The organism is Kordia sp., assembly GCF_050633145.1.
Classification (GTDB): Bacteria; Bacteroidota; Bacteroidia; order Flavobacteriales; family Flavobacteriaceae; genus Kordia.
The window spans coordinates 1-49436 of record NZ_JBOEFY010000064.1; the positions used below are offsets into that span (position 1 = coordinate 1).

The window sequence follows — 49436 nt, forward strand, 5'->3', positions numbered from 1 at the left end:
CCTTTTCCATTATCACTAACGAGTACATCAATGCTGTTTTCCTTTTTTTGAATCTCCATCTTTACAGCTTTTGCTTCAGAATGCTTTACTATATTACTCAAACTTTCTTGAATGATTCGGTATATATGTAATTCTGCTTCTTGAGATAGCAAATTATCAATATTATCAATTTCTTCCGTAAAAAATAAGTCTGTATTTGCGTTAATATCGTATACCAACGCATTTATTGCTGTTGTTAATCCTAAGCGTTCTAAATTGGAAGGATGCAAACCTCTTGAAATGGTGCGGACTTCTTCTAAGGTTGAACTTGCGAGTTGTTCTGCATTTTCATCGCCTAAGTTTTTAGTGGTTTTGCTTAATAGCATTAATTTTTGTCCAACACTATCGTGTAACTCTCTTGCCACCCGTGAGCGTTCTTTTTCCTGTTGATTGATAAGCTTTTGTGAAAACTGTTCTTGCAGTGCTTGTTTTAAAATAGCAAATTTTCGAGCACGCATTAAATAAATAATTAGAAATAGCGCCAATAAACCTATTCCACCAAAAAACAGCCAATATTTTTTTATTCTATTTTGTGTATATAAAGCTTCTATTTTTGCTTCAGAGAGCTTTTTTTCTTGTACAAATAATAAACTATCCTTTAATTTTTCTTTTTTATATTGATACTTGATATCTAATTCTGCAAATTCTCGGATACTCTTTACATTTAAATCTTTTATTTGCTGTCGTTTATATAACCTATAATATGAGAAGGCAGTTTCATGCTGTTTTAAATCACTATAAGCGTTACTTAAAGCCAAATATCTATTAGCTAACTTACCTGTTGTTTCCATTTCCTGTAATAAATCCAAAGACTTTTTATAATAATGAATTGCAGTTTTTGGATTACCTAATTTTCTATACACATACCCAGAATTTTTATAACTCCTTTCTATGCCTATTTTATCATTTATTAAGCTGGAAATCTCCAAATTCTTTAATGAATAGCTTAAAGACTTTTTGTAATTCTTTTTAGCTCTTTCATAGCGTGCCAAAAAAGCTAAGGCATTTGCTTTACCTTTCAGGTAATGAATTGAATCTGCATATGAGAACGCTTGTTCTGCATATAGTTTGGATAACTCATTATCTACATAAACAACATAAAAACTACTATAATTATTAAGTAAGTTTACTTTTTCTTTATCATTTGGATATGTAGCTAACAAAGCTTTCACTTTGTCATAATATTTTTTAGCTTTCAAACTATCTCGCTTACTTTGAAACAACCTTCCAAATAGGTTATAGGTAGTTGTTAATGAACTTGAATCTTTTAAAATTTCTCGTATTCGTAAGCTTTCTTGTATGGCTTTTAAACTCGATGTATACTCTTTATCTAGCCTATATTGTTCACATAAATGCTGTAAAATGGATGCCTTTTTTAGTAAGAAGTACGAATTAGCGGGTTTCTTATTTAAAATAGTATTAACGACATCTAATGCTTTTGTAAAACTTGATTGCGATGCATTAGGTTTAATAGATAAATATTTGATTCCATTCTCATATAAGTTTTCAAGTTTAAGGCTGTCACTTTGAGCAAATGATATATTCAAAAAAAGTATTCCTATAAGATGTACTACAAAGTTTTTCATGATGCCATTTTTTATACATTTAACGTGTTACTTTTATATGGAACACTCAATGTAATTACAGTTCCTTCTCCCAAAATACTTTCTAAATTCATATTGGTATTTATAATTCTGGCACGTTCAAACAGAGTTTTTAAGCCCAAACTCATATTTTTATATTTTGATTCAATATCAAAACCTTTACCATTATCACTAACCAGTACATCAATGCTGTTTTCCTTTTTTTGAATCTCCATTTTCACAGCTTTCGCCTCTGAATGCTTTACAACATTACTCAAACTTTCTTGAATAATTCGGTATAGATGGAGTTCTGTTTCTTTTGAAAGTGTATTGTCTATATTATCAATTTCTTCCGTAAAAAACAAGTCTGTATTTGCGTTAATGTCATATACCAAGGCATTCACGGCTTCGGTAAGTCCCAAACGTTCTAAATTGGAAGGATGCAAACCACGTGAAATGGTGCGGACTTCTTCTAAGGTTGAACTTGCCAAATTTTCCATATTCGGATTTTCTAATTTCTTGGTTTGTTTGGAAAGTAGCATCAATTTTTGTCCAACACTATCATGCAATTCTCTTGCTAATCGCGAACGTTCTTCTTCTTGTCCTTTGATTAAATCATGAGAGAATTGCTCTTGAAGTTCCTGTTTCGAAATGACAAATTTACGTGAACGAACTAGATAAATGATAGAAAACAGTGCTAATAGTCCCAATCCTCCGAAGAGTAACCATTGATTTTTTACTTTATTTTTTATGGATAGATTTTCAATCTTGACTTCAGCAAATTCTTTTTCTTTAGCAAAGAGCAAACTATCTTTTAATTTCTGTTTTTTAAAGGCGTACGTAAGTTCAAGTCCCTTTATTTTACGGATGTTTTTTTTATTATATATAGAATCAGAATATATTTTATGAAGTTTGGCACTAGCATACGCATCTTTATAATTCCCTATAGCTTCTTCAATTTCGCTTTTTTGTAAATATCCATTAAATATCCATTGTCTATGATTATCTTTTAATGCTAAATCTAAAGATTGTTTACAGTATTTTAATGCGTTTTTGTAATCCTTGGCTTCTTTGTATGCCCAAGCTAATTTATTGGAATAGATAATTTGATAAATAGGAATCTCATTTTTGACACCAAAATCAACACATTCTTTAAATAAAGTGATACTTTTTTTATAATCTCCTAATCCCAAATAGAATTTAGCTAATTGTGCTTTTAGATTGTTTAATCCACTTTGATCGTTTAATGCAGTGAATAATTTTTTAGATTTATCAAAATAAAAGAGCGCCGAATCGGGCTTTTTTGTGATCCCATAATCTTCACCTAAGGTAGAATAATTATGAGCAAGACTAAGTGTGTCTTTGTAGATCGTATTGATATGAATCGCTTTGAATAAATTTTCTTTGGCACGTTCAAAATTCCCTTGAAAATTATGAAGAATAGCCATATTGTGATGTAGGTTAGCAATTCTAAGAGAATCGTTTGTAATATCAAATTGCTCTTTTGCTTTTATAAACTGAGTCATGGCAATAGGATAATTTCCTTGATCATTATTAATAGCGGCAAGGTATTGGTAAATTTGACCTCGCAAGCTATTATTTAGAGATGCTTCAGGCAATAAATCTACGGCTTCGTTTAAGAGATTTTTAGCGCGTGGATTATCCCTTCCAAATAGACGTGAACCTATATTGAATAAAATATCGGCTTTTACAGTATCTATTTTAGCTTCTTTTAGTTCTTTTTCTAAATTGAGAATTACAGTATCTTTTTCTTGTTGCGCAAAAGACAACATGGTGCCAAGACAAATGAAAAGAAGAAGTGAGGGGATTATTTTTTTTGCCATAATTTAGTAGAGGTTAGATCAAAGATTTACTAAAAATACGAAATCTTAAGGTGATAATTTTTATATGTGATTGCAAGATAAAATCAAATGAAAATTATTTCAATAAGTAGCAATACGGATAGTATACGTAGTGGTACGTATAAATTCATAACAAAAAAATCCCAACATTGCTGTCAGGATTTTTTAATAAAGAAATTACTTAGTGGAGTCGGAGAGAATCGAACTCTCGTCCAAACAAGCAATTAAAATGCTTTCTACACGCTTAGTTCTTGTTTAATTTTCGACTAGTAGCTGACCAAAAACCGCCCACTATTAGCTTATCTTCTTAGTTGTAAAAACTACGGCGAAGTTACGTAGTCTCGATGTTGATTTTTATGGTGTCTCTAAATTGGTCGCCATCAACAAGGGCTACCAGGAGACATTCAGCTTTTCCGTCTAACGGAAACTGAGGCTAATCTTACTATAATTCAGATTATGCAGCTAAAGCGTAGTTATTTTCGCCATTTAAAAAGTTTGAAATATGAGATTTACGAGCTATTTCTCAGCGCTCGACGTGCTTACACTTCAATTCGACTCGCTGTCAAAACCAGTCGACCCCAATATGTTTAAGAACTTTTACTTTGTAAAAAGGATTGCGAATTTAGGAATTCTTATCAATCTTACAATAAATAATCATCAAAAAGCATGCAAAACACACTTTATGATGATATATTATGTCATTCTGACACTAGTTTGTGTAAATTAATGTGGTTGTATCGTCTTATGGAAAAAGGCAAATACATGGAACAGAAGGCGTCGGGTTGTCACAAAAGTAATCGCAAATTGGCCATCCACCGCCGCCAAAACCTCCGTTTGTTTGCTTTTGTGCTTTTTTACTTAATAATTTTACACCTTCTAATTCTGAAAGATTTTTTAACATAATAACTTTTTTTAAGATTAATATATCTAAAGCTATTAACAAGCAGTAAATGTTAAGTAAGGTTTATCCGTAGTTAACATTTTTTTAAGCTTCTATGCTCCAAAACTTAATCTATTTTAAACAATGCAAACCATCCACAAAAAATAAACTTTCAATCAGATTAAAAATGAGTTGTAAAAACTTTCAAAATCTAATATCTTCGAAAAAAATTAATAAGGAAAAAAATATATGAAATTCGCCATCATAAAAGAACGTAAAAATCCGCCAGACAGACGTGTGGTATTCTCTCCAGAAAAATTAGCAGAAGCGAATGCACAATTTTCTGAAGCTACTTTTAAAGTAGAATCTTCAGATATTCGCGTGTTTCAAGATGACGCTTATGCGGAAAAGGGATTTGAAGTTTTAAATGATGTGTCAGATTCTGATGTTATGATTGGAGTAAAAGAAGTACCTCTCGATCATTTAATTCCTAACAAAAAGTATTTTTTCTTTTCACATACGATCAAAAAACAACCCTACAATCGTAAGTTACTACAAGCAATGTTGGCAAAAAACATTGAAATGTACGATCATGAAGTCATCACGAAAGAAAATGGTGGACGTCTGATCGGTTTTGGACGTTACGCAGGTTTGGTTGGTGCATACAACGGTTTTCGTGCTTTAGGATTACGCGAGGAATTATTCAATCTGCCAAAAGTAGAAACACTTGCCGATTTAGATGCTGTTAAAAGAGAATTGGATAAAATAACACTTCCAAATATTAAAATTGCACTCTCAGGAACAGGAAAAGTAGCCTATGGAGCCAAAGAAATTTTAGATCATTTAGGAATCAAAGAAATTAGTGATGCGTTATACCTTACATCAAACTTTACAGAACCTGTATACTGTATGATAGATGTTATGGAATATAGCAAACGTGTAGATGGAAAAGTAGGAGATAAGTATGAATTTTATAAAGATCCAAGCGGCTATGAAAGTAACTTTATGCCGTATGCAAAAGTAACGGATTTCTTTATTGCAGGACATTTTTATGGAGATGGCGCGCCGTTCTTATTTACTAGAGAAGATGCCAAACATCCAGAATTTAAAATCAACTTAGTAGCCGATATTTCGTGTGATATTGATGGTCCTGTAGCAAGTACCATTCGCCCTTCAACAATAGCCGATCCTTTTTATGGATATGATGCGCAAACAGAAAAAGAAGTAGCTTTTAATGCCAAAAATGCCATTACAGTAATGGCTGTAGATAACTTACCATGCGAATTGCCAAAAGACGCTAGTGAAGGTTTTGGAGACATGTTTTTACAGCACGTAATTCCTGCTTTTTATAACGGAGATAAAGATGGTGTATTGGCAAGAGCACGAATGACAACTAATGACGGAAAACTTACAGATCGGTATGCATATTTGCAAGATTATGTAGACGGCAAGTAAGACCAAATAAAAATAATTTGTATGAGTTTTTAAGGTTTGGTTGTTTTAATAACAAAGACAACCAAAACCGATAACTCATGAAAAAAATACTTTCAATAGTACTTTGTGTAGTAGCTTTCAGTTTCTTCTCTTGCGAGAATGATGACAATGCTACAACATTACCAAATGAAGATCCACAAGTAAATATCAATTTCGAAGAAAACTTTGGAACTTCCATCAATGCACGTTTCTTAGGACGTGTTGTAAACGAACAAAACGAACCAATTCAAGGTGCAACTATTCGTGTTGGAAATACGATTACCACAACAGACATTTTTGGAATATTCTCTGTCTCAAACGCAAATGCTTATGAGAAATTTGCATACATAACAGCAGAAAAAGACGGATACATCAATGGTTCAAGAGCTATGGCGCCTTCTGCTACTGAAGTGAATCGAGTAGAGATTATGCTATTGAAAGAAGACGTTATAGCAACAATCAATACAGAACAGGAAGCTACCGTAAATCTACCAAACGGAACAGAAGTTACATTTGATGGAAACTTCATAAACACAGATGGTTCATCGTATAGTGGTGATGTAAAAGTAATATTAAAACATCTAAGTCCAGACGATGAAAATATGGATGCAATGATGCCAGGTATGTTATTTGCTCAAGACGCAAGTGGCGATGCAGTTGCTTTAGAAACGTATGGAATGTTAGCTGTTGAACTTAGAAGCGGAGCAGATCAAGAATTACAATTAGCGGAAGGAAGTACTTCTCAAATCTCAATGCCTTTAGCTGCAAATACTACAAATCCGCCAGCAACAATTCCTTTATGGCATTTTGATGAAACAGAAGGATATTGGATAGAAGAAGGAGAAGCTACCTTACAAGGAAATATGTATGTTGGAGATGTAAGTCACTTTTCATTTTGGAATTATGACTATCCGTATCCATCAATATATTTGTGTATAGAACTGCAAGATGAAGACGGAAACCCAATGCCATATGCACCGTTAGACTTATATTCTTCATTACTCAACTCAACAGGAACGTACGGATATACAAATGGAAATGGAGTTGAATGCGGATTAGTTCCTTCGGGAGAAGAATTGACAGTAATTGTACCAGGAGTTTCATGTGTTAATGATCCGTTTACAACAATAATAGGACCTTTTACTTCTGATACTACGGTCGTAGTAACTGTAAATTCACAAAATCAAAATACCTCAACGATAACTGGAACATTTGTTACCTGTGATGGTGATAATGTTACGGATGGATATATGCAATTATACATCAACGGAACATCAGAAATTATTCCTGTATCAGATGGAACAATTAGTTATACAGTATCATATTGTGGAACCTTAGACTATTCTATAAAAGGAATAGATGTAGCAAACAATCAAGTTACTGCTATTACAACGGGAACGCTTAACGGAGATGCAACAGTAGATTTAGGAACATTAAGTTCATGTACAGGATTTGTAGACTCAGACGGCGATGGTATTTTTGATTCGTTTGAAGATTTAAATGGTGACAATGACCTTACAAATGATGATACGGATGATGATGGAATACCAAACTACTTAGATGAAGACGATGACGGAGATGGAATCAATACTGCTGATGAAGATTATGACGGCGACAATGACCCAACGAATGATGATACTGACGGAGATCAAATTCCAAATTACTTAGATGCACAAGATGTTGTTGTATATAGTACAGAGGTTGCTGGAACTAGTTGCGATCCTTTAGTATTTGATCTAGACAATATTATAACAGAATATTTCAGTGGATCAGGAACAGCGAATATGACGTATGTATTTTATGAAAATGAAGCGGATGCTACTTCTGGATCAAACCCAATTACAACGCCAACGTATGAAGTTCCTTTAGCTAGTGTACTTACAAGTCCAGAAATGATCTTTATAAAAGGAACAAGTACAATAACAGGTCAATCTGCTATAGCGATGCTCTATTTATACTATGATTATTTAGATACGGACCAAGACGGACTAACCGATTGTGAAGAAACAACAGGTGTAGATATTCCAGGAACACCTTTAGTTCCAAATGGAACAAGTGATCCAAATGATCCAAACGATCCAAATGTACAACCAGATACAACATTAATTGTAGATAGTTTTTCAGTTTCAGAAAGTGCAGGAACCATTATGATTCCAGTATCGTTAAGCCAAACAAGCAGTCAAAATACAGTAATTAATATAGTTTCTTCTAATGGAAGCGCAGTGAGTCCAGATGATTATTTACCAGTAAATGAAACTATCACAATTCTAGCAGGACAACTAACTGCAGGATATCCAGTAGAAATAAGCATAGTTGATGATACAGATCCAGAAGCCAATGAAGTTATTGTTATTATTTCAACAGTAACTTCGGGAGCGGTTACCAATCCAACAATAGAATCATTCATAAACATAGAAGGTAATGATGGAGGAACATCATACCCAACATCAGGAACTATAGAGGTTTGTAGCAATCCAAATGGAGTAGGAGAATTTGACTTAAATTCTATGGATGCGTATTTCATGGAAGGTGAAGTACCAGGCACAACTACAGTAACATATCATTTAACGCAAGTCGATGCAGATGCTAATATGAATGCATTAGTATCTCCATTTATTGTAGATGCTGTGAGTACTATTACATTATTTGTTCGTATTGTTTCGCCAACAGGAGAAATTCAAATATCGACATTAGTATGTGTAGTATATCCAACACCATTAGCTGTTTCTGGACTTAGTTTAACAGGATGCGACGGAAATGGAGACGGCATCACATTATTTAACCTTCAAGATTTAGATGCGCAAATTTTACAAACGCAAGCAGATCAGGATTTTGTAATTACATATCACCAAACGCAGGCAGATGCAGATAATAATACGAACCCTATACCAAGTACGTATGAAAATAGTATAAATCCAGAAACAATATATTATAGAATAGAAAGTCTAAATTCCGATTGTTTTGCAACGGGAAGCATTGATTTGATTGTTGATCCAGACTGTTAATTGAATATCATAAGTCAAAATTAAAATCAAGCAAAAGCTGTCTGAAAATTTTTTCAGACAGCTTTTTTAGTAAATATTCATGAATGAATTTATAAAAAAACATGTTTTAAAACGGCAGAAAACTTACAGAAATAAGATTACAAAAACGGAAAAACAATCTATCACATACCTAATTAAGAGGGAAATAAATAGTTGTTTAGTAGGAAAACTTATGCTATAGTTGTTATCTTAGTAAATAAACTAATCAAAACCGATGAAGAAATCACTAGTATTCCTATGCTGTCTACTATTGTTTTGTACGTTTTCATGCGAAAATGACGACAATGTAATACCACAGCAAGTTGCAGAAGAAGAGCAACCAGAAACACCAATCAACTTTGAAGAAAACTTTGGATCAACAGTAACCGCACGTTTTTTAGGGCGCATTGTTGATGAAGACAACAATCCAATTCAAGGAGTTACCATCCGAATTGGAACCACTGTAACAACTACTGATTTATTCGGTATGTTTTCAGCTTCAAGTTCCGAAGTATTTGAAAAATTTGCATATATCAATGCAGAAAAAACAGGATATATAAAAGGTTCTAGAGCCTTGTCGCCTTCAACTACAGAGGTAAATCGTGTAGAAATCATGTTATTAAAAGAAGATGTTATTGCAACAATTGCTTCTGGAGAAACTGCAATGGTAAATCTTACGAATGGTACAGAAGTATCTTTTAGCGGAAACTACACTCGCGAAGACGGAACGCCTTACAATGGACAAGTAGATGTCGTTTTAAAACACCTAAGTCCAGAAGACGAAAACATGGAGGCAATGATGCCAGGAATGTTATATGCACAAGATGGCAGTGGAGATGCTGTAGCTTTAGAAACGTATGGAATGATTGCAGTAGAACTGAAAAGTAGTTCTGGAGAAGCATTGCAACTATCTGAAGGAAGTACGTCACAAATAACAATGCCAGTACCAGCAAACTCAGTCAATCCGCCAGCAACAATTCCTTTATGGCACTTTGATGAAGAAGCAGGATATTGGATAGAAGAAGGAGAAGCAACCTTACAAGGAAATATGTATGTTGGAGAAGTAAGTCACTTTTCATTTTGGAATTATGACTTTCCATTTCCATCAATCTATTTATGTATAGAATTAGTAGATGAAGGTGGAAGACCATTAGCATATTCGGAATTAGATATATACTCTTCATTATTAAACGCTACAGGAACGTACGGATATACAAACTATTTAGGAGTAGAATGTGGTTTTGTTCCAGCAGATGAAGAATTAACAGTAACAGTTCCAAATCCATTATGTCCAGGAGAACCATTCTCAACTACAGTTGGTCCTTTTTCAACAGATTCAACAGTTACAGTTACGGTAACAGGAAATCAAAATACAACTACACTCGAAGGAACATTTGTAAACTGTGATGGCGATAATATAACTGATGGATATGTTCAATTATTTATTGATGGAAACTCTGAAATTATTCCTGTAACAGATGGAGCAATTAGCTATACAATTTCGTATTGTGATACGTTAGAATATTCATTAAAAGGTGTAGATGTAATCAATAATCAGGTTACTGAAATTATCACAGGAACTTTAGACGGAAGTGAAACGATCGATTTAGGCGCTTTAAGTTCATGTACAGGATTTGAAGACACAGATGGAGATGGCGTATTTGATACGTTTGAAGATCTAAACGGTGATAATGACCTTACGAATGACGATACGGATGATGATGGAATTCCAAATTACCAAGATGCAGACGATGATGGTGATGGAGTAGATACAGCAGATGAAGATTATGATGGAGACAATGATCCTACGAATGACGATAGTGATGGAGATGGAACACCTGATTATTTAGATACTGAAGATGTAATGGTATTTTCAACAGAAGTAGCAGGAACAGGTTGCGATCCTGTACAATTCGATTTAGATGCAGTTGCAGCTTCAGAAGGAAACGATTTACATACGTATGCGTTCTATCTAACAGAAGCAGATGCGCTAGCAGAATCAAGTCCGTTAAGTTCTCCTTTCGGAGTATCTATTGCTGATTTAAGTACTAACACACAAAATATTTATGTAGTAGCTACAAACAATACTTCAAATCAAACAGCAATTGGACAGGTGTTTTTATATTGGACTTCTGAAGATTCAGATAATGATGGTCTTACTGATTGTGAGGAAACCACAGGAATTGACGATCCAAATACAAACTTAGTACCAAGCGGAACTAGTAATCCAAACGATCCAAACGATCCAAATCCGCTACCAGTAGCAACTTTAAGTATCAATGATGTAACGGTTAATGAAGGAGATGGAACAGCTACAGTTCCTGTAACGCTAGATGTTCCTAGTGATATAGATACAGTAATTAATGTTTCTACTTCTAACGGAAGTGCTTCGCAAAATTTAGACTATACTGCAACGGTACAATCATTAACAATTCCAGCAGGTCAATTATCAGTTGATTTTACAGTACCAATCTTAGATGATTCTAACTATGAACAAACAGAAGAATTTACGGTATCTGCAGATGTTGTTTCAGGAAACGTATTAAATCCACCTGGAGTAACGATCTCAGCAGCAGTAATTATTGTAGACAATGAAATAACAAATACGTTCAGTATTGGAAGTGTAACTGTTGATGAAAATGCAGGAACCGTTTCCGTTCCTGTAACAATAGATAATCCAGCGTCGATTGATACTGTAATTAGTATATCTACAACAGATGAAACCGCTACACAACCAATGGATTATACGACAACGGTACAAACACTAACCATTCCTGCAGGTCAAATGTCAGGAACTGTAATTGTTCCTATAATTGATGATGCAGATAATGAATCTAATGAGGTATTCTTGGTAATTGGTTCAGGTTTTTCTGAAAATGTTTCAAATCAACTAAATGAAGGCCTTATTACAATAGTAGATAATGATGCCGCAAGTTACCCAACAACAGGTGAAATTGAAATCTGCGCAAGTCCTACAAATGGTGCTTTATTAGATTTGAACAACATGGATGTTTATTATGCTAGTGGCGATTCTAATGCAGTCATAAGTTACCATTTAACTGAAGCAGATGCACAAGCTAATGTCGGAGCTATAAGTTCTCCGTATCAATTATTTGATAGCGCAATTGTTTATGTGAGAATTTCAAATAATGCTACAGGAGCCTTACAAGTATCTACATTAAACTGTATACTAAATTTTGAACCAGCAGAAGTTATTGGTGTAACAATGACAGAATGTGATGGTGATGGAGACGGTTTTGGAACTTTTGACCTTTCACAGTTAGAAGCACAAGTAGTACAAGGACAATCAGGAGTAATTGTAACGTATCATGAAACGGCTCAAGATGCAAGCAGTAACGTAAATCCTATTCCAACGACGTACACAAACATAGTAACCAGTCAACAAACAATATTTGTTCGTGTAGAAAACCCAACAACAGGTTGTTTTACAGTAGGTGACATTATTCTTTTTATTGATCCAGATTGTTAAAAAATTAAATAAAAATATAAGCATGAAAAGCATCTCACTAACGAGATGCTTTTTTTATAGATAAAAATGTTTGTATAGTTAAAAATGAAATCCAAAGTAAACTTCCAAAACCTATGGTAGTTCCCCAAGTGCGTATTCTGTATTCTGGATGCGAAATACAACGCAAACAATCTTTAAATAGAATAATTGGATCGCTGAATAATTCCCATGAATTCCAACGTTGAAATCTACCCAAGTATATTCCAAATCCACATAAAAATACAATCATAAATAATATGCGTTTAGCCACAGTTACATTCCACTTTTCTGTCAATACACAAAATACCTGATGCATAGAAATAGCTCCTAAAAGTAAACCTGTCCAAGCGAAAGTAAATAACATAAAAAGATCTAACCAAAGTATCGATGTTGCTGTATTTCGTAAATGAATTAAATCGGTAATCAAATACGGTGCATTTGGCAAAAACAATAACCAGAATCCTAAAACTAACAACAGCGGAAATCCCTGCTTTTTTATCCAATGAGTTTGCAAAAGCCATGAAGAAAGCGCATATGGAATAATGGCTAAAAATAAATTCCAAACCATAAACAAATAATCCAGATTATGAGCTATATAAAACCTGAAAATTAGCAATACTGTACAAAAAGCACAACTCAAAAATGTGATGCGATGTAGTTGAAAAGAATTTGAATTCATACTTTTAAATTATGTTTTGACTTATAAAATTGCCTTCTTAGCATGTAAGAGATGAAAAGGAGTAATACCCAAAAATACGGTTCGCTCATGCGACGTGTTTCTGTGCCTGCTTTCTCAGTATAATCTTTCTCCATAATATCTTTTTGCAGATTTCTTAAACGCGCTTCTTGTTCTTTGGTTTCTAAAGAGATAAATGTAGTACTATGTGTCAAAATATTTTGAGAAAAACTTTCGCGTAATGCACGTATCCAATGGTCTTTTTTACGTTTCGGATTCAAGTCGTTCAAATCATGAAACAATCGCAATTGCAATGCATTTAAAAACGGATTTCCAGAAAAATCACGATCTAGCGTAGCAGTTTTATCCAAGCTAATTAAGGAAGGTTGACCGTCATTGCGAATAAAATACGTTTCTTCATTTTTTGGAAAAGCTAATAGCTCTATCGTTTCAGGTAATTTTTTATTCCAATGCGAACATTCTACCAAGTTATCATAAGAAAATGCTTTTTCTAACTCTAATGATAAAAATTTTCCGTTAAATCGATTTTCATACGGCGCATACACTATAACATACGGAATGCGCTTTTGATCGCGATGTAAATATTGAATTTGCTTGATTGCCTTTTGATAATTAAATGCACTCTCTTTTGCACGTGTAGGCGTTCCCCAATTTATAGCAACATCTACATATAAAACATTGACTTTCTTTTGATTTTCTGGTGATAGTCCTCTAAAATCCTCTTCAAACTGTTTTCGAAACTCAGCTCCGATAGTCGTATTATCAACTACAAAATAATAATCTACAGGCGCCGATGCTTTCGATAAATTCTTCTTTGCAGCAGTTGGAATATAAAAAGAGTTTTCGCTTAATTCCACAATATTCTGTGCTAATGGTTTTACGTCAATAGCAATAGGCGTATCGTTAATTGAAAAATGTACAGGTGTTCTGTGGTACAATGTAAATCCTGAAGTGCGTGTTTCCTTCTTCCCGAAAGGGAAAATTTTCAAAGAAAGTACACCATCATATAAATACTGTAAAATACCAGGATCTAGAAGTCTTGCTGTAATTCGATTATAAATCCAATTGGCAGCTTTCTTTTCGGCTAAAATTCCGTAGGTTCTTCGCCCTTCAATGTCTAAATAATAATCGGTAATAAACACATCTTTTGGCAAGGTAAATTCGCTTTGAAACTCAAGCATACCACGATCATCTAAGTTGGTAATGGCTAAATCGACTTGTGTTTTGTAAAAATCATCTTTGGCAACATATTCGGTGTTGTAGGTATATGTCAATGTTGAATTTGCTTTTAACGGCGGATTGTAATTGTTCCAATCAAATAACTTTTGCCCAAAAAACAAGTGTTTTATCTCTGTTCTTTTTTTTGTGGAAACTTGTAAATTATCAAACACATACCAATCGTAAAGAATAGAAAGTAACGGCAATTTATTTTTACTCTGTATTACAGAAAACTTGCTCTTTTCTTTTGGCATTTGTTCTAAAATATACTGTAGTTTTTCAACATCATAATCTTTATAACTTCTGTCGGAAGCGTCAAATTGATCGGTTTCTGCAATAATTTCGTTGAGGTAATTTCTATGATCTATACAAAAACCTACAAAGCATATTGGAAGAATTGATATGCAAATAAAACTCCAAGTAATCAATTTCTTTTTGCCATATTTTTGACAGACGATTGGAAATTGTCTCGACATAATTTGATACTGTAATATCATCAAAACAATTGGCGTTAATAGTAGCAATCCTGCGCCTAAAAAAAGCAATGCCACAAAAGACAATGGTATGTATGGTAAAAAAACAATAAAGAAGTAAATAACAACCGGCAAACCAATGGAAGCTAGTAAAAAACCAATCAGTTTTAGAAAAGTATCCGTATTCAATAACAATCCTAAACCAATAGCATTTACAGCAATAGCAATGTAAATAAGCGGATAATTGAAACTTCCGAAATATTTGAATTGTAAACTTAACACCAATCCTATATACGGAAAGACAAATCCAAAAACTATTAATAACAACGGACTATATTTTGTTAGATTTTTTCCAACAAGATTCCCTAAAATAAAACGAAAAAAGAAAAACAGAAAAGTGGTAATAGCTATGCAAAGTGCTACTTTCATTATAAATATATCCAAGCGTAAAAAACCACCTTCAGAACCGCGAAACATAGGAATAAGTATCGTTCCTATAATGTATAAAAACAAAGGAATTATGACGGATAAGGCAAAGTTTTGAATGTTTTCTGCTTTGCTGCCATTAGGTCGAAAATATTTAAAAATAAGATCTACAATAGCATGAAACATCGCAGGAATTGTCAAGTATAGCGGAATAATTTCATAATTAATACCAGACGATCTTATTAGTGGTATTTGATTGAATATTCTCAATTCATACAAAGTAAAAAGGAAAACAGTATAACATAAAATAATAGCAACGGGAAGTATCCATGCTTTACTAAGTTGATTCACTTCAAGTACTATCAACACAGAAAAAAGAAGAATTAAAACTCCCCAGTAAGTAGCAATTGATGTAAAGTCAAAAAGATTTCCTTCGGGCGAATTGAACGCATTGTAAAACAACCAACCTAAGAATAACTGTGGAAGAATTAAGGAAAGAAAATAACGAAAAGTTTTATGTAGTTTGAACGGTAACATATTTTGATGAGATGAAGTGATTTATAAAAAGTAATATGAAAATGTATAAGATGCTTCCAAGTGCTAAATGCGCCGTTTTTGGATCTATCAATGCATGTGTCCATTCCCAATCGGCTAACTTTATGGCGCTAATAATGCGTGCTGTATTGGCAATAATCATAATGAAATAACTGCAAACTCCTAAGAAAATGATGTGTAAAAAACTCTTTGTAATTCCTTGGAATTTCAACAGTTTAAAACATAACAATGCAAAACAGATGATAAAGAAATTGCCGCCTGCACACGATTTTTCAATAATAATTCCTGTTGGTGAACTAAAGCCAAGCGCATCAATCCATTGAAAAGAATGATTTGTAAACAATTCAATTATTGGAATCATTGGATATAAAAACCATTTTAGCATTGCTAAAGATGCAACACTATACAAAGCTTTTAAGACAAGAATAAGCCCGATTGAAAAGCCTAATTTGAGCGTTATTTTTTTCATGTGTTTATATGTATTGTTTTTTATTTGATGTTGCTTTTATATAATCATTTCCATGAGTATCGAAATCTCGTTATGGAAGATGATAACTTATAATTGCACCTACGTAGCATAAACCAATAGGAACATTGATAATCATTAAAATCAACAATCGTAGAATCTTTTTCTGTTTCACTTTGCTATGTACTAGTGTGATATAAAGTGTAAAAACCAAAATACTATTAATCAATATGGCAAGCAATGCATAATAAATACCTAAGTTCAAAATAGCCATTGAACCTGCATTGTAGAAATACGCCATGAGTAAAAAAGTGCCACCCAAAAAACTGAGAATTGCAGTAATTTTAGCTGCTTTTAGTAAATTATATATAAAAGGAATATTCATTGAATTGAAATTGAAATTGAATTTGAATTTGAAGTTGAAGTTGAAATTGAAATTGAAGTTGAAAACGAAACCCGAACTTTTCAGTCCTCCAATTCCAAAAAGCGGGAATCGTTTTCTCATCAAACTAACTTTTTTTGTTAGGTGTTAGGTGTTAGGTGTTAGGTGTTAGGTGTTAGGTGTTAGGTGTTAGCTTGGTTTGAGACCCAATACCCAATACCCAAAACCTGATTAACCAACAACAGGCTGAGCGGAGTCGAAGCCCCAATCAATTTTTCGAGATACATACATGACAATTCCGAGAATGATAAACAACCCAATACTTCCTACGAGCAATGCATAGTTTTCCATCTGAATAATCACAAAAATAAAACTGTACAATGCAGTCAATGTAGTACCAATTAATACAGGGAATTTTAAGTTTTTTAAGATGGATTTTGAATAGAGTGTAATCATCACAATAACGGCAGTTCCGGCAATGAGATATGCTTTAAAGAAACTACTGTGTTCAGAAATAGAAATCAGTAAAGTATAAAACATAATCAATGCAATTCCGATCATTAAATACTGAAACGGATGAATAGAAATTTTGCTCAGTGTCTGAATTAAGAAGAAGACTAAAAAGGTCAGTCCAATGACTAAAAAGCCATATTTTGCTGCGCGTTCACTCTGTTGATATTCGTCAAGCGGAATAATAAAATCGGTTCCAAAAGCATACTGATTCAAATTAGGAAGCACTCTAAAATACTGTTGCGAAAATGAACGATTGGTGTGTAAAAGTTTCCAATTGGCTTCAAAACCGCCATTTTCGGTAGTGCGTTTGCTTTGTGTAATAAAACTTCCTGTGTGTTTTGGATGTTTCCAATCGGAAGTCATTTGCACATTTGTCAGTTTTCCAATCGGAATAAATCGAATGCTTTTGCTACCATTATACGCAAGCTTAAAATCAAAAGAACGCGTTGTTGTATTAGGAAGATCTTCGAGTGCTATAAACGAACTTTCTAAAGCATCTAATTGTGAATTGCCATTTGCTTTGGTTTCAAAATTATATGTATTTCCGTTTAAATTTAATTTTACTTCACTTTTCAAACCTTTCAAATTGGTCGTCTTAATCTCCAACGTAGCTTTTTCCCAAACAATGTCTTCAGCTGCAATTGATTTCGAAGAAAAATCGGGAATTTCAAAGCTTCCAGAAGTTGCAATGTCTGCTGCAAAAACAGTCGTTTCGTAGTTGTTTCGTTTCTTAAGTGTTGTTTTTACATCTGCATTAATATCCAATGTCTTAGGAAAAAAGTACGCATACTTTAATTGTGTAGATTGCTTCTTTTCAGTTTGTTGTGTAACTTCATTAAAAATCACACTTTCTTGATACGTCTTATACGGAACTTTTAAAATAGGTCCGTACAGGAGAATTTCATTTCCCCATTTGTCGTTCAACTCGCTTACTACGTCTTGTTGTCGCGTTTCACGTTCTTTAATCAAATCTTGAATCAGCGAAAGCGGAATCATAAGTAATAAAGTCAATGCGCCTGTAATTACGAATTTTGCTGTGATAGAAGATTTAAACCAAGTCAACAGCTTTTTGTTGTTTGTTTCTGTTTGATGTATTTCCATTTTTGTTAGTTTTAAAAGTACTTTGAAATTCAAAGTAAATAGATAAAAAAAAAGTTTCAAGGTGTTAGGAGTGAAGCCTAACGTATATTAGTATTGTATGTAAAATTTGTTGTTCATGATATAATTATTCGCTCTTTCTAATCAATTGTTCCAAGGCTTCAATATGTTTTTTAAATTCAAGTTTCCCTAATTTTGTAGCACTGTAACGTGTATTTGGCTTTCGCCCAATAAACTGTTTCTCTACCTTAATATAGTCTACTTTTTCAAGTGCTTTGGTGTGACTTGCCAAGTTGCCATCGGTGACCGAAAGCAGTTCTTTCAGCATTTTAAAATCGGCGTATTCGTTTACCATCAGTATAGACATAATGCCCAAACGAATTCGATGATCAAATGCTTTATTTATGTTATTTATAATACTCACAATTACTTTGCTGTTCGTTCTAAAAGAATATACATCAATCCGCCATAAATGATATGAAAAATACCAAAACCAATTGCCCAAAAATACAAACCATATCCGACATATTGTGTAGAAATGAGTCCAAGAATAATATTGGCATATCCTAAAAATTTTACATGTCCAAACGTATATTTACTAGCATTGACACATGCCAAACCATAAAAAATTAGTGTAGTTGGCGCTACCAATCCTATAATGCCTTTTTGTATTAAAATTAAGGTGAAAATTCCTCCAGTAGCTAACGGAATTAAAAAGTTGATGAGTAATTTAAGTGCTGCTTTGTCAAACATTTTCTCACCATTTTTTCGAGCTTTTCGTTGTGTTAAAATAATGCCTGTAACTACTGCCAAAAATAATACTACGGCAGCTATTAGTAACAGTTTCATGGTAATACTGTTTGTGTAATGATATGCGTTTTTATCATAAACCGCAATCAATTCTTGGCGAGCAAACCAAGCGCCAATTAAGGCATAAATTCCTGCCATGATTCCGGAGAGTCCGCTTAATGAAATAAACCGAGATGATTTATTCATGAGATTCTTAATCTCTTTAATGTCTTTTAGATAGTCTGATGATGTCATTTTAAAAGTACTTTGAAATACAAAGTAAAATAAAAAATGTCGATTGCACAAGAAAAAAAATGCTTTTGCTTTAAAATTCATATAAATATTACCTTGTGCTTTGATGCTATGTGAGATTATTTTAGTTTTAATCGTTCATAGAATTACAGACATTTTCAAAATAAACCGAGAAAATTACCATTATGAAATACTATATTTTATTCTTGTTATTTGCGAGTACATTAACTGCGCAAACCATCAATATACCTGATGCCAATTTTAAAAAAGCTTTGCTAGATGATTATAATGTAAAAGATTTGCACGGAAGTTCTTTGAAAATTGATGCGAATAACGATGGTAAAATTCAAATAAGTGAAGCAGAAAAGGTAGGAAGTTTAGAATTATTTGAAGAAAATATTAAATCGCTAAAAGGTATTGAGCATTTTAAAAATTTAATGTCATTAAGCTGCATGCGAAATGATTTGACTTCTCTAAACATAAGTAAACTTGTACACCTTAAAGAATTGTATTGTTTAGGGAATAAATTAACTTCTTTAGATGTCTCTAACTTAAAAAACTTAGTGATTTTAGAGTGTAGCTATAACAATCTAAAAATGTTGGATGTTTCAAAATCAGAAAGCCTTTTATCATTGGATTGCTCAGGGAACAAGTTAACTTCTCTCACGTTACCTAATGCAGGAAAACTTGAATACTTAGATTGTGCTGCTAATGATTTAACATCTTTAAATGTAAACAAATTGACAGATGTAGTAGATCTAAACTGTGCTCAAAATAAACTTACGCAATTAGATGTCGGTAAATTATCTAATTTGATTGAGTTTAATTGTAGATCCAATAAAATTACTTCCTTAGATTTTTCAAATTTGGTTCAAATGGTACTGATCGATTGTACTTTTAATGATCTACAAAGCTTGAAGGTTTCCAATCTGATCAATTTAGAATCGTTAATATGTTATACAAACCAGTTACGCGCGCTAGATTTGAGTGATTTAGAGAGTTTGAGAATTTTAAAGTGTGGATCAAATCAAATAGATAAATTAGACATATCTAATGCACTTAATTTAGAAATATTGAAATGCGGAAGAAATAAATTAACAAAATTAGAATTGTCCAATAAATATTTAGAGCAATTAGAGTGTGATGAAAATCAACTTACAGCTTTAGATGTCTCTAAATGTTCTTATTTACGTTCCATAAAGATTAAGCGCAATCCTATTGTTACGCTAAATTTAAAAAACTATGATGATTCTCGTTTTTCCAGTTATGCTAATATTTTATATAATCTTCCTGATTTAAAATATGTGTGCACAGATGCATCTGAAATAGAAAAAATTAAAAAGGAGCTAAAAGAATATAACAAAGACAATGTAGCAGTTAGCGAATCTTGTAATTTTTAATAACTTTCCAGTTGAATCCTTCTTTTTTCTGAATTCAACAAGAGAATTTTCTTTAAAAATGTTTTCAGAATTATATAATTTACTCATAATGAATAATATTTGAAATCATTTCCATAACTTTAAAAACTTAACCTAAAATTAATTAGTTGGCAAAACTTTTAAAATATCTCAAAGATATTGGGCGACTTGAACGTTTTGAAATAAAAAACAGCGGTATCACATTTCTACTTGCAGGACCTAGTACTTACATCTATGTGCTCATTATGCTGTATTACAATCCTAGTTTAATTGTACCATATCATGGAGAAATAGTATTTACTTCTTGGTTTGTTATAGTAGGGATTATTCCATACTTCAAAAATGCATTTCTTGATGAAATTTACGGCTGGATTACGTTTGTAAGCCTAATGCTGTTTCAATATTACCTTACTTATACTACTGCTTTAAATGACTTTTCGTTAGATTATTTACTAGTAACGTATGTGTTTATTTTTGGAGCCGTTTTATTATTGAGCAATCGTTTGCTGGTTATTATTTTTAGTGCTTCACAGTTAATTCATCTATCCTATCGAGTTTATCATTCCAACCTAGATAGCATGTCAGAAAGTGCAATTCTAGTATCGATGAGCACTATTTTTGTCTTTTCTTTTTTGGTGATGAATGGATTGATTCGTTACAGAAAAAAATTAGAAGCAGTAAATGTAGAGCTGGAAGAACGCATTAAGCAGCGTACAGAAGATTTAGAAACACGAGCTAAAGAATTGCTTCGTAAAAATAAAGATTTAGAAGAGTTTGCTTATGTAGTTTCACACGATTTAAAGCGTCCGTTGCGAAATATTTATACCTTGACAGATTGGCTTACGGATGAAAAAGAATATCAATTTAACAAAGAAGCCAACCAAAGTTTACGACTTATTAAGGAGCAAGTAACACAAATGGATTTATTGGTAGAAGGTATTCTGAATTACTCGCTGCAAATGGATAAAGAACGACAAGTAAGTAATGTAGATGCACAGTTATTAGTTACCAGACTTATTAATGTCAATTCTAGTGAAACTGTAAAAATTCATTTACATAACAAACTACCAAAAGTTACTTTTAATGAATCACAATTATTGCAAGTCTTTCAAAATCTAATTCAAAACGCCATCAAACACAATGACAAAGAATTGGTGGAAATTCATATTAAATATGAACAAATAGCAGAAGGACATCAATTTTCAATACAAGATAACGGACCAGGAATAGAAGAAAAATATCATAAAAAAATCTTTGAGTTATTTCAAAAACTTGAAGTCAAATCAGAAATAGATTCAATAGGAATTGGACTAGCTTTGGTAAAGAAAATCATTGAACGTAACGGCGGTACAATTGCTGTAAAAAGTGATATAGGCAAAGGAGCCACATTTATAATCACAATTCCAGCGGAAGCTGAAAATTGATTCTTTTTAAAAGGAGACCATAATTTTACAATGACAACAAACGTATTTAAAAATCTTGGAGCGTTAGAGCCTTTTGAAATAAAGAACAGCTACATAATACTATGTCTTGGCGCACCGAGTACGTTTGTGTATCTGGAGATTATGAAATACTATAATCCAGAACTTATTTTGCCTTTTTATGGCAATATTGTTTTTGCATTACTCTTTTTAATTATTGGAATTTTACCAAGCCTAAGGTCAAAATTTATTTTAAAACACTATGGTTGGTTTGTCTTTGCGGTAACAATAACTTTTCAACATTATCTAACATATACAACCTTTTTAAATAATTTTTCGCTTGATACTTTACTCATTACCTATGTTTTTATTTTTGGCTCCGTATTGTTGTTGAGTAATCGAATTTTGGTCTTAATTTATAGTGCATCTGAGGCCATACATTTGGCATTTGTTACGTCTTTAGCTACTTTAGATACGATTTCTGAAACTGCAATATTACTTTCTACAACGGCTATATTTATTTGCTCTTTTTGGATGATGAATATATTTATTAGGTACCGTAAAAATGCGGAAACACTCAATGAAAACCTTGAAGATACTGTAAAACAACGCACACTCGATTTAGAAATTCGAGCAAAAGAGTTATTAGACAAAAATAAAGATTTAGAAGAGTTTGCTTATGTAGTTTCACACGATTTAAAACGACCATTGCGAAATATTTACACCTTGACAGATTGGCTTTCTGAAGATGAAGATGATCAGTTGAATGCGGATGCAGTAAAAAGTTTGCAGCAAATTAAAAGTCAGGTTACGCAAATGGATTTACTGGTAGAAGGTATTTTAAATTATTCGCTTCAAGCAGAACCCAATCAAGCTAAGAAAGAAGTAAATGTGCATACGCTCGTAAAGCGAATCATTAATGGCTTATCGGTAGAAAATATTTCAATTTCACTTGAAAAAAAATTACCAAGAATTTTATGTAATGAATCACAAATGCAACAAGTGTTTCTTAATTTATTACAAAATGCCATCAAGCATAATGACAAAGAAAAAATAGAAATTACCATTAATTATGAAGTTGGTAAACACGATCATATTTTTTCTATTACAGATAACGGACCTGGAATTTCATCAAAATACCATGCAAAAATATTCGAACTTTTTCAAAAACTACAAGTAGATGCAGATGGAGAAGCCATAGGAATAGGATTGGCTTTGGTGAAAAAAATCATTGAACGAAATGAAGGGAGAATTTCTATAGAAAGCAGTGAAGGGAAAGGCGCAACTTTTAAATTTACAGTGCCAAAAAATTATTAACGTGTAGGAATCACTCGAAATTTTAATATAGCTTTGTTATCTAAGTAAATACCTAAAAAATCTTTTTTAGTTCGGTTAAATGGAACTTTAGCAATATATTCTTTTCCAATTTTTGTAAATGCCAACTTTTTAGAATGCTGATCGTTAGAAAAGGCATAGTAATATTTTCTTGTAGTATCAATTCGTGTAAATCATAAGGTGATAAAGTCGTTTATTTTTCCTTTAATTAGTCCTTTTATTTTTTTATTTAAAGCAATATCAATACTTAAATAAGGACTGTATACAGTAGGTTGCGAAAAAAAAGTTTTTTTGCTCATTTTAGTCTTCAATAATTGCCATCTAGAATCTTTAGGAAAGTGATTTAAAATCATTTTTTCTGGCGCAATACAGAAGTAAGTATCTTTAAAATTAACATGAGTCGGTTTGTCGCGTTCATTTCCTGTAGACCAAGTTACATCAATCAAATTCCATGTGTCATTAAAAAATACGGCATTCCACGCATGGTTAGTGTTTTTAGGAATTACTCCAGGGCGATGACTAGAAGTTGTGGCATTTCCTTTTACAACTGTTGCCTTAATACCAAGTTCTTCACAAACATAAAATAATAACTGCGAATAGCCTTCGCAAACTGCTGCTTTGTATTGCAGTGCATACGAAGCATAGACTTTTTTATATTTATAACGATAATCACTCTCATCCCTATAATCATTAATAGTAATTGTAGGATAACCAGTTTGATCCGTGCCTAATATTTTATAGTTATATTGAATATGGTGTGCAATCCAATAATACGCAGCACGTACTTTATCGGCATCTTTGGTGAAATCTTTTTCAATGCGATGCGCAAATTCTTCCACAGATTGAAATGAAGAAGGATATGTTGCGACTACCTTATCGACAGCTATGTAATTATTTTGTGATATTGCAAAAGAACTACAAACGATAAATAAAAATAAAATAAAATACGTTTTCAATACTATAAGCGTTTAAAAAATCATACATATATGTACTATAATAATCATGCATGTTACATAATTATTACAATGATTATACCAACAAGTAATTAATTTTTTTATTTTTGAGTATTCCCGTTAACTATAACCACAAACCAAATATGATGTCACTATTTCGTTTTAAACGATGTAACATGTGTATAACGTACTTACTTATATATTGTTTCACCATCACTGTAATCGCTCAGGATAAGAACACAACTTCACAAGTAGATATAAAAGTCTTTGAAAAGTCATTAAAAGACAAGTCATACAATGAATTGATTAATGATTTTTATGCAAGCAAAGATTTAGATTCTACAAAAGCAGCTACTATTATTGCATATATAAAAAGGCATTTTTTAAATTCAAAAAATGAAAATGAAGTTGCTGAATCGTACCTAACAATTGCTACTTGGCAAGAAAAAAAAGGAAATAAAGAATTAGCAATGGCTAGTTATGATATTGCAATAGCGAAAGCTACTAAAATAGATAATAAAGATTTATTGTATCAAGGTTACAATAAAAAAGCTGCTTACTTTTTTAAAACTGGAGACAACGAAAATGCATTAGATAATTTTTTAATAGCCTTAGAATTAGCCAAGCAAGCAAATAATTTAAACAGAGAGCTTTCTACTTCTAGTAACATTATACTTATTAATATTCAAGCGAATGATAATTTAGGTGCTATTGCATTGGGTCTTGAATATTTAAAGAAAATTGAAAATTCCAATACTAAGCCTAAAGGATTAGAAATCACGAAACTTCATATTTACTATAATTTAGCCAAGGCGTATATCAATTTAGAAAAATATGAAGATGCTAATTTGTATTGTAATCTAGGCTTAGAAATAAGTAAGCAAATAAAAAACATTGGACTTCAAGGGTATTTTAATGTTTTTTTAGGTGAAATTGCTTCCAATAATGGTCATTACAAGGATGCACATGATTTATTTAACAAGGCAGAATCATTCATTAATGAAGCTGGTGGAGATAAAATTATGGATATTTTTTTAAAATTATATGTTGGGAAAACGTATTTTTTTGAAAAAAGATATGAAGAAGCAATTGACGAATTATTGAAAGGTGAAGCGTTATTAAAAGGAAATGATGTGGATTTTTTGAGTATCCAAGAATTGTATGTGTATTTAGCAAAATCATATTTAGCACTCGAAAACATTCAAGAAAGCACTAAATATTTTGAAAAAGCAAGCAATATATATGCTAAGAATGACAAAACTAGAGCAATCATAAATTCTAAAATTACACAAGTCACTTATAACAAGCTTAAAAAAGAAATTGATGCTTTGCAAAAAAAGTCTGAACAAACTAAATATATATATGTCATAGGAATAGCATTCTTGTTTTTTGTAATTATTGGATTAATTCTTTACAATAAGAAGCAACAGCTAAAAAATAAGAAGCTTTTTAATAATTTGATGCTGCAGCTAAAAGAAAAAGGCCAACAAGAAAAGTTGCAAGAAGTAAAATCGTTGCAGAAGCAGGAAGCTGTTTCTAATCAAAAATCGATTAAAGCAATCATAGAAAAGCCAAAGATTGATGCTAAGGTTGCTGCTATTTTAAAGAAATTAGAAGAATTTGAATCGAAAGAATTATTCCTGAGTAAAGAAAGTACTTTAGTAGAAGTTGCTAAAAAAATACAGACCAATACTACCTACCTTTCTAAAGTCATAAATACACATAAAGAAAAATCATTTACGGCATACATTACCGATTTGCGTGTCGATTATGCCATAGAACGATTGTCGCACGATCGTAAATTTAGATCCTTTACCATTGGAGCTATTGCACAAGAAATTGGCTTCAAACGGTCGGAATCATTCTCAAAAGCATTCAAAGTGAAAACAGGATTGTATCCTTCATACTTTATAAAAGAGGTTGAAAAACAGTAAGTTAAGAATGTTGAATAGTCGTGATTTATAAATAACGACTAGCTATTTTAACACTCAATTTTATTTTCTATTATATTTGAACACAACATTAAAGCAAACAAAATTTAGGATGTTGCAGTGTATACTATATTGCTTAAATCAATACCAAAACGATGCCTTCTAGATAAACTGCATCATACCTAAATGTAACAATTTTAAAAAAAACACATTATGAAAAAAGAAAGAAAATTGAAATTAGAAGTGAACAAAGTAAGTGTTTCAAAATTAAATAATGTAAAAGGTGGAGTTGATCCAGTTGGGTCAGTTATTCTTTGCCAACAAACAGTTGAATGTGACACACTCATCGATGGAGATTGCAAAACTTTTGTAACTTTAATAGGTACTTTAGATAGATGCTAACATATTACTGAAAAAAAATATTCTCAAAAACTCCTAAGAACTTCTTGGGAGTTTTTTTATTTTACAACAGTCTTGTATGTCACTTGTTTGCAGCTCTATTAAGTTTTAAAGTATATTGTTTATGTACTAACTAAAATTTTAGATACAAATTAGCATTGTAAACACTACTATATTTACAGGAAAACCGTTATTTTTGAGTTTCTACCTACCTGTTAATAATTTAAAAAACCAAATAAAACATTGCATGCCTCGTCAAAAACGTATTGTCTTTTTACTGTTTATTCTCTTTCTATGTTTTAGCCAGAAGTCTTTTTCGAATACGACTTTTCAAGATACAATTGCACAGTTTGATAAAGTAGCATTTAAAGCTTCTTTGGAGAAGTTAAAGCCCAAAGAGTTTTCACGTTTATTCATAAATGAATACAGGCAAGATTCGTTAAAAGCAACTATAAGTTTAGGATTTATAAAAGATAACTTGTTGTTATCAGAAGATTTGGTGACTCAATTTTGGGGAAATTATGCATTAGCACATTTGTATCACAGTCAAATGAACCTCAGAGAATCTCTTTTGTACGCAGATAGATTGTATGAAATTGCTATTAAGTTAAAAAACGATGATTTGATTCTATCTTCATTGATCAATAAAGCTAATTTTTATTATGAATTTGGAGATTATGAAGAATCAATGGAATACAACTTAAGAGCAGAAGAACTGTTGAAAAAAACTAATAATATAATACGAGAATTAGCTATTACGTATAACATAGCATTGATCAAGTTACAAACCAATGATAATCTAGGAGCTATTGAATTATTAAAAAAAATGATAGCTATTATCAATAGTGGTGCTGCTGGTACATTAAATAATTTAAAAACCAGTACATATATTGCGCTAATCAAAGGGTATATAGGAATTGAAGATTATGAGCAGGCCAGAGTAAATTGCGAAAAGGTAATGGAACTAAGTCGAAGCAATAATTTTAAAAAATCAAAGTTTTATGGTCTTTCCTTCCTAGGAACAATTGAACGGATTAATAAAAACTATAAAAAAGCACATCAATGGTTAGATGAATCATTGATAATTGCAGAAGAAATAAAAACCGTAAACCAAGAAATCCCTGTTATTTACTTTAGAAAAGGAAAAGTCTTTTATGAAGAAAAAAAGTTTAAAGCCGCTATAGATATTTTACTAAAAGCTAATGCATTAATGCGACTAAACAAACTTGACTTAATACAGTTGGAAGAAACTTATGCTTTATTAGCTAAATCATATAATGAAATTGGTGATATTAAAAACAGTATAAAATTTTATGAAAAAGCCAATAATGCTTATAAAAAGAATGATAAGCGACAAGGAAGCATTAATGTCGATATCATCAAAAAATACGATCTAGCGGAACTCAAAGAAGAGTTAAATGTTGCACAAGAAAAATCAAAGAATAAAAGTACACTGTTGTATATAGCGTTATCTTCAATAATTGTATTAATTGTTAGTTTTGCCCTTTTATACAAATACAAGAAAATTCAAAATAAAAAGAAGTTTGAAAAATTACTTTCAGAAGCAGAACCTAAAAAAGAAGTGCAAACTTTAACTGTATCAAAAACCAATACAAATGATATTTCTGAAAAAATAACTTCGGAAATTTTAGAAAAATTAAAAGCTTTTGAAGCTAAAGAACTATATCTTAAGAAAAACACATCTTTATCGGATGTGGCCTCTAAGCTAAAAACAAACCCTAAATATTTATCTAAAACGGTGAATAAATTTAAAGAAAAAACTTTTAGTAATTACATCAGAGATTTACGAATTCAATATGTCATACATCGTTTAAAGAATGATACAAAATTCAGGTCATACACTATTGAAGCCATAGCAACGGAAATAGGATATAAAAGTACGGAACCTTTTTCCAAAGCATTCAAATCAAAAACAGGTTTGTATCCATCATACTTTATAAAACAATTGAACACTACTGAAAAAATATAATTTTTTTAATAGTGAAATTTCACAATGGTATTCAAAAACACTACTATAATTACAGGAAAACCCTTATTTTTGATATACTACCTAGTCATTAAAATATCAAAACTCAAATAAAACATTGCATGCCTCGTCAAAAACGAATTATCTTTTTACTGTTTATTCTCTTTCTGTGTTTTAGCCAGAAGTCTTTTTCAAAAACGGCGTTTCAAGATACAGTTCCTCAGTTTGATAAAGTAGTATTTAAAGCTTCTTTGCAAAAGTTAGAACCTAAAGAATTTACACGATTATTTATACAGCAATACAAACAAGATTCGTTAAAAGAATCAATATGTCTAGTACATATAAATGATCTAATGCTACCATCAGAAGATTTGTTGATTCAATTTTGGGGAAATTATTCATTAGCACATTGGCATCACGATAAAATGAATCTTAAAAAGGCACTATTATATGCAGATAAATTGTATAAAATTGCCGTTAAGCTTGAAAACAAGGATTTGATTTTATCAGCGTTAATGAATAAAGGAAAATTTCATTATGAATTTGGTGATTATGAAGACGCAATGGAGTATAACTTAAAGGCAATGGAATTGTTAAAAACTACTGACAATATAATACGAGAATTAGCAGTTATGTATAACATAGCATTGATAAAACTTCAAACGAATGATAATGTTGGTGCTATTGAATTGTTAGAAAAAATAATAATCATCATCAATAATGGCACTGCCGGGACACTAAATAATTTAAAAACGAGTGTGTATATTGCTTTAATTAAGGGATATATAGGAATAGAAGATTATGAGCAAGCAAGAATACATTGTGAAAAGGCAATAGAACTTAGTCAAAAAAATAATGATAAAAAATCTGAATTTTATAGCCTTTCTTTTTTAGGGACTATTGAACGGATAAATAAAAATTACGAAAAGGCGCACCAATTGTTAGATGAATCTTTAGCGATTGCAGAGGAAATACAAGCTGTAACTCAAGAAATACCTCTTATTTATTTTGAAAAAGGAGAAGTGTTTTATGATGAAAAAAAGTTTGAAGATGCTATAGCTATTTTACTTAAAGCTAAAACGTTAATGCAAAAGCATAAACTTGATTTTATAAAATTAGAAGAAGCTTATGCTTTATTAGCAAAATCATACAATGAAATTGGCGATACTAAAAATAGTGTGAAATTTTATGAAAAAGCCAGTGAAACTTATAAAAAAAATGACAAGCGACAGGGAAGTATTAGTGTGGACATTATCAAAAAGTATGATTTAAAATCCTTAAAAGAAGAATTAAATCTAGCAGAGAAAAAAACACAAAAAACAAGAACTATATTATATGTAAGTGTCTTCTCAGCTCTTTTAATGGTGGTTGGGCTCATTTATTTTTATAAAAAAAGAGAAAAAGAAAACCAGCGAAAGTTTACAGCTATTTTAAAATCATTAGAAGAAGAAAAAGAACAAATTGCAGAAACTAAAAAAGAAAGTATAGAAGAACATATTATAAAAGAAGTAGTACAGCTAGAAAAAAAGATAGAAGCTACGCCTGCGAAAGAAGTTGAAATTATTGACGAAACAAAAGAGAAACTTTTGAAAAAACTACAAAATTTTGAAACCAAAGAATTGTATTTGAGTAAAAATAGTAGTTTGAATGAGGTTGCCAAAAAACTAAAAACAAATACGTCCTATTTGTCAAAATTAGTGAATGCACATAAAGGGAAATCGTTTACAGCATACATTACAGATTTAAGAGTTAATTACGCAATTAGACGTTTAAAAGAAGATAAAAAATTTCGATCGTACACTATTGATTCTATTGCAAGAGAAATTGGTTTTAACCGTTCAGAATCATTTTCTAGAGCATTTAAAAACAAAACAGGGTTGTATCCGTCGTATTACATTAAAAGTCTTGATAGTCAGAATGTTGTGTGATTTTTTTATACTCTGGATTTATGAATTTCTAGATATATATTATCTAAAATTCCATTTGTGGATATATATTTGAGGATAACTTATGAAACCTTAGTGATTATGAAGAAAAAACAATTCACCTCTAAACTCCAATTTCAAAAAACAACTGTAGTATCTTTTGAAGCGATGGAAAATATTGTTGCTGGAGCGTTGGTTAATACTGATACAATACCTATTTCAAACAATATTTTAGTTTGTCTAACTTTTACCGTATGTCAAACACAAGACAATGGGCAGACTTGTTTATCCTGTACAGATACAGAATGTACACGTCCAACGAATACTGGATCTAAAATAACAGAATTTTGCGGAGCTGATACCAGAGTAGACTGCTTAGATACAAGAGGATGCTAACATTTGAAGAAAACTAGCATGTTTTAAAAAAGAGTTTGCCTTGTGTAAGCTCTTTTTTTTGTTTCTACTGAAATGGAAAAGCCCAAACAGTAAAAAAATAGTAAAGTGCTGTGTAACAAAAACAAATACTTTTGCACACATAAAGTGAATCAATATATACACTATGAATATAAGAATACTACTAGTTGCTATGATTGTTTTTGTAACTTCTTGTTCAGAAACTTCTAAAAAAAAGAATACTGAAAACAAAACTGAAAAGAATACAGAAACGGTAGCGAGTCAAGAAGAATTCACAATCAATAAAAAAACTAGCAAGCATATCAATATTCCAGGAACGCGCCTTTTTATCATTCCGCCGAAAGGCTTTAACGTATCCAAATCAATGTCTGGTTTGGAAAAAGGCGATATAGGAATTCAAGTTTTTGATCTTGTTGGAGGAAGCTTTTATACAAATGCAAAAACATACAGCAAAGAAGCTTTTGAAGCAGGTGGCGTGAAAGTCTATGAATATAAAGAACTAAAAGTAAACGAATATCCTGCAAAGTATGCAGTTGTAGAAGGTGAAAATAATTTGAAAGGGATTAACTTAGTTTTTGGAGACGATTCATTTTCTGCAATGGTAATAGCGATGTTTCCAGCTTCTGACAATAGTGTAGGAGCTGAATTAAAAAAAGCATTGCAAACTATTTATTATGATAAAGATTTTACAATAGATCCACTAGCAACAGCACAATTTACACTAGATGAAAATATATCCAAGTTCAAATTCGCAAAAGCAGCAGCAAATGTGCTATTATATTCTATTGATGGAGTAGATAAAGAATCCTATGGCGATGAGCCAATAGTTATAGTAGGTACCTTACCCATTGATGGGAGTATGACGCTTCGAAGTACAGCAGAAAGGCTGATAAGTAGCCTTGAAGAGAAAGGTTTAAAGGTATCGGGAATAAAAAATAAATCGACAAAAGTTGTAGGTGATGTTCGATCGTATGAAATAGACGTGCACGGAAGTATGAAAGGACAAAATATTGTTATGTATATGTTGGTCGCAGTTGATTATGATAAAGTCATTACGCTGCAAGGAATGATTAGATCTGACTTCAAAGAAAATTTAAAAGAAGTCAAAAAGCTTGCAAGTTCACTAAAGTTAAAATAGAAAAATATACTAACTTTAGGCTTCAAAATGAATCCAGCAGAAACGTACATACTACAACAACCAGAGCCTTACAAATCAATCTTACTAGAAATACAAGTATTGATGGAACATGTGGTTCCAGAAGTAGAGTTAAAGTATAAATACAGAATTCCGTTTTATTACTACAAAGGAAAACCATTTTGTTACCTCAACGCAAGTCACAAAAAGAAATATGTAGATGTTGGTATTGTAAAAGGTGGAGAAATCACAGTGCACACCTCTCATTTGGTGACTGAAAAGCGAAAGAAGATGGCATCACTTCGATACCAAAACATTCAAGAGATCAATGACAAAATTTTATTCGATGTCATAAAAGAAGCCGCTAGTATGTACTAACGCTTCGACAAGCTCAGCGTGTACACATTTTAAGTAATTCTATGTATAACTTAGTGTAATAATCTACATTTCGATAGCTACGCTAGGTATTTTCTATCAAAATATATTTTGATTTCAATAATGCTCAATGTGACAGTCTAAAACGTCTAAGTAAGTCTAAAAATCTAAAAATCTAAGAAGTCTAAGCAAGTCTAACTAAAGTCTACAAAGAAGTAATCGTTTTGCGAATCTTTACCAAATTACTCAATAAATTTTCTAAATGATCTAAATGCAGCATATTAGCACCATCACTTTTTGCGTTTGCAGGATCAAAATGTGTTTCAATAAACAATCCGTCAACATTATTTACAACGCCAGCACGTGCAATAGTTTCAATCATATCTGGTCTTCCACCAGTAACTCCACTAGATTGATTTGGTTGTTGTAACGAATGTGTAACATCTAATACTGTTGGGGCAAACTGTTTCATTGTTGGAATTCCACGAAAATCTACAATCATATCTTGGTAACCAAACATGGTTCCTCTATCGGTAATCCATGCATTTTCATTTCCAGAATCATGAACTTTCTTTACAGCGTGTTGCATACTTTCAGGACTCATAAATTGTCCTTTTTTCAAGTTTACGACCTTTCCTGTTTTTGCAGCAGCCACGACTAAATCGGTTTGACGTACTAAAAATGCAGGAATCTGTAATACATCTACATACGCAGCAGCTTTTGTAGCATCTGAAGCTTCATGAATGTCAGTAACTGTTGGTACGTCAAAGGTCTCAGAAACCTTTTTAAGGATTTCTAACGCCTTTTCGTCTCCAATACCAGTAAAACTATCAATGCGACTACGATTGGCTTTCTTAAAGCTTCCCTTAAACACATACGGAATTTCTAATTTATCAGTAATAGAAATCACCTTTTCCGCAATGCGCAATGCCATATCTTCACTTTCAATGGCGCATGGACCTGCTAATAAAAAGAAATTATTGGATGTAGTATGTTTGATTTTAGGTATAGAATTCAGTTGCATAAATTGTAAATTTGCTGCAAAGATACACTAAATTTCAGTAGTAAGTAAGCTCGTATTGATTGCAGTCATTTGCTTAATTTTTTTATTAGTATGCTTGGTATAATAAAACGCCAGTACTACGAATAAAACAATGGCAGCTATAAAAATATACACTATTGAAAATGCACTGCTTTCCGATTGCAAGATTGTTAATTGTGAAGCTAAAATAAATTTGCAGCTAATCGCAATAACTAAAGCAACACAAATAGAAACTGCTAAAATTTTATACGATAACTTATGGTACACATTTGCAATTTGCTGTCGCGAAAAGCCTAAAAAGTATAGCTGGCAAATGGTTTGTTTGTTCTTTAAGATAAGTAAGTTGATATTGGTAACAACCAACGTGATAGATAAGATCGTAATCAGGATTCCGATACCTAATACAACCGTTAAAATTAATTGTAAAAAGTAACTAATACGCGAACTTAATAACTCGCTTTGAAAATATTGATACTTATTCTGTTCTAAAAAATCTAGCAATTTCGGATCTGATGGATTAACAACTTCCATGATAACTCGCGAGATATTAACTTTTTCATTAGGACTAAGTAATTGATTGGTATATTCTAGAAATGATTTCGGAACTAATATCGTATTAATTTTCTCTGAAGTAGCTAAAATATAAGCATCGTATGTTTCTCTTTTGGATACGCCTGTCAATTTTAGGGTAATAGGAATTTGACTAATAAGCTTTTGGTCAATCTGAGGTAAGCCAGCACCTGGAGCAAATCCATAATTGTATAAGTCAATATAATTTTTTGGAATAATGACAGGAACTCTCCTTTGATCTGGTGTCCATTTCCAGTTGGTATCCTGAACATCAATAAATCGATCGGAAACAGATTCTAAAAACATATCGGTACTCATACCTCCCAAACCTAATAAAGAAACACTTCCTTGTACTCTGTATGTGCCGTTTGTGAAACCACCAACTTTTTTTATAAACTCTTGTTGTTTAAGTGTTTGAATTTCTTCTTCTGTGAAAGCATTATCACGACCTATTGCTTTAGAAATAATAACAGTTTGATTGCTCAATAAATCATTAGAAGAACTAAAAAGTGATTGTGTATCAATAAAAAGCTGAAAAACAACCAATAAAATCCCTAATCCTAAACTAGAAGTCAACGCAAAAAACAATAATTGCGAAAAACGAATCTGTTTATGTAACAAGTTTCCAATCACAATAGCAATGTTTTTGAATAATTAATATCATACGAATTCCCTAAACTGGCAATAACCAATGTAGCGTTTCGTTCTGCTACTTCTTCTAAGATAAGTGCGGTTGCGTTTCCAATTCGCACATCGTCAATATGGCTAAAAGGTTCATCTAACAATAACAATTCAAACGGTTGGCACAAAGCACGTACAATGGCAACACGTTGTTGCTGTCCGTACGATAAAGTTTCGGCTACTTTATGCGCTAAATCATCTACATCCAGGCGTTTCATATAAGCTAAAATTTCCGCTTCTGTCTTATGGTTTGTCAATTGGTTTTTCAACTGAATATTCTCCATTGCAGTCAATTCAGGAAACAAACGTAATCCTTGAAAAACAATCGAAATTTTTTCGCGTCGCAATTGTGTCCATTCAGGTTCAGTATACGATGCAATATCTTTTGAATCGAACTGTATGCTTCCAGTGAATTTATTATTTAAACCGTATAAAAAATTGAAAAAAGAACTTTTCCCACTACCAGAAGCAGCTTTTACCAAATACTTCTCACCCGATTCCATATAAAAAACTTTACTCCAAACTTCAGACGAAGTTGGAGTAAAGTATGTTGGAATTATTTCTTGTATTTGTATAGTCACTCTATAAGTAATCTTGGATAACCCAAGTATTAGTAATGCATCATTTTTGTAGCTTCCTTAAATACTGCGTCAGTATACATAATCATACGAACTAGTGAGTTTCCTTCTCCTTTAGTGTATGAATACATTTCCATTCCATTAGTATTCATAGTTACATGACCGTCTCCAAAATACTGGCCATAAATCTGACCTATAGCGTCAAAATCTAGACCACCACGTCCTGAGTAACTACCATAAGGATACATAGAAGAAATTATTTCTCCATACATTTTAGTAAAGTTAGTACTTACATATGTATACATAGAGTTGTCTAATTTATTTTTGTGCTCAAAGTTTGAAAGGTTAGATCCTAACTTTCCATTATTGAATATCTCATCAGCTTTACTTCCGTTATTTGTGATGAAAAGTGCACTATTCTTAACAACTACAAAAAGATCTTTTTCTAATTGATAGTAATCTTTTCCTTTCGTAGCCATTGGTCTTTCCATTTGCATGATTAGCCCTAGCATAGTGTCAAACTTCGCCTGATCTTTAATAGAAATTGCAGCATAGATATTAGGTATCTTTCTTTCAATTTCTTTAGATTCGTATTCACCAGTATTATAATTATATCTAGATATACTATCTTTTACAATAGTACCTTCTGTAACACCAAGCATCATAGTACCTTCAAAAATACCTGAAGCTTCTTCCATTGTCATTCCCATCATGCTTTTCATTTGGCTGTTCATACCAGTAACACCCATTTTAATTTGAGCTCTAATCATTTCTGGTAATACTGCGTTGTCTTGAAGGCTTTCAATATGCTTATACATTGCTGTAGGATCAATAGAAAGTTTCATTAACATAGCAACGTCTTTAGGCATCATGTCCAATAAAGAAGCATCATAACTTGAAGACATCCACGACTTATAACCAATAAGAGACTTAATATCATCATTCATTTTAAGTTTTGCAGATGTATATAAACGATCATCTTCAAAATTAGTATGATACATAAAGTTGTTATTCTCTAAATCGATGTCTGCTTTAAAATTAGTAAGGAATGCACTAGCAACTGAGCTCATTGGAGTAGAAGTAATATGAAGTCCCATATCTTTGCTACCATCAAAAAAGTCACTAAAGTAATTAGTAGCTGTAATACTTTTTGAAGCATCTAAATTTGTTAAATCGATTAATTCTTGCCCAGCAAAATTTTTCGCACCAATAATTAAAGCAGTTTTATCATTCCAACCAATAGCCATTTCTCTGCTAGAATACACAGTAAACGCTTTTCCTTTCCCTACATTTTCTTGCTTTTCAAGCCTAGAAGCCTTGTCAAGTATTGGCTGAATCATTTTTTGGAAAGAAGCAGCATCTTTAATAGGGATAATTAATCCTCCTGAAGGAGACATACGTTCAACAGTCATGAATCCTAAAATGAATTCATTACGGAAAGTAGCTTTCATGTTTTCGGCAGTCATCTGCGTATTCATAAATTCTTTGATTTCCCTTGGAGCGCTCTCTTCCATCATTTTACTGATGCTTAAGCTTTTAAAATCAACATCATCACTCTTTTTAGAAAGAGATCCAAGATTGATGTACATTACTCCAGTTGCATCTTTAGGAATGTAAGATGCTTCAGAGCTTGTTGTTCCACAACTCACCATCATAAGGGCAATTGCGAACAGGCATAAAATTTTTTTCATATTAAATGAAGTCTTAAAGGTTTATATTATTAATATTATTATTTCAGTGGAGGAGTGCAAATTTAACAATATCTATATCTTTTAAAATAAAAAACACGATAAAAATATTGATATTTACGTTAGCTACATATATTAAGACTGAATCAAGTCGAAAATGTTACACATATTTGACAAAAATTCAATAAAAAAAGAAAAACACTACAATTGGCTGCGATTGAAAGGTTAAACAAAGTCAAATCAAATTGTTGCAAAAATGTAAAACAACAGTACAAGAACTCCAAAACATCATTTTAGCAGTATAAAAAACAGTTGTGAAATTTCTTAAAATGTTAATTAATAGTAATTTAACCTAAAAATTAACTAAAATTCTTTTCTCTAGTAAATAAACAGTACATTTGCACGCTTAAAAATAAGAGGTAAAATGGCTTCAATTAAAAATATTGCAATTATTGCACACGTAGATCACGGGAAAACAACGTTGGTTGATAAGATAATGTATCACTGTCAACTATTTCGTGAAAATGAAAATACAGGAGATTTAATTCTTGATAACAACGATTTAGAACGTGAGCGTGGAATTACGATTACCTCTAAAAATGTATCTGTAAACTACAAAGGAACAAAAATCAACATCATTGATACACCTGGTCACGCCGATTTCGGAGGAGAAGTAGAGCGTGTATTAAATATGGCTGATGGAGTTTTACTTTTAGTAGATGCTTTTGAAGGGCCAATGCCACAAACGCGTTTTGTATTACAAAAAGCGATTGATTTAGGTCTAAAACCTTGTGTAGTTATCAATAAGGTTGACAAAGAAAACTGTACGCCAGATGAAGTACATGAAAAAGTATTTGATCTAATGTTCGAATTAGGAGCAGAAGAATGGCAGTTAGATTTTCCAGCAGTATATGGTTCTGCTAAGAACAACTGGATGTCTGACGATTGGAAAAATGAAACTGAAAACATTGAGCCTTTATTAGATATGGTAATGGAGCACATTCCATCACCAGAATTTGAAGAAGGAAGCACGCAAATGCTAATCACATCTTTAGATTACTCTTCATTTACAGGACGTATCGCTATTGGTCGTTTACAAAGAGGATCATTAAAAGAAGGAATGCAAGTTGCTTTAGTGAAGCGTGATAAGTCAATCATCAAAACAAGAATAAAAGAGTTGTTCACATTTGAAGGACTTGGAAGAAAGAAAACAACGGAAGTTCAGGTTGGAGACATTTGTGCAATTGTTGGTTTGGAAGGATTTGAAATTGGAGATACAATTGCCGATTTAGAAAACCCTGAAGGATTAAAAACAATCGCTATTGATGAGCCTACAATGAGTATGTTGTTTACAATTAACGATTCACCTTTCTTCGGAAAAGATGGAAAGTTTGTAACATCACGTCATATCAAAGATCGTTTAATGAAAGAGCTAGAGAAAAACTTAGCTTTACGTGTAAACGAAACAGATAGCGCAGATAAATTCATTGTATTTGGTAGAGGTGTATTACACTTATCAGTACTAATTGAAACAATGCGTAGAGAAGGATACGAATTGCAAATTGGTCAGCCACAAGTAATCATCAAAGAAATTGATGGTGTAAAATGTGAGCCAATAGAAGAGTTAACAATCGATTTACCAGAACATGTATCTGGAAAAGCAATCGAAATGGTAACACTTCGTAAAGGTGAAATGCTAAGCATGGAAGCAAAAGGAGAGCGTATGGTATGCGAATTCTTAATTCCATCAAGAGGAATCATCGGATTGCGTAACCAATTGTTAACAGCTACAGCTGGAGAAGCAATCATGGCGCACAGATATAAAGAATACCAACCATTACGTGGTGGAATTCCAGAACGTCAAAACGGTTCGTTGGTATCTATGGAAAAAGGAACTGCAATTCCATATTCTATTGATAAATTACAAGACAGAGGGAAATTCTTTGTTGATCCAGGAGAAGATATTTATGAAGGACAAGTAATTGGAGAAAACTCTCGTAGAGACGACATGACAGTAAACGTTACAAAAACGAAAAAACTATCAAACGTACGTTCTTCAGGAGCAGATGACAAAGCAAAAATTGTTCCTGCAATCAAATTCTCTTTAGAAGAAGCATTAGAATACATTCAAAAAGATGAATATGTTGAAGTAACGCCAAACTTCTTACGTTTACGAAAAGTATTCCTAACGGAAGTAGAAAGAAAGCGTAACAAAACAATCTAAAATAAGATTTACATCATACAAAAGGTTTCATTGTTACGCAGTGAAACCTTTTTTTTGATTTACAGAAATAAGTTTAAAAGTTTATGAGTTAGGGAGTTTATGTATTTAAACTAAAAGTTGAAAAGATTCACAAATCCCCAAAACCCATAACCCAACACCAGAAATATGGAAATACTAGGAATAACAGCATTAGAATGGGTAGGATATTTAGCGTCACTCGCAGTATTAATATCATTCACAATGAAAGATTTAAGAAAACTACGAATGATCAACGGAGTTGGATGTTTACTATTTGTATTATATGGTTTTATGATACCTAGTTTAAGAGTCGGTTTGCCTATAATCATTACTAATTTAGCAATCTTCGGAATCAATATATATCATTTAACAAGGTCAAAAGCATAAGTAATAAAGTGTTAAAGTCTTATCAGTCACTTTGATTATACAAAATAGTATCATAGTTTTAGAACTAATTATACCAAAAAAAGCTACGCTATGAACATGAAAAAACTAGTTTGCCTACTGCTAATTTGTAATTTTCTATTTGCTTTTACAAGTTCTAATGATGTGGAAAATCCATCAATACGTATTGTTAAAAGTTCAGAATTGTTAGATGACGTTAGTTTTCAATTGAAAGAAAACACAATCATGCTCAAATCTGATAAAGAATATAAATTCTACGTCGAAATAAAATCGAAAAATGTAAAAGGTAAAAAGCTACGTAGTGATTTCTCAAAAGAAAAAAGAAAAGGAATACAATACAAAGTAATTTACACATACGAACATTTGGCATCTGGTAAAAAAACATACTATAAAGACAGGTATATTGTTTGGGAAAATGGTGAAGTCATAAGTTTAAAGCCTACTCAACAAATCAATGTTGGTAAAATAACCTTACGAACAGAAATTCAAATCAACAACTAACTTGCTAAAAGAGGTAAGTCTTATCAATATTATCACGGTAAAATTTTAAGGTTAGTCTCAGATTATTAAAATCTCAATTATCGAGTAAATTTTTATATATTTACCGAAATATCAAACTATGCAATTTCTTTACTTTGATGCAGGATTAGGAGCGATGTTGATACAAGCACTTGTAGCAGCTGTTGCTGGAATCGCGCTATTTTATAAAAGTATCACTCATAAAATAAAAAGCATCTTCGGATTGCATAAAAACACTTCTGAAGGAGAAGTGTTTGACGATATAAATATTGATGATTCTACGATAGAAAACGCATCGAAAGATGACAAATAATTCACGACATGCTTCCTCATATCGCGATCCAAGCGGACATGTATATGTTGAGAACAATATCATAAAAAGAATCATATTCCCAAGTTATTTTCCGCAATACGAAGCGCTAAAAACATCCGGATTCTTTCAAAAAGCATTTCAGCACAAACTGTTGATTCCGCATGAAGAAATAGAAAACTCTGCAACGCAAATCTGTATTCAGCCTGAGCAAATTCCGTTTATCACCTATCCGTACGAATGGAGTTTTCAGCAATACAAAGAAGCCGCGTTACATACGCTAAAACTGCAAAAATATGCATTGCAACACAACTTTTCATTAAAAGATGCAACTGCATATAACATCGCTTTTCACAAAGGAAGTGCAATCTTTATTGATACGCTTTCGCTAGATTTTTATGCTGAAAATACACCTTGGCGTGCGTACAAACAATTCATAACGCACTTTTTAGGTCCGTTAGTGGTGGCAAAATATCACGGAGCCGAATTTCTAAAAACAATGTCAAACTTCATTGATGGAATTCCGTTAAAATTGATAGCTTCTTTATTGCCAGGGAAAACAAAATTAAATCCGTTTTTATACACCAACATTCACTTATTGGCTAAATATGAAAACAAGCATCAAGAAGAAAATGTAAAAGAAAGCAAGCAAGCTTCACTATCTAAAAAAGGCTTGTTCAATATTATTGATAGTCTATACAATTACATCAAAAAATTACAACTCAAAGAACAATCGGAATGGGGAAATTACTATCAGAAAACAAACTATTCTGATACGGCTTTTCAGCAAAAATCAACCATCATCAACGATTGGATTCAAAATATACAAGCCAAATCAGTCATTGATGTTGGAGGAAATGATGGTACGTTTGTTCGTCAAATCACAAGTGATATTGAGGTTGCATTGGTTGGAGATATTGACAACAATGCAGTAGATCAAAATCATTATTCGGTCAAAAAAAATAAAGAACAAAACATGTTGCCTTTTGTGATCGATTTGCTAAATCCATCAGCGGCAATTGGTTTTCAAAACACAGAACGTTTCTCGTTTATTCAGCGTGTGCAAGAATTTATACCAGATGCAACCTTAGCATTGGCGTTGATTCATCATTTATCACTAACAGGAAATGTGCCTTTTGAAAACTCAGCAGCATTCTTTGCATCGTTCTCCAAAAACCTCATCATTGAATTCCCAAAACGAGCCGATTCGTATGCAACGCGTTTACTCAATGCAAAAGCGGAATTCAAAGATCAATTTGGACATTACAATCTAGAGAATTTTGAAAAAATATATTCCGAACATTTCGAATTAGTCGCCAAAACAAACATTCAAGATTCCGAACGCGTTTTATATCTATTTAAGAACAAAAAATCGTGAGTACACTTAAAAAGAACATAGAAAAATTTGTAGCAAGTTCTAAAGACTATCCAATCATTTTTGCGCTTGCGGCAAGTTTATATGCGTTCACATATGTATTTGCTTCTAACTTTATGTTGGTCAATTCGGGATTTCAGTTTTTGGTTATTTTCAGTACGTACATTGTATTTCCTTTAGTTGTTTTTTTACTTTCTTGGGAATTGGTAAAACGACTCAAATTTCTAAACAAATTCAAGCAATATTTATTACCTGTTTTAAATGCAATGTTTTTCGGATTTTTCTTTGTGGGAAGAATTTACAGTTTTCAAAATAAGAAGATTATTCTAGGAGTTGTCATTGTTTGTGCGCTTCTCGCGATTGTACTCAGAAAGCAATACAAAAAAATCATAGTATTACAATTCATCATGGCATCTGCTGCTTTTGTTACGATGATCCCAACACTATATGGAGCGTTTTTTGATTCAGATGAATGGCGAAACTATCCAGAAGAAATAGTTCAAACAAAATTTAAAACATTTCCAAATATATATGTCATTCAGCCAGATGGATATGCAAATTTTAATGAATTGGCAAAAGATCCGTACAACTTTCAGAATGGCGAATTTGAATCATATTTAAAAAATAGTGGTTTCAAATTATATAAGAATTTCCGAAGCAATTACACATCTACAGTATTGTCGAATGGTTCTATGTTTTCCATGAATCATCACTACAAAGGCGAACAATTATTTGGTGCTAGAGAAGTCATTGCAGGAGAGAATCCAGTGATAGAAACTTTAAAGAACAACGAATACAAGACGTTTCTATTCATGGAAAATCCGTATTTACTATTGAATCGACCAGAAATAAAATATGACTATTGCAATTTTGACATGGAAGAAGTTCCTTGGTTTGGAATTGGCGCTTTCGGAAAACGAAAAAAGTTACTTCAGCCTTTAGTGGAAACCATCAAAAAACAGCAAGGAAAACGCAGTTTCTATTTCATTGAGAAAATTGTACCTGGACATATTTCAACTTTCAAAAGTGCATCCAAAGGAAAAGAAATTGAACGTAAAAACTATCTCCGACAACTAAAATATGCAAACGATTGGCTAAAAGAAATCACGGAACTCATCATAAAAAATGATCCAAACAGTCTTATAATTATCGCAGCTGATCATGGTGGTTACGTAGGATTGGATTATACCAAAGCACTCTTTCAAAAACAAACCGATGAAAAAATAGTGTATTCAGCATTTTCTGCGGCATTAGCAATCAAATGGCCAAACAATGCTGTGCCAAGTTATGATGTGCAACTCAAAACACCTGTCAATCTTTTTAGAACGGTTTTTGCCTATTTAGGAGACAATGAAGCATTACTGCAAAACAAGCAAGAAGATACAAGTCATTCGTTGATCACAAACGGAATTTTAAGTGATGTTTATGAATATATTGATTCGGATGGAAATGTAGTGTTTAAAGAGGTTGATTAATAAGTTTTAAACTCAAATTACAATCCAACCAGCTTTAAAAAAAGTAAGTTTGCAATTCTCAATAAACTCTTTGAGCGTAGTTTTTTCCGTAGCTTTTTCATACGTTAACTCAAACAAATATACTTGAGGATTTGCTGTTTTGGGTCTGCTTAACCAAAAACGAAAGCGTTTTATCTTTGGTGAATTTGATAAAAAACGGAGTTCTTTTAGATTACCAATAAACAAGTTGTCTCCACGATTCATTTCGTACAAATAACGTTGACCTAATGAGAGTGAATCCAATTCTTTGGCTGATTTTTTTGGTTGAGTTGTATATCCGCTAATAAGCTGAGGGTATAAAATTCCTTTGGTGAAAATCAATTCTAAAGTTTTATGAATTCCTTGAACTTGAAAAACTTTGTCATTATAACTGAAACTTGTACTACTTATTTTCTTAATATCTTTAGTATATACTTGATACGTAGTTTTTTTATATTCCTTTTTAAAAAGCTCCTGAGCCCAATAATTTTCTTGTTCACCTTGATTCTTGAAAGGCGGTTTTAATTCTTCCTTTTTAGTTGAATTTTGTGATTGACAGGTTGCTGCAAAAATCAATAACAGTACTGTTATTAGGTTTTTCATCTTATCTTTTTGCTAAATTTATTGAATTAAATTCAATTGTAAAATATGCAATGAGTGAAACGTTGTTTTGATTTAGTAATCAATTTATTTTTCGGATAATCTGTTCAAAATAAATTAAAATCTCTTTTTCAAATCCAACAGATATTTGAGGTCCATTATAATAACCAATGCCAAATAGTGTAGGTTCTTCTTTTTTGGAAACCCATATACAAGGAAAATCTTCTAAGTTGTTTTTTTTGTTAGAATAAAAACACAAGCGATACATACTTCTGTCAGGAAATAGTTTTTTAGTTTTTGCAATGGATTGAATGCTTTTTGAAAATTGTTTAATAAGTAACCATTCTTTTGGTTCCATATAATCAGTTTGTGATGGTTGTGTAAATTTAAACCAAGACAATTCAAGTAAAATTTCTTTGTCATCAATCAAATCCGAAATGTCTATTGGTGACTTATTATAATTGTTAAAAAAATATTTTAGACTAATTTTCAACTCTAAAAACTTAAAAATGATGTTGATTATTTCTTCTATGTCAGAAGAATAGAGACTTGGTAAAAAAACGCCTTGACATTGAAAAGAAACCCAAATTTCTTTTTCTTCACGAACGCGAATAATTTCCATAGATCTATCTTCAACGCCTTGGTAAGCAATTTGCTTACCAATTTCATTTGATTCTTTATCTAAGCGCAGTGTAGAGCCAATTTGGAGTAATTTTGTGTTTAAAATGTCGGTTATGTGCATTCTTTGTTTTGTGAATAATTTGCAATATAAATATTCTATGTTACATGTAATAACTTGAGAAGTATACCTATAAAGTAATTATAACTAGCCTATGTTTACTTGAAAATGAAAATAACAAAATTACTGCAATTCATAATGCTATTTATAAAGGAATAAATAAGCGTAAAAATTGAAGATTTTGATTTCAATCAACATTTGATAAAGCTTAAACCTAATTAGAATGGTAACTAAATTACATTTTTCCACACTACAACTACCAAACTCACGTTAAAATTAGTAAATTCACTTTTTCTAAACCAAACCTAATTTATACACTAACCAAATATACAAGTGAATCGAAATTGCTTTGGGACAACTTTGTCTCAGCGGCAAAGAATAGTACATTTTTGTTCTATCGCGACTTTATGGACTATCATCAAGATCGTTTCAAAGATCATTCCTTGTTACTTTACAAAAAGGATAAGTTAGTAGCTGTATTTCCTGCAAATCAACGGGAAAACGTACTTTATTCGCATCAAGGATTGACGTATGGCGGATTGGTTATAAATGAGAATCTGAAGCTAAAAGATGTGGCTGCATGTCTTAAAGTGATCTTGGACTATTTAAAAGAAAACGAGATTCAAAAAGTGCAAGTGAAGTTGTTGCCATCAATTTACAGTCCGCTTCCAACAGATGAATTAAAGTATTTATTTTTTATTCTAGAAGCGAGATTAGCACGAAGAGATGCACTTTCGGTGGTAAATATGCAACACAGACCAAAAATCTCAAAAGACAGAATCGCAGGAAAAAAAAGAGCCGTCAAACATGGTTTAGTGATCAAAGAAGTCAATACATTTGATGAATTCTGGAACGAGATATTAATTCCGAATTTAGAACGAAAACACGCAGCGAAACCAGTACATTCTTTAGCGGAAATTCAAAAATTGAAGAATCATTTTCCAAATAAAATTCGACAATTCAATGTGTATAAAGACAATGTGATTGTAGCTGGAACAACGATTTTTGAAACAGAATTTGTAGCGCATTCGCAATACATTTCTGGAAATGAAGACAAAAATAATTTAGGAAGTTTAGACTTTTTGCATCTGTATTTGCTAGATGAAGTATTTCAGGATAAAATGTATTTTGACTTCGGAATTTCAAACGAAAATCAAGGGAAAAACATAAACGGCGGTTTGCACTATTGGAAAGAAGGTTTTGGCGCAAGAACGATTACGCAAGATTTCTATGAAATAGATGTGCAACAACAGCACAAACTTGACACGATTTTTATATGATAAAATTTCTAGATTTACATACACTCAACGCACGATTTGAAGCGGAATTTCAAGAAGAATTCAAGAAGTTCCTCGATTCAGGATATTACGTGTTGGGAAATAATGTAAAAGCGTTTGAAAAGGAATATGCTGCCTATTGCGGAACAAAACATTGTATTGGTGTCAGCAACGGATTAGACGCACTAACGTTGATTTTGGAAGCGTATAAAATCTTAGGGAAGCTAGAAGAAGGTGACGAAGTTATTGTGCCAGCTAACACATACATTGCAAGTATTTTAGGAATCACAAAAGCAGAATTAAAACCTGTCTTGGTAGAGCCGAATATAGAAACATTCAATATAGATGCTTCGGAAATAGAAGCAGCAATTACTTGGAGAACGAGAGCGATTCTAGTTGTACATTTATACGGGCAATTGACTGATATGAGTGACGTCCAACGCATTGCAAAAAAACTAAATTTGCTTGTTATGGAAGATGCTGCACAGGCACATGGCGCGAAAAATACGGAAGGAAAGAGTGCAGGAAATTTAAGTGATGCAGCAGGATTTAGTTTCTATCCAACCAAAAACTTAGGCGCATTGGGTGAAGCTGGAGCAGTCACAACAAATGATGATGAACTAGCGGAAATCGTAACAAAACTGCGCAACTACGGAAGTTCGTCAAAATATGTAAATCAGTACAAAGGAGTGAACAATCGTTTGGATGAAATTCAAGCCGCTTTTTTAAGAGTGAAATTACCACATTTAGATGCAGATAATGAAGCGAGAAGGCAAGTTGCATTACGCTATTTAAACGAAATCAAAAATCCATTAATTATATTGCCAACATATCAAAATGATACTTCTCATGTGTTTCATCAATTTGTGATTCGAACTAGTGACAGAGCAGCGTTACGTGCATATTTAACAAAAAACGAAATCGGAACATTAATTCATTACGAAATTCCGCCACACAAGCAAGAAGCATACAAAGAGTGGAGTCATTTGCATTTCCCGATCACAGAAAAAATACATGACGAATGTGTCAGTTTGCCTATAAGTCCAATTTTAGAAATGGATGAAGTCACAAAAGTTATTTCAGTACTAAACAACTATAAAAACCAGTAGCAATTCCCCATGCATTTATGGCAGAAAAGGAGCAATTTTCATACACACATATCTTAAAAGCAACATCGTTATTTGGTGGTGTACAGGTTTTTAAGATTCTGATTTCGATCATTCGTGTGAAAATTGTAGCGATTCTATTAGGTGGAGTTGGAATGGGAATTATTGGATTGTTCAATAGTACAATTCAGGTGGTAAGCGAAATTGCAAAACTTGGTTTAGACACAAGTGCTGTAAAAGAATTGGCACATGTACATGCTTCAAAAGATGAAAAAGCAATTGTAGAAACTGTAAGTATTCTGCAAAAGTTTATTGCCATTACAGCGATTATTGGCGCAGTTTTTACCATCATATTTTCTGCATTATTAAGTCAATTAACCTTTGGAAATACAGACTATACTTTTGAATTTATTTGGTTGGCCATCGCCATCTTTTTTATGCAATTAACCAATGGGAAAATTGCCGTTTTACAAGGAACGCAAGCACTCAAAAAACTAGCAGTCGCCAATGTTTTAGGAAGTACAGTCGGATTGATTGTGTCCGTTCCATTATATTATATCTACGGAATTGAAGCAATTGTTCCCACAATCATTATTACGGCAGTCGTGATCTTTCTATTCTTTTGGTATTTTGTAAATACGCTCAAAATTCAACGCATTTCATTAGGAGTCAAAGAAGCATATCACAAAGGAAAAGACATGCTGCACTTAGGTTTGGTGTTGAGTGTGACGGGAATCATTACGTTATCGGCAACCTATGCACTGCAAATTTACATCAGATATATTGGCGGATTGGACGAAGTAGGATATTACACAGCAGGATTTTTAATCATAAACGCGTATGTTGGAATGGTTTTTAACGCCATGGGAACCGATTATTTTCCACGATTATCTGCCATTCATACAGATAATGCAAAAGTGCAAATTGCGGTAAGAAATCAAGCGACAATCGCCATTTTACTCATCACACCAATCATTACAACATTTTTTATAGCAGCGCCATTAGTGGTGAAAATATTATACTCTAAAGAATTTCTAGTCATTTTAGGATTGATCTCTTGGGGTGTTTTGGGAATGGCTTTCAAAGCAGTTTCTTGGTCAGTTGGCTATGTAATTTTAGCAAAAGGTGATTCCAGAATATTTGTAAAAACGTCTATCTGTTTCAATATTTTAATGTTAGGAATGAACGCTACTGGCTACTATTTTTACGGATTGACAGGTTTGGGAATCAGCGTATTGATGTACTATATAATTCACTTTGTAAGTCTGCTGATAATTACAAAAATATTTTATGGTTTACAGTTTCAAAACAGCTTTTACAAACTCTTTATTCAATGTGTTTTATTGAGCGGAATGGCGTTTGCGTGTACATTTATAGAAAGTAATTATCTCAAATATGGCGGAATGATTGTAGTAATGCTACTTTCTTATATCTTTACATATTCGCAATTGCAGAAAAAAATGAACATCAAACAGTTGATAAAAAATAAGCTTTCAAAACGATCATGAGACGGATTTTTAATAAAATACGAAGTATATGGAGGTTTTATTTTGCAGTAAACTGGATAAAAACAATTTACTTTAACTACAAAAAATTTCCGTTTCACATTGCGAAAAAGCTACCTGTATTCTTCTATGGTTCGGTGAAATTTTCAAACATCAGTGGTGAAATTATTTTAGATGTTCCAGAAATAAAAAAAGGAATGATAGGTTTTGGACAGAAGTTTGAATTGCCAACACGTTCCAAAAGAATCGCAGAACTTTCAGTGTTGGGGAAACTCGTTTTTAAAGGAAATGCACATATCGGAATTGATTGTTTTGTACATGTCGGAGAAGGCGCGTACTGCGAATTTGGCTATATGTCTTGCTTAGGTTCAAACGTAAAACTCATCTGTAAAGAAGAAGTTATTTTAAGTGATTGGGTCGGAATTGGCTACGAATCACAACTCACAGATTCAAACTTTCACCCGATGATGAATACGGAAACTGGCGAATACTATCCAATGACAAATCCTGTGCATTTGGCAAAATACAATGCATTTTCCAACAGAATTTCTATAATGCCAGGTACGAGAACTCCTGAAAATTGCGTCATTGCTTCCAACTCAGTCGTAAACAAAGATTACAGAGATTTAGGAAGTAATATATTAATTGGCGGTGTTCCTGCAAAACTCATCAAAAACAACTACAACCGCGATTGGGATGGCGAAAAAGAAATGCTGAAGAAGTATAAAATTATTTGGTAATTTTTTAGTTTATGAGTTTATAAGTTGAAGAGTTTA

General features: G+C 32.3%; 40 protein-coding genes and 1 other RNA gene. 23 read left to right on the forward strand and 18 right to left on the reverse strand.

The annotated features are described in order from the left end of the window. From ACRBBL_RS23460 to ACRBBL_RS23475, 4 genes are all read right to left on the reverse strand, one after another. Positions 1-1625, reverse strand: a 1625-nt coding sequence (locus tag ACRBBL_RS23460; protein ID WP_431371536.1) for a tetratricopeptide repeat protein, incomplete at its 3' end; no start/stop codon positions are given. A gap of 11 nt (positions 1626-1636) precedes the next feature. After that, positions 1637-3466 (reverse strand): tetratricopeptide repeat-containing sensor histidine kinase, encoded by a 1830-nt coding sequence (locus ACRBBL_RS23465; RefSeq protein ID WP_431371537.1) that lies wholly within the window; start codon positions 3464-3466, stop codon positions 1637-1639. Positions 3467-3666: 200 nt separating this feature from the next. After that, positions 3667-4064: a transfer-messenger RNA gene (gene ssrA, locus ACRBBL_RS23470) on the reverse strand. Positions 4065-4226: 162 nt separating this feature from the next. After that, the gene (locus tag ACRBBL_RS23475) at positions 4227-4385 is read right to left on the reverse strand and encodes a hypothetical protein (RefSeq protein ID WP_431371538.1); all 159 of its coding nucleotides are present in this window, start codon (positions 4383-4385) and stop codon (positions 4227-4229) included. Between the two features lie 228 nt (positions 4386-4613). On the opposite strand from ACRBBL_RS23475, the gene ACRBBL_RS23480 reads away from it, so the two are divergent. The 3 genes from ACRBBL_RS23480 to ACRBBL_RS23490 all read left to right on the forward strand — a co-directional run bounded on the left by ACRBBL_RS23480 (position 4614) and on the right by ACRBBL_RS23490 (position 12350). After that, positions 4614-5819 carry an NAD(P)-dependent oxidoreductase gene (locus tag ACRBBL_RS23480; RefSeq protein WP_431371539.1) on the forward strand — a complete coding sequence of 402 codons (1206 nt, stop codon included), beginning with the start codon at positions 4614-4616 and terminating at the stop codon, positions 5817-5819. Positions 5820-5896: 77 nt separating this feature from the next. Beyond that, complete coding sequence (locus ACRBBL_RS23485) at positions 5897-8842, forward strand: Calx-beta domain-containing protein (RefSeq protein ID WP_431371540.1); 2946 nt, start codon at positions 5897-5899, stop codon at positions 8840-8842. Between the two features lie 253 nt (positions 8843-9095). Continuing rightward, positions 9096-12350: a Calx-beta domain-containing protein gene (locus ACRBBL_RS23490; protein ID WP_431371541.1), complete on the forward strand. Its 3255-nt coding sequence runs from the start codon at positions 9096-9098 to the stop codon at positions 12348-12350. Between the two features lie 37 nt (positions 12351-12387). On the opposite strand, the gene ACRBBL_RS23495 is transcribed toward ACRBBL_RS23490, so the two are convergent. The 7 genes from ACRBBL_RS23495 to ACRBBL_RS23525 form a co-directional block, all read right to left on the reverse strand. After that, a complete protein-coding gene (locus tag ACRBBL_RS23495) occupies positions 12388-12936 on the reverse strand; it encodes a DUF1361 domain-containing protein (RefSeq protein ID WP_431371542.1) in 549 nt (182 codons plus the stop codon). A gap of 107 nt (positions 12937-13043) precedes the next feature. Next, a complete protein-coding gene (locus ACRBBL_RS23500) occupies positions 13044-15719 on the reverse strand; it encodes an MSEP-CTERM sorting domain-containing protein (protein WP_431371543.1) in 2676 nt (891 codons plus the stop codon). Then, complete coding sequence (gene xrtK / locus ACRBBL_RS23505) at positions 15697-16206, reverse strand: exosortase K (RefSeq protein WP_431371544.1); 510 nt, start codon at positions 16204-16206, stop codon at positions 15697-15699. Before xrtK ends, ACRBBL_RS23500 begins: the two co-directional genes overlap by 23 nt. A 70-nt stretch (positions 16207-16276) precedes the next feature. Further along, positions 16277-16708, reverse strand: a complete 432-nt coding sequence (locus ACRBBL_RS23510) for a hypothetical protein (protein WP_431371545.1) — start codon at positions 16706-16708, stop codon at positions 16277-16279. A gap of 108 nt (positions 16709-16816) precedes the next feature. Next, positions 16817-18199, reverse strand: a complete 1383-nt coding sequence (gene creD, locus ACRBBL_RS23515; RefSeq protein ID WP_431371546.1) for a cell envelope integrity protein CreD — start codon at positions 18197-18199, stop codon at positions 16817-16819. Positions 18200-18323: 124 nt separating this feature from the next. Further along, on the reverse strand, positions 18324-18620 hold the full coding sequence (locus ACRBBL_RS23520; protein WP_431371547.1) for a winged helix-turn-helix domain-containing protein: 297 nt from the start codon (positions 18618-18620) through the stop codon (positions 18324-18326). Positions 18621-18622: 2 nt separating this feature from the next. Then, positions 18623-19240: a hypothetical protein gene (locus tag ACRBBL_RS23525; protein WP_431371548.1), complete on the reverse strand. Its 618-nt coding sequence runs from the start codon at positions 19238-19240 to the stop codon at positions 18623-18625. A 182-nt stretch (positions 19241-19422) separates the two neighbouring features. Here ACRBBL_RS23525 and ACRBBL_RS23530 point away from each other — a divergent pair, with 182 nt between their 5' ends. The 3 genes from ACRBBL_RS23530 (at position 19423) to ACRBBL_RS23540 (ending at position 23393) form a co-directional block, all read left to right on the forward strand. After that, a complete protein-coding gene (locus tag ACRBBL_RS23530) occupies positions 19423-20637 on the forward strand; it encodes a leucine-rich repeat domain-containing protein (protein ID WP_431371549.1) in 1215 nt (404 codons plus the stop codon). Between the two features lie 146 nt (positions 20638-20783). Then, positions 20784-22079 (forward strand): sensor histidine kinase, encoded by a 1296-nt coding sequence (locus ACRBBL_RS23535; protein WP_431371550.1) that lies wholly within the window; start codon positions 20784-20786, stop codon positions 22077-22079. Between the two features lie 30 nt (positions 22080-22109). Continuing rightward, positions 22110-23393, forward strand: coding sequence for a sensor histidine kinase (locus tag ACRBBL_RS23540; protein ID WP_431371551.1), 1284 nt, complete (start codon positions 22110-22112; stop codon positions 23391-23393). A 191-nt stretch (positions 23394-23584) separates the two neighbouring features. Here the strand turns inward: ACRBBL_RS23540 and ACRBBL_RS23545 are convergent, their stop codons facing one another. Further along, positions 23585-24367 carry a transglutaminase domain-containing protein gene (locus ACRBBL_RS23545; RefSeq protein ID WP_431371552.1) on the reverse strand — a complete coding sequence of 261 codons (783 nt, stop codon included), beginning with the start codon at positions 24365-24367 and terminating at the stop codon, positions 23585-23587. 173 nt (positions 24368-24540) lie between these two features. Between ACRBBL_RS23545 and ACRBBL_RS23550 the strand changes: the two genes are divergently transcribed. The 7 genes from ACRBBL_RS23550 (at position 24541) to ACRBBL_RS23580 (ending at position 32533) form a co-directional block, all read left to right on the forward strand. Then, positions 24541-26298, forward strand: a complete 1758-nt coding sequence (locus ACRBBL_RS23550) for a helix-turn-helix domain-containing protein (protein WP_431371553.1) — start codon at positions 24541-24543, stop codon at positions 26296-26298. A 210-nt stretch (positions 26299-26508) separates the two neighbouring features. Continuing rightward, positions 26509-26697 (forward strand): hypothetical protein, encoded by a 189-nt coding sequence (locus ACRBBL_RS23555; protein WP_431371554.1) that lies wholly within the window; start codon positions 26509-26511, stop codon positions 26695-26697. Between the two features lie 244 nt (positions 26698-26941). Then, positions 26942-28684: a helix-turn-helix domain-containing protein gene (locus tag ACRBBL_RS23560; protein ID WP_431371555.1), complete on the forward strand. Its 1743-nt coding sequence runs from the start codon at positions 26942-26944 to the stop codon at positions 28682-28684. A gap of 119 nt (positions 28685-28803) precedes the next feature. Next, complete coding sequence (locus ACRBBL_RS23565; protein ID WP_431371556.1) at positions 28804-30609, forward strand: tetratricopeptide repeat protein; 1806 nt, start codon at positions 28804-28806, stop codon at positions 30607-30609. Positions 30610-30708: 99 nt separating this feature from the next. Further along, positions 30709-31002, forward strand: a complete 294-nt coding sequence (locus ACRBBL_RS23570; RefSeq protein ID WP_431371557.1) for a class I lanthipeptide — start codon at positions 30709-30711, stop codon at positions 31000-31002. A 163-nt stretch (positions 31003-31165) separates the two neighbouring features. Continuing rightward, a complete protein-coding gene (locus ACRBBL_RS23575) occupies positions 31166-32158 on the forward strand; it encodes a hypothetical protein (RefSeq protein ID WP_431371558.1) in 993 nt (330 codons plus the stop codon). Positions 32159-32185: 27 nt separating this feature from the next. Further along, positions 32186-32533, forward strand: coding sequence for a DUF1801 domain-containing protein (locus ACRBBL_RS23580; protein WP_431371559.1), 348 nt, complete (start codon positions 32186-32188; stop codon positions 32531-32533). 202 nt (positions 32534-32735) lie between these two features. On the opposite strand, the gene kdsA is transcribed toward ACRBBL_RS23580, so the two are convergent. Genes kdsA through ACRBBL_RS23600 form a run of 4 tightly spaced genes read right to left on the reverse strand, consistent with a single transcriptional unit; the run spans position 32736 to position 37092 of the window. Beyond that, the gene (gene kdsA, locus ACRBBL_RS23585) at positions 32736-33554 is read right to left on the reverse strand and encodes a 3-deoxy-8-phosphooctulonate synthase (RefSeq protein WP_431371560.1); all 819 of its coding nucleotides are present in this window, start codon (positions 33552-33554) and stop codon (positions 32736-32738) included. A gap of 27 nt (positions 33555-33581) precedes the next feature. After that, positions 33582-34775 (reverse strand): hypothetical protein, encoded by a 1194-nt coding sequence (locus tag ACRBBL_RS23590; RefSeq protein ID WP_431371561.1) that lies wholly within the window; start codon positions 34773-34775, stop codon positions 33582-33584. Further along, positions 34772-35404: an ATP-binding cassette domain-containing protein gene (locus ACRBBL_RS23595; RefSeq protein WP_431371562.1), complete on the reverse strand. Its 633-nt coding sequence runs from the start codon at positions 35402-35404 to the stop codon at positions 34772-34774. Before ACRBBL_RS23595 ends, ACRBBL_RS23590 begins: the two co-directional genes overlap by 4 nt. Before the next feature lie 29 nt (positions 35405-35433). Then, on the reverse strand, positions 35434-37092 hold the full coding sequence (locus tag ACRBBL_RS23600; protein ID WP_431371563.1) for a hypothetical protein: 1659 nt from the start codon (positions 37090-37092) through the stop codon (positions 35434-35436). Positions 37093-37513: 421 nt separating this feature from the next. Between ACRBBL_RS23600 and typA the strand changes: the two genes are divergently transcribed. The 6 genes from typA to ACRBBL_RS23630 all read left to right on the forward strand — a co-directional run bounded on the left by typA (position 37514) and on the right by ACRBBL_RS23630 (position 43415). Beyond that, positions 37514-39313, forward strand: coding sequence for a translational GTPase TypA (typA, locus tag ACRBBL_RS23605; protein WP_431371564.1), 1800 nt, complete (start codon positions 37514-37516; stop codon positions 39311-39313). A 165-nt stretch (positions 39314-39478) separates the two neighbouring features. Then, a complete protein-coding gene (locus ACRBBL_RS23610; RefSeq protein WP_431371565.1) occupies positions 39479-39718 on the forward strand; it encodes a uroporphyrinogen decarboxylase in 240 nt (79 codons plus the stop codon). 96 nt (positions 39719-39814) lie between these two features. Continuing rightward, entirely contained in the window at positions 39815-40237 is a 423-nt protein-coding gene (locus ACRBBL_RS23615) for a hypothetical protein (protein ID WP_431371566.1), read from the forward strand. A gap of 118 nt (positions 40238-40355) precedes the next feature. Next, positions 40356-40568, forward strand: coding sequence for a hypothetical protein (locus tag ACRBBL_RS23620; RefSeq protein ID WP_431371567.1), 213 nt, complete (start codon positions 40356-40358; stop codon positions 40566-40568). Further along, positions 40558-41943: a class I SAM-dependent methyltransferase gene (locus ACRBBL_RS23625; RefSeq protein ID WP_431371568.1), complete on the forward strand. Its 1386-nt coding sequence runs from the start codon at positions 40558-40560 to the stop codon at positions 41941-41943. The genes ACRBBL_RS23620 and ACRBBL_RS23625 overlap by 11 nt, the downstream gene beginning before the upstream one ends. Continuing rightward, positions 41940-43415 carry a sulfatase-like hydrolase/transferase gene (locus ACRBBL_RS23630; RefSeq protein WP_431371569.1) on the forward strand — a complete coding sequence of 492 codons (1476 nt, stop codon included), beginning with the start codon at positions 41940-41942 and terminating at the stop codon, positions 43413-43415. Before ACRBBL_RS23625 ends, ACRBBL_RS23630 begins: the two co-directional genes overlap by 4 nt. 12 nt (positions 43416-43427) lie before the next feature. Here ACRBBL_RS23630 and ACRBBL_RS23635 read toward each other — a convergent pair whose 3' ends face one another. Continuing rightward, positions 43428-44036 (reverse strand): hypothetical protein, encoded by a 609-nt coding sequence (locus ACRBBL_RS23635; protein WP_431371570.1) that lies wholly within the window; start codon positions 44034-44036, stop codon positions 43428-43430. 79 nt (positions 44037-44115) lie between these two features. Then, positions 44116-44775 carry a hypothetical protein gene (locus tag ACRBBL_RS23640; protein ID WP_431371571.1) on the reverse strand — a complete coding sequence of 220 codons (660 nt, stop codon included), beginning with the start codon at positions 44773-44775 and terminating at the stop codon, positions 44116-44118. Between the two features lie 404 nt (positions 44776-45179). On the opposite strand from ACRBBL_RS23640, the gene ACRBBL_RS23645 reads away from it, so the two are divergent. Genes ACRBBL_RS23645 through ACRBBL_RS23660 form a run of 4 tightly spaced genes read left to right on the forward strand, consistent with a single transcriptional unit; the run spans position 45180 to position 49400 of the window. Then, a complete protein-coding gene (locus ACRBBL_RS23645; protein WP_431371572.1) occupies positions 45180-46052 on the forward strand; it encodes a GNAT family N-acetyltransferase in 873 nt (290 codons plus the stop codon). After that, positions 46049-47158, forward strand: coding sequence for a DegT/DnrJ/EryC1/StrS family aminotransferase (locus ACRBBL_RS23650; protein WP_431371573.1), 1110 nt, complete (start codon positions 46049-46051; stop codon positions 47156-47158). Before ACRBBL_RS23645 ends, ACRBBL_RS23650 begins: the two co-directional genes overlap by 4 nt. Before the next feature lie 17 nt (positions 47159-47175). Next, entirely contained in the window at positions 47176-48663 is a 1488-nt protein-coding gene (locus ACRBBL_RS23655) for an O-antigen translocase (RefSeq protein ID WP_431371574.1), read from the forward strand. Further along, a complete protein-coding gene (locus tag ACRBBL_RS23660) occupies positions 48660-49400 on the forward strand; it encodes an acyltransferase (protein ID WP_431371575.1) in 741 nt (246 codons plus the stop codon). The genes ACRBBL_RS23655 and ACRBBL_RS23660 overlap by 4 nt, the downstream gene beginning before the upstream one ends. The last annotated feature ends 36 nt before the right edge of the window (positions 49401-49436 follow it).

Coding starts and splice junctions, on each gene's coding strand:
- ACRBBL_RS23465 (WP_431371537.1), bottom strand. CDS start 3,466: ATGGCAAAAAAAATAATCCCCTCACTTCTTCTTTTCATTTGTCTTGGC.
- ACRBBL_RS23475 (WP_431371538.1), bottom strand. CDS start 4,385: ATGTTAAAAAATCTTTCAGAATTAGAAGGTGTAAAATTATTAAGTAAA.
- ACRBBL_RS23480 (WP_431371539.1), top strand. CDS start 4,614: ATGAAATTCGCCATCATAAAAGAACGTAAAAATCCGCCAGACAGACGT.
- ACRBBL_RS23485 (WP_431371540.1), top strand. CDS start 5,897: ATGAAAAAAATACTTTCAATAGTACTTTGTGTAGTAGCTTTCAGTTTC.
- ACRBBL_RS23490 (WP_431371541.1), top strand. CDS start 9,096: ATGAAGAAATCACTAGTATTCCTATGCTGTCTACTATTGTTTTGTACG.
- ACRBBL_RS23495 (WP_431371542.1), bottom strand. CDS start 12,936: ATGGTTTGGAATTTATTTTTAGCCATTATTCCATATGCGCTTTCTTCA.
- ACRBBL_RS23500 (WP_431371543.1), bottom strand. CDS start 15,719: ATGTTACCGTTCAAACTACATAAAACTTTTCGTTATTTTCTTTCCTTA.
- xrtK (WP_431371544.1), bottom strand. CDS start 16,206: ATGAAAAAAATAACGCTCAAATTAGGCTTTTCAATCGGGCTTATTCTT.
- ACRBBL_RS23510 (WP_431371545.1), bottom strand. CDS start 16,708: ATGAGAAAACGATTCCCGCTTTTTGGAATTGGAGGACTGAAAAGTTCG.
- creD (WP_431371546.1), bottom strand. CDS start 18,199: ATGGAAATACATCAAACAGAAACAAACAACAAAAAGCTGTTGACTTGG.
- ACRBBL_RS23525 (WP_431371548.1), bottom strand. CDS start 19,240: ATGACATCATCAGACTATCTAAAAGACATTAAAGAGATTAAGAATCTC.
- ACRBBL_RS23530 (WP_431371549.1), top strand. CDS start 19,423: ATGAAATACTATATTTTATTCTTGTTATTTGCGAGTACATTAACTGCG.
- ACRBBL_RS23540 (WP_431371551.1), top strand. CDS start 22,110: ATGACAACAAACGTATTTAAAAATCTTGGAGCGTTAGAGCCTTTTGAA.
- ACRBBL_RS23550 (WP_431371553.1), top strand. CDS start 24,541: ATGTGTATAACGTACTTACTTATATATTGTTTCACCATCACTGTAATC.
- ACRBBL_RS23555 (WP_431371554.1), top strand. CDS start 26,509: ATGAAAAAAGAAAGAAAATTGAAATTAGAAGTGAACAAAGTAAGTGTT.
- ACRBBL_RS23560 (WP_431371555.1), top strand. CDS start 26,942: ATGCCTCGTCAAAAACGTATTGTCTTTTTACTGTTTATTCTCTTTCTA.
- ACRBBL_RS23565 (WP_431371556.1), top strand. CDS start 28,804: ATGCCTCGTCAAAAACGAATTATCTTTTTACTGTTTATTCTCTTTCTG.
- ACRBBL_RS23570 (WP_431371557.1), top strand. CDS start 30,709: ATGAAGAAAAAACAATTCACCTCTAAACTCCAATTTCAAAAAACAACT.
- ACRBBL_RS23575 (WP_431371558.1), top strand. CDS start 31,166: ATGAATATAAGAATACTACTAGTTGCTATGATTGTTTTTGTAACTTCT.
- ACRBBL_RS23580 (WP_431371559.1), top strand. CDS start 32,186: ATGAATCCAGCAGAAACGTACATACTACAACAACCAGAGCCTTACAAA.
- kdsA (WP_431371560.1), bottom strand. CDS start 33,554: ATGCAACTGAATTCTATACCTAAAATCAAACATACTACATCCAATAAT.
- ACRBBL_RS23600 (WP_431371563.1), bottom strand. CDS start 37,092: ATGAAAAAAATTTTATGCCTGTTCGCAATTGCCCTTATGATGGTGAGT.
- typA (WP_431371564.1), top strand. CDS start 37,514: ATGGCTTCAATTAAAAATATTGCAATTATTGCACACGTAGATCACGGG.
- ACRBBL_RS23610 (WP_431371565.1), top strand. CDS start 39,479: ATGGAAATACTAGGAATAACAGCATTAGAATGGGTAGGATATTTAGCG.
- ACRBBL_RS23615 (WP_431371566.1), top strand. CDS start 39,815: ATGAAAAAACTAGTTTGCCTACTGCTAATTTGTAATTTTCTATTTGCT.
- ACRBBL_RS23620 (WP_431371567.1), top strand. CDS start 40,356: ATGCAATTTCTTTACTTTGATGCAGGATTAGGAGCGATGTTGATACAA.
- ACRBBL_RS23625 (WP_431371568.1), top strand. CDS start 40,558: ATGACAAATAATTCACGACATGCTTCCTCATATCGCGATCCAAGCGGA.
- ACRBBL_RS23635 (WP_431371570.1), bottom strand. CDS start 44,036: ATGAAAAACCTAATAACAGTACTGTTATTGATTTTTGCAGCAACCTGT.
- ACRBBL_RS23640 (WP_431371571.1), bottom strand. CDS start 44,775: ATGCACATAACCGACATTTTAAACACAAAATTACTCCAAATTGGCTCT.
- ACRBBL_RS23645 (WP_431371572.1), top strand. CDS start 45,180: ATGGACTATCATCAAGATCGTTTCAAAGATCATTCCTTGTTACTTTAC.
- ACRBBL_RS23650 (WP_431371573.1), top strand. CDS start 46,049: ATGATAAAATTTCTAGATTTACATACACTCAACGCACGATTTGAAGCG.
- ACRBBL_RS23655 (WP_431371574.1), top strand. CDS start 47,176: ATGGCAGAAAAGGAGCAATTTTCATACACACATATCTTAAAAGCAACA.
- ACRBBL_RS23660 (WP_431371575.1), top strand. CDS start 48,660: ATGAGACGGATTTTTAATAAAATACGAAGTATATGGAGGTTTTATTTT.